Source organism: Nostoc sp., from assembly GCF_036917655.1.
Classification (GTDB): Bacteria; Cyanobacteriota; Cyanobacteriia; order Cyanobacteriales; family Nostocaceae; genus Nostoc.
The window spans coordinates 1-57,671 of sequence record NZ_JBALCY010000013.1 but is presented as its reverse complement, the minus strand read 5'-3'; the positions used below and the strand labels follow the sequence as shown (position 1 = coordinate 57,671).

The 57,671-nt window shown below is 43.1% G+C and carries 47 protein-coding genes and 4 pseudogenes; 26 read left to right on the top strand and 25 right to left on the bottom strand.

Annotated features, from left to right (window positions below):
- Positions 1–263 precede the first annotated feature (263 nt).
- The 3 genes from V7K30_RS07625 (at position 264) to V7K30_RS07615 (ending at position 4,316) form a co-directional block, all read left to right on the top strand.
- Positions 264–1,751 carry a glycosyl hydrolase family 57 gene (locus V7K30_RS07625; RefSeq protein ID WP_334998503.1) on the top strand — a complete coding sequence of 496 codons (1,488 nt, stop codon included), beginning with the start codon at positions 264–266 and terminating at the stop codon, positions 1,749–1,751.
- Positions 1,752–2,080: 329 nt separating this feature from the next.
- On the top strand, positions 2,081–3,238 hold the full coding sequence (locus tag V7K30_RS07620; RefSeq protein ID WP_334998518.1) for an FIST signal transduction protein: 1,158 nt from the start codon (positions 2,081–2,083) through the stop codon (positions 3,236–3,238).
- Positions 3,239–3,245: 7 nt separating this feature from the next.
- Positions 3,246–4,316: a sensor histidine kinase gene (locus V7K30_RS07615; protein WP_334998502.1), complete on the top strand. Its 1,071-nt coding sequence runs from the start codon at positions 3,246–3,248 to the stop codon at positions 4,314–4,316.
- 47 nt (positions 4,317–4,363) lie between these two features.
- Here the strand turns inward: V7K30_RS07615 and V7K30_RS07610 are convergent, their stop codons facing one another.
- Positions 4,364–5,722: a sensor histidine kinase gene (locus tag V7K30_RS07610; protein ID WP_334998501.1), complete on the bottom strand. Its 1,359-nt coding sequence runs from the start codon at positions 5,720–5,722 to the stop codon at positions 4,364–4,366.
- Positions 5,723–6,004: 282 nt separating this feature from the next.
- Between V7K30_RS07610 and V7K30_RS07605 the strand changes: the two are divergent.
- A pseudogene (locus tag V7K30_RS07605) lies at positions 6,005–6,118 on the top strand (Uma2 family endonuclease); the annotation flags it as partial.
- Between the two features lie 135 nt (positions 6,119–6,253).
- Positions 6,254–7,405 (top strand): S-layer homology domain-containing protein, encoded by a 1,152-nt coding sequence (locus V7K30_RS07600; RefSeq protein ID WP_334998500.1) that lies wholly within the window; start codon positions 6,254–6,256, stop codon positions 7,403–7,405.
- 133 nt (positions 7,406–7,538) lie between these two features.
- Here V7K30_RS07600 and V7K30_RS07595 read toward each other — a convergent pair whose 3' ends face one another.
- Positions 7,539–7,976, bottom strand: coding sequence for a CAAD domain-containing protein (locus V7K30_RS07595; RefSeq protein WP_334998499.1), 438 nt, complete (start codon positions 7,974–7,976; stop codon positions 7,539–7,541).
- A gap of 958 nt (positions 7,977–8,934) precedes the next feature.
- On the opposite strand from V7K30_RS07595, the gene V7K30_RS07590 reads away from it, so the two are divergent.
- A complete protein-coding gene (locus V7K30_RS07590; protein ID WP_334998498.1) occupies positions 8,935–10,659 on the top strand; it encodes a sensor histidine kinase in 1,725 nt (574 codons plus the stop codon).
- Positions 10,660–10,968: 309 nt separating this feature from the next.
- Here the strand turns inward: V7K30_RS07590 and V7K30_RS07585 are convergent, their stop codons facing one another.
- The 4 genes from V7K30_RS07585 to V7K30_RS07570 form a co-directional block, all read right to left on the bottom strand.
- A complete protein-coding gene (locus V7K30_RS07585; protein ID WP_334998517.1) occupies positions 10,969–11,670 on the bottom strand; it encodes a carbonic anhydrase in 702 nt (233 codons plus the stop codon).
- A 28-nt stretch (positions 11,671–11,698) separates the two neighbouring features.
- Positions 11,699–12,010, bottom strand: a complete 312-nt coding sequence (locus V7K30_RS07580) for a P-II family nitrogen regulator (protein WP_292796649.1) — start codon at positions 12,008–12,010, stop codon at positions 11,699–11,701.
- A gap of 4 nt (positions 12,011–12,014) precedes the next feature.
- Positions 12,015–12,983, bottom strand: a complete 969-nt coding sequence (locus V7K30_RS07575) for a sodium-dependent bicarbonate transport family permease (RefSeq protein WP_334998497.1) — start codon at positions 12,981–12,983, stop codon at positions 12,015–12,017.
- A 503-nt stretch (positions 12,984–13,486) separates the two neighbouring features.
- Positions 13,487–14,359 (bottom strand): LysR family transcriptional regulator, encoded by an 873-nt coding sequence (locus V7K30_RS07570; protein ID WP_334998496.1) that lies wholly within the window; start codon positions 14,357–14,359, stop codon positions 13,487–13,489.
- 112 nt (positions 14,360–14,471) lie between these two features.
- Here V7K30_RS07570 and V7K30_RS07565 point away from each other — a divergent pair, with 112 nt between their 5' ends.
- The 4 genes from V7K30_RS07565 (at position 14,472) to V7K30_RS07550 (ending at position 18,795) form a co-directional block, all read left to right on the top strand.
- Positions 14,472–14,852, top strand: coding sequence for a YybH family protein (locus V7K30_RS07565; RefSeq protein WP_334791213.1), 381 nt, complete (start codon positions 14,472–14,474; stop codon positions 14,850–14,852).
- A 232-nt stretch (positions 14,853–15,084) separates the two neighbouring features.
- Positions 15,085–16,101, top strand: a complete 1,017-nt coding sequence (locus V7K30_RS07560) for a zinc-binding alcohol dehydrogenase family protein (protein WP_334998495.1) — start codon at positions 15,085–15,087, stop codon at positions 16,099–16,101.
- A 49-nt stretch (positions 16,102–16,150) separates the two neighbouring features.
- On the top strand, positions 16,151–18,475 hold the full coding sequence (pcrA, locus tag V7K30_RS07555) for a DNA helicase PcrA (RefSeq protein ID WP_334998494.1): 2,325 nt from the start codon (positions 16,151–16,153) through the stop codon (positions 18,473–18,475).
- A 59-nt stretch (positions 18,476–18,534) separates the two neighbouring features.
- Complete coding sequence (locus V7K30_RS07550) at positions 18,535–18,795, top strand: hypothetical protein (RefSeq protein ID WP_334998493.1); 261 nt, start codon at positions 18,535–18,537, stop codon at positions 18,793–18,795.
- A gap of 104 nt (positions 18,796–18,899) precedes the next feature.
- Here the strand turns inward: V7K30_RS07550 and V7K30_RS07545 are convergent.
- Positions 18,900–19,197 (bottom strand): annotated as a pseudogene (locus V7K30_RS07545) (antibiotic biosynthesis monooxygenase family protein).
- A 539-nt stretch (positions 19,198–19,736) separates the two neighbouring features.
- Positions 19,737–20,900: an N-acetylglucosamine-6-phosphate deacetylase gene (gene nagA, locus V7K30_RS07540; protein ID WP_334998492.1), complete on the bottom strand. Its 1,164-nt coding sequence runs from the start codon at positions 20,898–20,900 to the stop codon at positions 19,737–19,739.
- A gap of 99 nt (positions 20,901–20,999) precedes the next feature.
- Here nagA and purE point away from each other — a divergent pair, with 99 nt between their 5' ends.
- The 6 genes from purE (at position 21,000) to cysW (ending at position 26,559) form a co-directional block, all read left to right on the top strand.
- A complete protein-coding gene (gene purE / locus V7K30_RS07535) occupies positions 21,000–21,518 on the top strand; it encodes a 5-(carboxyamino)imidazole ribonucleotide mutase (protein ID WP_334998491.1) in 519 nt (172 codons plus the stop codon).
- Between the two features lie 92 nt (positions 21,519–21,610).
- Positions 21,611–21,910: a putative quinol monooxygenase gene (locus V7K30_RS07530; protein WP_334998490.1), complete on the top strand. Its 300-nt coding sequence runs from the start codon at positions 21,611–21,613 to the stop codon at positions 21,908–21,910.
- Positions 21,911–22,071: 161 nt separating this feature from the next.
- Complete coding sequence (locus V7K30_RS07525; protein WP_334998489.1) at positions 22,072–22,851, top strand: class II glutamine amidotransferase; 780 nt, start codon at positions 22,072–22,074, stop codon at positions 22,849–22,851.
- A 583-nt stretch (positions 22,852–23,434) separates the two neighbouring features.
- Positions 23,435–24,643, top strand: a complete 1,209-nt coding sequence (locus V7K30_RS07520; RefSeq protein WP_334998488.1) for a sulfate ABC transporter substrate-binding protein — start codon at positions 23,435–23,437, stop codon at positions 24,641–24,643.
- Between the two features lie 193 nt (positions 24,644–24,836).
- On the top strand, positions 24,837–25,697 hold the full coding sequence (gene cysT / locus V7K30_RS07515; RefSeq protein WP_334998487.1) for a sulfate ABC transporter permease subunit CysT: 861 nt from the start codon (positions 24,837–24,839) through the stop codon (positions 25,695–25,697).
- Complete coding sequence (cysW, locus tag V7K30_RS07510) at positions 25,684–26,559, top strand: sulfate ABC transporter permease subunit CysW (protein ID WP_334998486.1); 876 nt, start codon at positions 25,684–25,686, stop codon at positions 26,557–26,559. The genes cysT and cysW overlap by 14 nt, the downstream gene beginning before the upstream one ends.
- Before the next feature lie 13 nt (positions 26,560–26,572).
- Here cysW and V7K30_RS07505 read toward each other — a convergent pair whose 3' ends face one another.
- Entirely contained in the window at positions 26,573–26,743 is a 171-nt protein-coding gene (locus tag V7K30_RS07505) for a hypothetical protein (protein ID WP_334998485.1), read from the bottom strand.
- Between the two features lie 158 nt (positions 26,744–26,901).
- Positions 26,902–27,192 (bottom strand): hypothetical protein, encoded by a 291-nt coding sequence (locus V7K30_RS07500; protein ID WP_334998484.1) that lies wholly within the window; start codon positions 27,190–27,192, stop codon positions 26,902–26,904.
- Between the two features lie 59 nt (positions 27,193–27,251).
- On the opposite strand from V7K30_RS07500, the pseudogene V7K30_RS07495 reads away from it, so the two are divergent.
- The 5 genes and pseudogenes from V7K30_RS07495 to V7K30_RS07475 form a co-directional block, all read left to right on the top strand.
- Positions 27,252–27,515 (top strand): annotated as a pseudogene (locus V7K30_RS07495) (ISNCY family transposase); the annotation flags it as partial.
- A gap of 319 nt (positions 27,516–27,834) precedes the next feature.
- A complete protein-coding gene (locus V7K30_RS07490) occupies positions 27,835–29,385 on the top strand; it encodes a PAS domain-containing sensor histidine kinase (protein WP_334998483.1) in 1,551 nt (516 codons plus the stop codon).
- Between the two features lie 459 nt (positions 29,386–29,844).
- Positions 29,845–30,444: a cytochrome b/b6 domain-containing protein gene (locus V7K30_RS07485; protein WP_334998482.1), complete on the top strand. Its 600-nt coding sequence runs from the start codon at positions 29,845–29,847 to the stop codon at positions 30,442–30,444.
- Positions 30,445–30,532: 88 nt separating this feature from the next.
- Positions 30,533–31,966 carry a bifunctional orotidine-5'-phosphate decarboxylase/orotate phosphoribosyltransferase gene (locus V7K30_RS07480; protein ID WP_334998481.1) on the top strand — a complete coding sequence of 478 codons (1,434 nt, stop codon included), beginning with the start codon at positions 30,533–30,535 and terminating at the stop codon, positions 31,964–31,966.
- 140 nt (positions 31,967–32,106) lie between these two features.
- Positions 32,107–33,207: an AI-2E family transporter gene (locus tag V7K30_RS07475; protein WP_334998480.1), complete on the top strand. Its 1,101-nt coding sequence runs from the start codon at positions 32,107–32,109 to the stop codon at positions 33,205–33,207.
- 189 nt (positions 33,208–33,396) lie between these two features.
- Here V7K30_RS07475 and V7K30_RS07470 read toward each other — a convergent pair whose 3' ends face one another.
- Positions 33,397–33,909: an anthrone oxygenase family protein gene (locus V7K30_RS07470; protein ID WP_334998479.1), complete on the bottom strand. Its 513-nt coding sequence runs from the start codon at positions 33,907–33,909 to the stop codon at positions 33,397–33,399.
- A gap of 502 nt (positions 33,910–34,411) precedes the next feature.
- Here V7K30_RS07470 and V7K30_RS07465 point away from each other — a divergent pair.
- A complete protein-coding gene (locus V7K30_RS07465; RefSeq protein WP_334998478.1) occupies positions 34,412–34,846 on the top strand; it encodes a DUF29 family protein in 435 nt (144 codons plus the stop codon).
- Positions 34,847–35,665 (top strand): TlyA family RNA methyltransferase, encoded by an 819-nt coding sequence (locus tag V7K30_RS07460; RefSeq protein ID WP_334998477.1) that lies wholly within the window; start codon positions 34,847–34,849, stop codon positions 35,663–35,665.
- On the opposite strand, the gene V7K30_RS07455 is transcribed toward V7K30_RS07460, so the two are convergent.
- The 12 genes from V7K30_RS07455 to V7K30_RS07400 all read right to left on the bottom strand — a co-directional run bounded on the left by V7K30_RS07455 (position 35,662) and on the right by V7K30_RS07400 (position 46,435).
- Positions 35,662–35,922 carry a Calvin cycle protein CP12 gene (locus tag V7K30_RS07455; RefSeq protein WP_334998476.1) on the bottom strand — a complete coding sequence of 87 codons (261 nt, stop codon included), beginning with the start codon at positions 35,920–35,922 and terminating at the stop codon, positions 35,662–35,664. The genes V7K30_RS07460 and V7K30_RS07455 overlap by 4 nt on opposite strands.
- A 403-nt stretch (positions 35,923–36,325) precedes the next feature.
- Positions 36,326–37,681, bottom strand: a complete 1,356-nt coding sequence (locus V7K30_RS07450; RefSeq protein WP_334998475.1) for a DUF697 domain-containing protein — start codon at positions 37,679–37,681, stop codon at positions 36,326–36,328.
- A gap of 248 nt (positions 37,682–37,929) precedes the next feature.
- Positions 37,930–38,202 (bottom strand): hypothetical protein, encoded by a 273-nt coding sequence (locus tag V7K30_RS07445; RefSeq protein ID WP_334998474.1) that lies wholly within the window; start codon positions 38,200–38,202, stop codon positions 37,930–37,932.
- Between the two features lie 258 nt (positions 38,203–38,460).
- Entirely contained in the window at positions 38,461–39,780 is a 1,320-nt protein-coding gene (locus tag V7K30_RS07440; protein WP_334998473.1) for an IS4 family transposase, read from the bottom strand.
- A 117-nt stretch (positions 39,781–39,897) separates the two neighbouring features.
- Positions 39,898–40,509, bottom strand: a complete 612-nt coding sequence (locus tag V7K30_RS07435) for a GMC family oxidoreductase (RefSeq protein WP_334998516.1) — start codon at positions 40,507–40,509, stop codon at positions 39,898–39,900.
- Entirely contained in the window at positions 40,416–40,871 is a 456-nt protein-coding gene (locus V7K30_RS07430) for a hypothetical protein (RefSeq protein ID WP_334998519.1), read from the bottom strand. The genes V7K30_RS07435 and V7K30_RS07430 overlap by 94 nt, the downstream gene beginning before the upstream one ends.
- Positions 40,872–41,116: 245 nt before the next feature.
- On the bottom strand, positions 41,117–42,463 hold the full coding sequence (locus V7K30_RS07425) for an epoxide hydrolase family protein (RefSeq protein ID WP_334998472.1): 1,347 nt from the start codon (positions 42,461–42,463) through the stop codon (positions 41,117–41,119).
- 264 nt (positions 42,464–42,727) lie between these two features.
- Positions 42,728–43,669 carry an aldo/keto reductase gene (locus V7K30_RS07420; RefSeq protein WP_334998471.1) on the bottom strand — a complete coding sequence of 314 codons (942 nt, stop codon included), beginning with the start codon at positions 43,667–43,669 and terminating at the stop codon, positions 42,728–42,730.
- Positions 43,670–44,110: 441 nt separating this feature from the next.
- A complete protein-coding gene (locus V7K30_RS07415; RefSeq protein WP_334998470.1) occupies positions 44,111–44,458 on the bottom strand; it encodes an NIPSNAP family protein in 348 nt (115 codons plus the stop codon).
- 82 nt (positions 44,459–44,540) lie between these two features.
- The gene (locus V7K30_RS07410; protein WP_334998469.1) at positions 44,541–45,251 is read right to left on the bottom strand and encodes an SDR family NAD(P)-dependent oxidoreductase; all 711 of its coding nucleotides are present in this window, start codon (positions 45,249–45,251) and stop codon (positions 44,541–44,543) included.
- Between the two features lie 55 nt (positions 45,252–45,306).
- On the bottom strand, positions 45,307–45,939 hold the full coding sequence (locus tag V7K30_RS07405) for an SDR family NAD(P)-dependent oxidoreductase (RefSeq protein WP_334998515.1): 633 nt from the start codon (positions 45,937–45,939) through the stop codon (positions 45,307–45,309).
- Between the two features lie 259 nt (positions 45,940–46,198).
- Positions 46,199–46,435, bottom strand: a complete 237-nt coding sequence (locus V7K30_RS07400) for a hypothetical protein (protein ID WP_334998468.1) — start codon at positions 46,433–46,435, stop codon at positions 46,199–46,201.
- Positions 46,436–46,500: 65 nt separating this feature from the next.
- On the opposite strand from V7K30_RS07400, the gene V7K30_RS07395 reads away from it, so the two are divergent.
- On the top strand, positions 46,501–51,957 hold the full coding sequence (locus tag V7K30_RS07395; protein WP_334998467.1) for a trifunctional serine/threonine-protein kinase/ATP-binding protein/sensor histidine kinase: 5,457 nt from the start codon (positions 46,501–46,503) through the stop codon (positions 51,955–51,957).
- Between the two features lie 189 nt (positions 51,958–52,146).
- On the opposite strand, the gene V7K30_RS07390 is transcribed toward V7K30_RS07395, so the two are convergent.
- Positions 52,147–53,547 (bottom strand): amidohydrolase, encoded by a 1,401-nt coding sequence (locus tag V7K30_RS07390; RefSeq protein ID WP_334998466.1) that lies wholly within the window; start codon positions 53,545–53,547, stop codon positions 52,147–52,149.
- Between the two features lie 80 nt (positions 53,548–53,627).
- Between V7K30_RS07390 and V7K30_RS07385 the strand changes: the two genes are divergently transcribed.
- Both V7K30_RS07385 and V7K30_RS07380 read left to right on the top strand, forming a co-directional pair.
- Positions 53,628–54,407, top strand: a complete 780-nt coding sequence (locus V7K30_RS07385) for a cysteine hydrolase family protein (RefSeq protein WP_334998465.1) — start codon at positions 53,628–53,630, stop codon at positions 54,405–54,407.
- Positions 54,408–54,678: 271 nt separating this feature from the next.
- A complete protein-coding gene (locus V7K30_RS07380; RefSeq protein ID WP_334998464.1) occupies positions 54,679–55,134 on the top strand; it encodes a cupin domain-containing protein in 456 nt (151 codons plus the stop codon).
- A gap of 493 nt (positions 55,135–55,627) precedes the next feature.
- On the opposite strand, the pseudogene V7K30_RS07375 reads toward V7K30_RS07380, so the two are convergent.
- Positions 55,628–57,671 (bottom strand): annotated as a pseudogene (locus tag V7K30_RS07375) (HEAT repeat domain-containing protein); the annotation flags it as partial.

Below are 57,671 nucleotides of genomic sequence, written 5' to 3'. Positions count from 1 at the left end.
GTATCATACCATTTCCAAAAATCTTTGCAACACATGAATCGGCTGTAGGGACGTACATTTGTACGTCCCTACCAACGAAATCAAATAGGATTGCTGTATATTTTCAAACACTTACCACACAAGTCGGATATCCAAACTGTTGACTTACAAAGATTTTGCGGGACTACAAGACGATCGCAGTTTGGATCGATAAATAAAGTTACAGATCAAAAATTGCTGTGCGATCGCATAATTAGACATACCTTGTTTCGGAGCAGCCAGAAATGCTTTCCTTCCCCACAACTCTCACTCCTTTGCCCGAAATCATTGATGGCTTACCGAATATTTCTGGTTGGGAAACAGAGGTTCTCTCTGTAGTTAACGATGATCAACCAGTATTTTTACCAACAACAAATATCCGCTTAGAAGATGTAAATGCTGTGTTTGCGATCGCCTTACACATGCACCAGCCAACTATACCTGCTGGAAATGGTGGTACACTCATCAGCAATCTGCAATATATGTTTGAACATCCCAACGAGGGGGATAACCACAATGCAGATCCTTTTACATATTGTTACAGCCGCATGGGAGACTTGATCCCCGAACTCGTAAATCAAGGTTGCAATCCCCGTGTGATGTTGGATTACTCAGGTAATCTTTTGTGGGGACTGCGGCAAATGGGACGCGGTGATGTTCTCGATAATCTTAAACGGATTACTTGCGATCGCACCTACCAACCTTATGTAGAATGGCTGGGTACAATGTGGGGTCATGCAGTTATTCCTTCCACACCCATAGCAGATATTAAATTGCATATCATCGCATGGCAACATCACTTTGCGGCAATTTTTGGCTGGGAAGCACTAGCGCGAGTCAAAGGATTTTCGCCCCCAGAAATGCACCTCCCAAATCACCCTGATGCTCTCTTTGAATTTGTGAAAGCGCTGAAAGAATGTGGATATCGCTGGCTACTCGTTCAAGAACATTCTGTAGAAACAATTAGCGGTCAATCTCTTATCCACAAACATTTACCACATCGTCTGATTGCCCGTAATTCTCAAGGCGAAACAATTAGCATTACAGCCTTAATTAAAACCCAAGGTTCGGATACTAAGTTAGTCGCACAGATGCAGCCTTATTATGAAGCGAAAACCTTATCAAAACAACAAATTGGCAGTGTCTTTGTGCCACCAATAGTTAGCCAAATTGGAGATGGTGAAAATGGCGGCGTGATGATGAATGAATTTCCTAGCGCTTTTAAACAAGCTTGGTGGGATATGGTAAATAATGGGGGAGGAAAATCAGGTGTTGTTGGGATGTGTGGTACAGAATATTTAGAATTAATCGAAGCTGCTGGATGCAAACCTGAAGACTATCCAGCTTGTCAGCCAGTGGGACAATATCAGATTTGGGAGCGAGTTTCAGCAGACAATTCCCAACCGGATGCTGTAGAGAATGCGATTCAAGAATTAAAGCAAATAAACTCCAATTTTCATCTGGATGGAGCCTCATGGACAAATCATATCAGTTGGGTAAAAGGATATGAAAATGTGTTGTCTCCCATGTATCAATTAAGCAGTTTATTTCATCAGAAATTTGATCCATTACTGCAAACTGATTCAGCAGAACCGATCACTAGACAATCTGAATACCGTAACGTTCTTCTACATAACCTTTTGCTGCAAACCAGTTGTTTTCGTTATTGGGGACAAGGCGCTTGGACTGATTACGCGCGGGAAATTTATCAACGTGGCGAAAATTTATTGTAGTGAAAAGGGCGGTTAGAAAGCGCGTCTACACGAGGCTTTACCCACCGACCTGGGTTATCAAAGCTTGATTTTCTCTTAGGGCTACCCGTAGGGTAGCCGCTCCGCGTCTATGTTTGTGTAGCCGCGAATGACTTTCGCCCTGCCTCTGGCGGAAGTTTGCTCCCAAAATTTTTCATGGAGTTTTTGTGAATCGTCCTTGAGACGGAAAATAAAAAGTCAGGTGAATTGAGATTTAGTTCAAGTAAGTGGGAAGTCTAAGTGTAGGTTGCTAGGTGCTGATATCCGAATTGGATCAGCTATCTGGTATTCAAACTTACAATGAGGTAGTTGTGTTTCGAGTTGTTGTTGGTCATAGCGACGATCCTGATTCTCAAAATGCGATCGCTGAAGTTCTTCAAGAATGTAGCCATTCACTTGCTGGCTCATTTCCTCAAGCTGGACTTTTATTCACTGCTATAGATTTTGACCATGCGTTAATTTTGCAACGCATCCAGGATGCTTTCCCCGGAATTGAGTTGATTGGCGGAACTACAAATGGAGAAATCTCTTCAATTCTGGAGTTTCAGCAAGATTCTCTAACCTTAATGTTGTTTGCGAGCGATGAAGTGGAAATTCACTCAGGTATTGGCCGAGGAATATCCAAAAATCCAGCCCTTGCAGCCCAAGAAGCGATCGCCCAAGCCAAGGCAAAGAGTGCATCCTTACCACAATTGTGCCTCACCTTTCCCGATAGTCTGACAAGCAACGGGGTCTTAATTTTAGAGGGTTTAAAAGAAAGCCTGGGAGAGCATATTCCCATTATTGGGGGAATGGCTGCCGATGACTATACCTTTGACAAAACCTACCAATTCTTCCAGGGTGAAGTATTGAGTGATTCAGTTCCAGTGCTGCTGTTCTCTGGACAAATACTATTTTCCCACGGAGTTGCCAGTGGTTGGACTCCTATCAGTCAACGTAGCCGTGTAACTAAAGTTAATGGCAACGTAGTCTATGAAATTGATGGACAGCGTGCCTTAGATTTCTACCAGCACTATCTCGGTGAAGAAAAATTTGCGTCCAACTATGCCATCCATGCTCTAGCAGTTTTTGAGGATCAAGACCATTTTTATATGCGGGCACCCAATGGCTACGATCAACAATCTGGTAGCATGACGTTCTTCTCTGATATTCCTGAACAGGCAGTTGTACAAATTACTGATGCAACTCGTGATAATATTCTGTCAGCTTCTGAGACATCCTTGAAGAATGCTCTTGCCGATTATCCCGGTGTGGAGCCAACAGCAGCGTTACTTATTTCCTGTGCAGCCCGTCGGCGAATTCTGGGAACTCTCACAAGACTTGAGTATCAGCTTGTCAAAACTCATTTACCAAAGGCATTACCTTGTTGTGGTTTCTACGCTTATGGTGAAATTGCCCCTTTGGTGAGGGGAGGTCAAACGCAATTTCATAACAAAACCTTTGTCACACTGCTAATGGGAACAAAATGAGTGGTGTATGGATAACCAAGACAATTCCATACAGATTCAAGAGTTAGAAAAGACAAACCGTATCTTGCGGAAAAAGCTGGAACGCTGCGAATCTGAACGCCGCCAGCTAGAAACTGACATTTGCACAAAGGAATTTTTACTGAAGAAAGTCATTTGTGAGTTAGAAGATTCTCGGACAGATTTGCAGCACAGAGGCCAAAAGTTAGAAAATACGTTAGATAGTTTGCATAAAATGCAAGCTCAAATGATTCAAAGCGAAAAGATGTCTGCCCTGGGTCAAATGGTGGCAGGCATTGCTCACGAAATCAATAATCCCGTTAGCTTTATTTACGGAAATCTCAACTATATCAGCCAATACACTCATGACTTACTACGACTGGTCCAGCTTTATCACCGTCATTTCCCCAATCCACCTGCTGAAATTCAAACCGAACGCAAAACCGTCGATTTAGAGTTTCTAGAAAAAGATGCGATTATGGTATTGAACTCAATGAATATCGGGACGGAACGTATTCGGGATATTGTGCTATCACTGCGTAACTTTTCCCGCCTAGATGAAAGTGAGTTCAAAGCCGTAGATATTCATGAAGGCATCGACAATACTTTGATGATTTTGCAGCACCGCTTCAAAGCCACTAATAAAAGCCCAGAAATTCAGGTCATCAAAGATTACGGTAATTTATCCAATGTAGAATGCTACGCTGGACAAATCAACCAGGTGTTTATGAACATTCTAGTAAATGCGCTTGATGCCCTGGAAGAATTCAATGCCAAACGAACTTATCAGCAAATCCGAAATAATCCCAGTCACATCACTATTCGTACCTCTGTCGTTGATTCGCAATGGGTAAAAATTGCGATCGCTGACAATGGATCTGGGATTCCCGAATCGATTCAAAAACAGATTTTCAATCCCTTCTTTACAACAAAACCTGTCGGTAAGGGAACAGGAATGGGAATGGCTATTAGCTATCAAATCATCACGGAAAAACATGACGGCAAGTTAGAACTTTTCTCAACACCTGGAAAAGGAACGGAGTTTATGGTTAAAATTCCTATCCAGCAGCAAGTTTCGTAAATAATCTAACACAACGTTATGATAGATATTCATAATTCATAATTCCATCAAACTAAAGGCAATAAAATTTCAAATTTTGTACCTATACCAATCTGTGAATGAAAACTCAATTTTCCGCCATGTCTCACGGTGATAATTCGATAACTTACTGCTAAACTAGTATTTTTACTATTCTTGGTTTCAAGAGAAAAAGACTCCATAATTTGCTGTTGCAATTCTTGAGACATTCCAAAACCATTGTCAGCAATGCGAATTAATATCCAGCGAGAATCTGGTGCATCTGGGTTGCTTGCTTCTTGCGAAATAACTTCTGTCGTAATCTCAATTCGAGGTTTTTGAACAGTCTTTGCATCATCTAAATGCAACTGCTGTCGCACTGCTTCATTGAGTAAAGTATCCACAACTTCGCTGAAAATATTCATTAAAACCTGATTTACTTGCCCCATAAAGCAATACACTGGAGGTAATTGACCGTAGTATTTGACGATTTCAATTTCTCCTTGAAGACGGCTATTAATTAGTAAAATAATACTATCTATGCAGGCGTGTAAATCTACTGGTTTAGGATAAAGTTCATCGATATGACAGAAGTTTTGTAAGCTGGTGACAAGTTTTTTTAATCTTTCTGCTCCAGTGCGGATACTAGCAAGCGATCGCGACAAATCTTGTTCTAAAAAATCAAATTCAATCTCTTCTTTAATCTGATTAATTGCCTGGGACACTGATGGTAGCTCTTGATCATAAGCCGCTATCAGTTTGAGTAAATCTTGGCTGTAGTTTGAAACATAAATTATGTTACCCCAAATAAAACCCACGGGGTCTAAAATTTCGTGCGCTATGCCGTCTACCAAACGCCCCAGATTTGCCATTTTATCATTTTGAATCATTTGGGCTTGGCTGCGTTCATACCGCACCAGATTGTCGATTCCTCTAATTTGCCAAGAAATAATATTCAATTCTTGGACATCTAACAATCTATAAGTGCCAGATTCTGTTTGTACTACAATTGGTTCTGCTAATAATTCTGGCGATCGCTTTAAGCTAAGTTGCATCGCAGTTAAAATCGATGTTGTATCAGCAAGCAGCAACATCGGTATCCGCGCATAGCTGTAGAGAACGGCTAATGGTTGCTGAACAAATAACTCTTGTCCATAGGGGCGAATCAAAAATTCCAGCAGTCGTCGCCGCGAAATCATTCCAATAAACTGTCCCTGTTCTACCAAAATCACTCCCGGTAGCAGGGGATATTTTTCCAAAAAATTAGCCACTTCCATACCAGTGCGGTTGATTTCCACTGGGAAGTTGTACATTGGTAGCTCTTGGAGGGTTGACTCTAAATCGAGATCGCGATCGCTACCAACAGACACAAATGGCGGTAAGATTTGGGAACTGAATTCTTCTGACACTAGACACCCTGATTTTTACAAAGATTTAGGTAAACAATAAGTTAATATTTTACATTCTGTCACCCTCTAAATTTGGTTTAGGTTTGGGTATCTAGTCGAACTAGTACAGCTATTTATTCTGAGGCGGTTGTGGGAATAAGCGATGTCTACGACGGCCTGTTCGGCGTCGCCTCTTTTACCCCGCACCCTAAAATTGCTAAAGTGAAGTCTAAACTTGGCTTTCACGATTACTGGCAAGAGCGATCGCAAGCTAAACTAAAAACAACCTTTACAAAGACGTTTGTGTTCGCGGAGCGTGCCAGAGGCAAAAACTGGCAAGAGCATCCCCAAAGCCTCCTACTAACTGACTCGATTACACCCGTCCTCAAGCAATTAAATCCTGAAGATAAATTATGTTGCTATGAATTACGAATTACGTAGCTTGCTTCTCGCCGGAGGCGAGTATTACGAATTAAAAAGGGGTGGTGTAAAAGAGTCATCTGTGGCTTAATTTGTTTAGACACAAATTTTACTGCTACCAGGGTAATCACGATGACAAATAGACCTCCTTCCGAACCGGAGTCATCCCAAAGAACTGCCCTTGGCTTTGATGAATTTATAGCCATTCTGGTTGCCTTCACCACTATTGGAGCGATTCTTTTTTGGTCATTGTCCCGCAGGGATTCTAGCTGGAACTTAAACGGGCTGCTGTCGGCTTCTTCCACTCCGTCTCCTAGTGTTCAACCAAATCAAGTATTGCCCTCCCCTACTCCCAAGGTAGAACCAAATGCAGTCCCTAGATTTAATGTTTTACCGTCATCTCCACCTGAGGCTGTTGTTGAACCCAAGACACCTTCATTCCCAACTAACAGCGCAACTCCTTACGGCGCAGTGTTGCCATCTGTTCAGGTAATCCCAACTCAATCTCCACAACCACAGACACCTGTATCCTCTTCAGCAGGACTGGAGTCATCAATTACATCATCAGCATTGCCTTTAGTAACTCCAGCAAAACAAAAATCCATTATTCCGCCGCCAATTGCATTTAACGATGTACCGACTAGCTTCTGGGGTCGGCGTTTTATAGATGTTCTTTCTTCCCGTGGTATTCTCAAGGGGTTTCCTGATTATTCTTTTAGACCAAATCAGCCTGTAAACCGCGCCGAATTTGCTGCCATACTGCAAAAAGCCTTTGACCAAGAACCGTCTAAGACTGCGATCGCATTTCAAGATGTACCAGCAAAATTCTGGGCAACTCCAGCAATTGACCAAGCCATCAGTGCCGGATTTCTCAAAGGCTACCCGAAAAAAAGCTTCAAACCACAACAAAATATTTCGCGAGTGCAAGTTTTAGTTGCCCTTGTTAGTGGGTTGAATTTGAAAGCACCCACTTCCCCAAATCAGATATTAAGTGTCTATAAAGATGCTAAAGATATTCCAACCTATGCTAGCAGCAAAATAGCCGCTGCTACAGCCAATGGTCTGGTAGTTAACTATCCAAATCCACAAATTCTTGCTCCCAACAAAGTAGCTAGTCGGGCTGAAGTTGCGGCGATGATTCATCAAGCTTTAGTAAAACGGGGCAAGTTGCAGGGAATCCAATCTGAAAACATTGTGCGAACACCCAAAATATCTCCAGAACTTTCGCAAACTCCAAAACCGAACCCAAAGGGTAATTTGTCCGCCGGAGGTTCGTCTCAATGAACTTTGTAGGGAATTTTGACAGAAGTCTGATCGCCGACTCCCGGCAATCAGACTTCGGTGATTTGGAATTAGAGCGTACTTCTACACTGGAGCCAGCTACATGTAGCGTCTCCTAGAGAAACGATAATCAGTATTAAGCTTCTGGAATTTGTTTACCGACAACTTGTGATTTAAGAACGGTGATTTCACCAGTTAACTCTTTCCTGGTTGAGGCTTTGAGTAAATAGCGGTAAACAAACCAGGCAGAGTAACCAATACCGATCAACTCAAAAGTAGGAGCTACCAAGGGGATATCATTCAAAGCATCTAATATTGCCAAGAGTACTTTAACCCCAACAATTGATCCCACAATTAAACCAATTGTTACCAAGGGTTGCTTATATTGATTAAAGAAGCTTCCCAGATATTCTGGCAATGTCGCTAAAAAGCTAGAAATTTGCTCCCCGTATTTTAGCCATTCGTCTTGAGACTGCGCGGGAGGCTGAAGTTTGGTGATCGTTCCCGTTTGGTTGTTGATCTCTGCCACTGTAGTCTCTTTGGATGCGGTTTCGGTAAATTCTTGTTCTGGCATTTTCACTCCCATTAATTTGACAGTTGAGTTTTTCTAATCTGGATAATCGCAACCAAAAGGCTGTTGATTAGGTAATGCACAAGTGCATCATTACAATTGGGTAAAGGGCACAAAAGGATTTTAGTGTCCTATAACCATAATTGCCCCGTAATATCTACTGCATCAACTACAAGGTAGAAAGTCAGTAGGAGGATAGAACTCAGAAGGCAGCAGGATGTATTATAATCAACTTCCTGAGTTATATTTTTTGGAATCAACTGGAATCCTCAGGTTGTGATTATCCCATTCCATGTCATTTGCTCATAATCGTACTAAATCTAAGTACAAATCATGCAAAAATCAGTCCACCTCTCATTTATATAAGTCTAAAAGCCGATTTTATCGGATATTAAAGCTATCTTAAGCCGCGTTCGTCAATTAAGGCATTCGTATTGATATTAATACGTAATAAAAGTTTTTGTGTCTTCATATAGACTAGACTTTAGAACTATTTTATGATATATGTGCCTGGGGGTGAGGGAGTAGGGGAGTAGGGAAGCAAGGGGGAAATAACCAATGCTTAACAGAATGTCAAAGCTATTGTTTTTTCCTGATTGTATTAATTTTATAAGGAAGCAGTAAGGTAGAGTAGTAGCGTACCTAATGGCAATAACTCATTGCTATCAACTGTATATTGAGGAAAGTCGTGTGGTAAGGAGAAGACAGTCTCAGACAGGTCTTTAGTGCAAATTATTTGTTGCTGCTGAAAAAAGTGAATTCTCTTCACTGGCAGTAAGTTTACTTAGGAACATTGCTATCAAAACCACTCATACTATATAAGGTTATACTAATTATCTAGTAAGCAATGATTTGCTCTTGCTATAAAAGAAGATAATGTAAATGTTAATCACCAATTAAAGTGTTTGCACAAGCTAGACTGATTTAGTGATTTTTGTGGGAAGGCAAGGAGGTTTGAGAAATGCCAACTCAAAAGCCAACCCCTATCGACAACAGTTCAGAAAGCAAAAAAGTGTCAGCCGAAGAGCCATCGACAGACGAACTCCCGACTATAGAATTTCCCTCACGAGGGAAACTCAAAGCCAGTTCTTGGCGCATCCATCAAAAAATTGGCTATGGGTACTTTGTAGCTATCGGAATTGGCTTTTTTGGTTCACTGACTGGGTTAGTGATCGCCAGCTACTACCGGGGAAGGGAAGTCAGACAATTCAATCAAGCCTATGAACAAGGACAGCTACTGAGTAATTATAAAGATGCAGTAGTCGGGGCACAATTACATAGCTCTAACCTAGTTGCTGTGTTAGAAAATTCACAACAGCTACAAAGCAAAAAAGCTGATTTTCTGAATAATGTTGAAAAAGCCAAGCAACTAGAGTCAAAAATTGCCGGATTTATCGATAGTAAACCTAAAAGACTAGCAGCAACAAGTTCGACTTTACAGACTTTATTGCTGGATTACAAGACTAATTTAAAAGCCTACGTTGACCAAATCGAGGTCGTCTTAAAGAAAATTGACTCCCAAAAAGTGCAGCAGAAGCAAATTTCTTCTGCCCGATCGCAGTTATTGACAATTATGCGTGGTGAAACAGCCATGCGGCTAGACCAGCTTTCTCAAAGCTTGGCTAACATCCTGCAAACTGCTGAAAATCAAGAGCAAGAAAGGCAAAAAGCCGTTGAGCAGGCAAAAATAGTTGAGCGATTCATCGTAATCATCAGTATGCTGGTTTCGGTGGCGATCGCAGCCATTGTAGCTTGGCGAACCAGTCGGGCGATCGCTGAACCAGTCATCATTGTCACCCAAGTAGCTGAACAAGTTGCAAGAAAATCTAATTTCGATTTGCGAGCTCCCGTCACCACTGAAGATGAAATTGGACTGCTCGCCAAATCTCTAAATCGTCTGATTGAGCGAGTATCTGAGCGAACAAAAGAACTACAACAAGCTAAAGAATTAGCCGAAGCTGCTAACAAAGCAAAAAGCGCATTTTTAGCCAATGTCAGCCACGAATTACGCACACCATTAAATGCTGTCATTGGTTTGAGCCAACTTCTAGAAGACGATGCCACCGATCTTGGTTTATCGGCAGACTTTATCACAGATTTAGAAACAATTAATTCTGCTGGTAAGCATCTACTGCACTTGATTAACGAAATCCTCGACTGGTCAAAAATTGAAGCGGGGAAAATGACCCTCTATCCAGAGACATTCGAGATTGCGATGCTGATTAATAACATTGTCCTCACAATCAAACCAGCCATAGAAAAAAATGCCAATGTTTTAGAAGTGGATTTTGATGAGCAACTTGGCACCATGTACGCCGATCAGACCAGGATGCGGCAGGTATTGTTAAACTTACTAAGCAACGCCAGTAAATTCACTACAAACGGCAAGGTGACGCTGACAGTCAACAGAGAAAAGGATGAATTCCGACCAGAGGCTCCTTTGGGTATGATTACTTTCACCGTTACCGATACAGGGATCGGTATGTCTCACCGTCAACAGCAGCAGTTATTTCAACCTTTTACACAAGGAGATACCTCAACTACGAAAAAGTATGGAGGTACGGGACTGGGGTTAGCAATTAGCCGCGACTTTTGCCAGATGATGGGTGGTGAGATTATTGTCAAAAGTCAGCCGGGAATTGGCTCTACTTTCACCATTCGTCTACCAATGACTGTGCAGGATTGAAGGAGGGGATTGGGGATTGGGGATTGGGTATTGGGTAAAACATTTCCTCTTTTCCGTTAGCGGTAGCGGGGCGTTTAACCCGTTCTGAGTAAAGAAGTCAATCAATTTTGGATTTTAGATTTTAGATTTTAGATTGACTCATAGCAATCAAGTCATTAGCTCTGTCATTTAATTTTAGATAATAGAATTATTCTCGCGTTTAAATTCGCTTTTTCTCAGACCTGTTTAAATTTTGGATTTTGAGTCTTCAATCCAAAATCCAAAATTTAAAATTCGGTGAGATTCCTCACTCAGAACTCAAATGCCGAATTAAGTAATGATACTCACTCTCCCTGTATCCAAGTCGTAACGACCCCCGACAATTTTCAATTTGCCCGATCGCACTTGCTCAGTTAAAAGTTGCGATCGCTTCAACCGTTCAATTTGATATTGCACATTTGCAACCACAGCATTTTCAACCGCGTCACCCGGCTGACTCTTGACCTTTTCCACGGCTGGTTTAATTGCCTTAACAAAAGTACTAATATCACCGAGTAACGATTCGTTTTGGACAGCTGCGGTTACAGCCCCACAACGCTCATGACCCATCACCATCAGCAGTGGAGAACCTAACAAGACAACCGCATATTCAATACTGCCGATCGCTTCATGGGTGGCAATATTTCCGGCAATCCGAACATCAAAGATATCTCCGATGCCCTGATCAAAAACAATTTCTGCGGGTACTCGTGAATCCGCACAACTAAGAATAGTTGCAAATGGATGTTGAGCTTGAGCAACTTCCTGCAACCGCAGCGCAGTTTGATCGGGGTATTGGGGTTGATGAGCAACAAATCGTTGATTTCCCTCCATCAGCTTTTGTAAAGCCGCATCGGGACTGAGGAATTCAGGGGAGTTTGAGGGGATTTCGGCAGCTTTAGCCTGTTCAACCTGCCAGAGTAGATCGCTGGCAGTTAACATCATTCCAAACGCCCCGGTCATTCCCAACTTCAAAAAGTCACGACGTTCCATGAAATGCTTCATTGAATTTATCACTCCCTTAAATCGATGCGACACATCTAACTGAGCGAATCTCCATCACATCGGAAACGTAGCAAGTACCTCCGAACTTGTTGAGAAGTGGTTTGATATTTTCGACAACAGGCTTGAGTTGTTCTGGCATACAAAACGCGAGGATGTAAACATTATCAAGCATGGTCATGTCTAAATCTTCACTAGTTCCTCGTAATCCTTTACCAACAACATTTCTAATTACGGCATGGCTATGTACACCCGACTTGTCTAAACTATCTAAAATTTTGGCAAGCTCAAAGGAGTTGGCGATAATTTCTATCTTTTTAACTACGTGCATATTATTACCTCCAAAATAGGTTAATTCCGTAGAGATATAACGGAATTCCCACAATAATATTGAACGGAAATGTCACTGCTAGAGCGGTAGAAACATACAGGCTGGGATTTGCTTCTGGAACAGTCATCCGCATCGCCGCCGGGACAGCAATGTAAGAAGCGCTGGCACACAAAACAGCGAATAATAGCGAATTTCCCGGAGGCATACCGATGAATTTGGCGATCGCCAACCCAATGCCTGCATTCAGTATTGGAATTAGTATGGCAAATAAAATCAGGAAAACTCCGGTTTTTTGCAAGTCTTTAATTCTTCTAGCAGCGACCAGTCCCATATCCAGCAAAAAGAAGGTGAGAATGCCATAAAACAACCCTTGAGCAAAGGGTTCTAATACTAGCCAACCGTGTTGTCCTGTCAAGACACCGATCAACAGGCTACCGACTAGTAGAAAAACTGAACTATTAAGAAATGCTTCTTGCAAAACTTCCGACCAAGAAAACTCTCGCTTTTCATCGGCGGTGAATATATTCACCAAGATTAGACCAACAATGATCGCTGGAGATTCCATCAGGGCAAGAGCTGCTACCATGTAGCCATCATACTGAATCCCAAGCTCATTCAGAAAAGCCCCAGCAGTGATGAAAGTGACGGCACTGATAGAACCGTAGGTTGCTGCGATCGCCGCCGCATCGTAAGTATCCAGTTTCCACTTCAGGATAAAAAAGGTGTAAATTGGCACAAAGCAAGCCATCATCATTGCTGCCAGGAGCGTTAGAAGTACTTCCTGATTCAGTCCGCTTTTGATTAGTTCTACCCCTCCTTTAAAACCAATGGCAAACAGCAGATACAACGAAAGGAGTTTGGGCACTGGTGGGGGAATTTCTAGATCAGACTTGACAAAAACAGCAGTCATGCCTAAAAAGAAAAACAGGATTGGCGGATTCAAAAAGTTGGATACAATTAAGCTAAAATCCATATCCACCCCTCTTTATACTGGTGAAACCTGCAATTAAAGAAATTTTTCATCTTTAAAAATCTAACGGTTCAATGATGATGTATCGTGTATTGCTACCCAATGTCAATTAGCTACTTAAGGAGTGAATAGTCCTATTAGTGACAATACTCTCCGTTAGGTATTACAGCGTTTTTCAAGCAAATAAACCACGGGCTAGGGAACATTGCCGTATCCCTACGAAAATCTGTAGTTAAATTAACTGAAAATAGCTGTAAGCTCTGTTGACAACAGAACAAGTGAGAGCTTGCCCACCATGTTTTGATGTTTGATTCTCCGTCGCTGATTTTACGACACAACGCGCCGGAATAACTAGCGGCTAACTTTTCTACGTAGAAAAGTTAACGTATTGTCGGGACAATCTCTTTCCCTTTTAGTTCATCAGTACTAATTACTTGTCTTGATCGCCCTGTGACACTTTATGGTGCGGAATCTGGGTTGTAAATTCTGTCAGTAAAAGTTTCTTACTATTGAAACAAGCAATCAACCCACTCAGTACAAAAGTCAATATAAGTACTGACCAAACGAGATAGTTGCTTACAGGATGGATAAAGCAGATTTAGTTGTTGAGTGGGTAACGAATAATCTTCCAGTAATGTCTTCAACCGTCCGCTAGCTAGATGCTCTTTGATCAGGAAAGGGGGCAGTTCAGTAACACATGCACCAGCTAGAACTAACTTCAGGAGATGAAGATAATCATTGACTTGCAAACTGGGAGCAATCTGGATCGACTCATCTCCTAATGACCATTTTCTCGCATCAGTTCGGGTGTTCCAACTCGCACAAGGCATTGTGAGAAGTTGCTCTGGTTGGGAAGGTTCACCATATTTTTCGAGAAAATCTGGGCTAGCAACGAGCTGATGACGATATTCACCCAACTTCCTGGTAATTGTCTGATTATCCTTGGGTTTACCAACTCTTAAAGCCACATCAATACCATCCTCAATCAAATTGATCTTGCGTTCAGTAATAAAAATTTCGAGCTTGACTTTGCAATAGCGGACTTGAAACTCTTGTAGTAGTTCTTGCCAAGGAAGAAATGCAGGCGGCAGAGAGAGCCGTAGTGTCCCTGTCAGTTCCTGCTGCTGATTTTCAAGGATAGACAAGCCAGTTTCAAACGCCTCGAATCCGCGAGCCGCGTATTCATAAAACGTTGTACCTGCTTGAGTCATTCGTAAATGGCGTGTAGAACGTTCTAAGAGTCGAATGCCGAGGTTTTTTTCCAGTTCCGCAATCCGCCGACTTACGGTTGCCACAGGGGTATTTGTCCGTCGGGCAGCCTCCGAAAAGCTGCCATACTGAACCACTTTGACAAACAAAGCAGCCGAGTTGAAGTCCATTGTATCTTTCCATATTTGAGAAAATACTTCTCAATTTTACCCACTACCCATCAAATCTAAGAATATGTACACTGCTCAATAGGTTAAAAAACCTCAATTTAGGAAAGTATCTATGAAACAGATTCAAGAAGTTCTTCAGCAATATGAGCAGGTTTTGAATGCGTCAGATGCGAATGCGGCGCTGGAACTTTACAGCAGTGATCCGATATTCATGCCCCAGTTTGCACCTGCTCAAGTAGGACGCGATGCAGTTCTTGATACCTACAAGCAAATTTTTCAAACTATCCAACTCCAGGTCAAGTTTACGATCCATGAGGTAGAGGCAATGGGTGAATTTGCCTATGCTCGCACCTCATCATCAGGCACGGCAACTGTTTTAGCCGACAATAAAACTACGTCTGAAGGAAATAATGAGATGTTTATCTTCAAGCAGGAGAACGGCAATTGGAAAATTCATCGGTATTTGTTTGCCTCTTCACAGGCATCCAATTAACTCATCCAATTAGCCAGTAGATCACGGCGGAAATAAACATACCATTCCAAATGGCGCAAAAGCTTGGAATACAATACTTTTGACTTTTGACTTCCGCGCAGAGGTACTAGCTGTAGCAGCTTGTAAACATAAATGCTCCGGCTTACAAGCAACAAACCATTCTGTGATGGTGCTCATCCAAAAACTGGGTTTCACGCCATAGAACGAGCTAATTTAGTCTCTGATTAACGTTATGAAAGCAATTGTTTTAGAATCTCCCGGTGATCCGACAGCCCTTCAGTTACAAGAGATTACAAAACCATCTCCTCAGCCTGGATGGGTGTTAATCGAGGTCAAAGCCTTTGGTCTAAACCGTTCTGAGATGTTCACGCGTCAAGGGCACTCTCCCAGTGTTCAGCTTCCCCGAATTTTGGGAATTGAGTGCGTTGGTGTTGTCGAAGCCGCCCCTGACACCCCATTTCAGCCCGGTCAGAAGGTAGCAGCGATTATGGGAGGTATGGGACGAGCGTTTGATGGCAGCTATGCCGAATACACCTGTGTCCCGCAAGCCTGCGTATTTCCGATTAAGAGTAACCTAGATTGGTCAGTGTTAGGAGCCATTCCAGAAATGTTCCAGACAGCTTACGGTTCTCTCATGTCCGGTTTGGGCGTGCAGGCTGGGCAGACGCTATTAATTCGGGGGGGTACTTCCTCAGTTGGTATGGCCGCAACACACCTTGCCAAAGAACTGGGGCTAACCGTTGTGGCGACTACTCGCAATCCTTCTAAAGTAGAAGCCTTGCAAGCAAATGGGGTTGATCGGGTTGTAATAGATACAGGAGCGATCGCAACCTCTATCCGTCAGAATTTTCCCAAGGGGGTTGATCGCGTTTTGGAACTGGTAGGAACTTCTACCCTGCTGGATTCCCTGCAATGTGTTGCCCCTGGTGGCATTCTCTGCATGACCGGTATTTTGGGTAACGCCTGGACATTAAACGACTTTTCGCCAATGGATGATATTCCTCATACGGTAAGATTGACCGTTTACACCGGAGGTACTGAAGATTTATCTATTGAACACTTGCAACGATTTATTGATGGTGTAGAAGTAGGGCAAAACCGGGTCAATATAGACCGTCTTTTTCATCTGGACGAGATTGTTGAAGCACACGAATATATGGAGTCTAATCAAACAACAGGAAAATTAGTGGTATTAGTAAATGAGCCGAATGGCACTAAGAAACAATCTTTATTGACCAAGTTTCGTTAGGATGTTGTAACCTGGGCAATAGCGCTGCTGCGATCGCTTTTTCACATCCATGACAACAATCATCGACTTTCTCAGTCACCTTAACCCTAGTCAACGTCAAGCTGTCGTACACTACTGCGGCCCATTGCTAGTTGTTGCTGGCGCAGGTTCCGGCAAAACACGAGCGCTGACTTCTCGCATTGCGTATCTGATTCAGAAACACCGTGTTGATCCAGAACATATCCTGGCGGTTACTTTTACCAACAAAGCCGCACGGGAGATGAAAGAACGGATTCAACGGCTATTTGCTGAAGAGTTGGCAGATAAACAACACGGTAAGCAGTTGGATTTGTTGACAGAATATCAACAAATGGAATTGCGATCGCAAGTTTATAAAAGCACGATCAAATTCTTGTGGTGTAACACTTTCCACAGCTTATGTTCTCGTATTCTTCGCTCTGAGCTTGGAAAATATCAAGATGAAAAAGGGCGGCGTTGGACTAACAATTTCTCCATTTTTGACGAATCTGATGTTCAAAGTCTAATAAAAGAAATTGTTATTAAAGACTTAAATCTAGACGATAAGAAGTTTGACGCACGCTCTGTCCGCTACGCTATTAGTAACGCTAAAAACCAAGGTTTCTCACCCCAAGAATTTGAGCAAGATCAACCCAATTATCGCGGAAAGGTAATTGCTGATGTCTATAATCGTTATCAAGATAAATTAGCACAAAACAATGCTCTCGACTTTGATGACTTGATTCTAGTTACTACAAGATTATTTCAGCAAAATGAGCAAGTTTTAGATTACTGGCATCGCCAATTTCACCATATCCTCGTAGATGAATATCAGGATACCAACCGCACTCAATATCAACTGATCCACTTATTGGTTACTAATGGCGAAACCAAAAAGAGCGAATGGAAATGGGAAGATCGCTCAGTTTTCGTTGTCGGCGATGCAGATCAATCGATTTATAGCTTTCGGATGGCAGATTTCACCATCTTGATGGGATTTCAGGAAGACTTTGGTGATGGTTTGGTAGATGATGACACCCAAACGATGGTTAAGCTGGAAGAAAATTATCGTTCTTGTGAAAACATTCTGCAAGCGGCTAATGAACTGATTGAAAATAACACCCAACGGATTGATAAAATCCTGAAAGCGACGCGGGGGCCGGGTGAGCAGATTACTTGTCACAAAGCCGATGAAGAACTTGCAGAAGCGGCATTTGTAATTAATCAAATTAGCACTTTAGAAAACCAAAATCCAGAGTTGAACTGGGGTAGTTTTGCCATACTTTATCGGACAAACGCCCAATCTCGTCCTTTTGAACAATTGTTAGTAGAAAAACGAATTCCTTACATAGTTGTGGGGGGAATGAGATTTTACGATCGCAAAGAAATTAAAGATGTCGTCGCATATTTAAGAGCGATCGCTAACCCATCTGATACAGTCAGTTTATTACGAGTTATCAATACTCCTCGGCGAGGAGTTGGTAAAACTACTATTGATGCTTTGGTGAATGCCTCCCAACAATTAGGGACAACCCTGTGGGAAATACTCAGCGACGAAACATCAGTTAATACATTAGCTGGACGGGCGACAAAAGCTGTAAATAGTTTTGCCGCAATGATTAGCCGTTGGCAAGGGCAAATCGGTACGCTTCCCGTGACTGAGGTTTTGCAAGGAATACTAGAAGATTCTGGTTACGTTCAAGACTTGATGAGTCAAGGCACAGATGAAGCCACAGATCGGGTACAAAACGTCCAGGAACTTTATAACGCCGCACTACAATTTCAAGAAGAAAACGAAGAAGTTTCCCTCCAAGACTTTCTGAGTAGTGCCGCTCTCAGTTCCGATTTGGATAACTTAAAAGAAGGACAGACAGCCGTTTCTTTGATGACTTTGCACGCTTCCAAAGGTTTGGAATTTCCCGTAGTATTTTTAGTGGGATTAGAACAAGGGCTATTTCCCGGCTACCGATCGCTGAGTGATCCCGCATCTTTGGAAGAAGAACGCCGCCTGTGTTATGTAGGAATTACTCGCGCCCAAGAAAGGTTATTTTTATCACACGCGCGGGAACGTCGTTTGTATGGTTCTCGTGAACCTGCGATGCGATCGCAATTTCTCGACGAATTGCCAGAAGAATTATTAAATACGAAACGCGCGAGTCGTCAAACTTATACCAAAAGTGCTTCTAATCCTAGTGCGAAACAAGATACAACGCAGAGTTGGCAAGTAGGCGATCGGGTATTACATAAAACTTTTGGGCTTGGTGAAATCACCCATGTTTTCGGAACAGGTAATAAAATGTCTGTGGCAATTAAATTTGCCAGTTTGGGACAAAAAATTGTTGACCCAAGAGTAGCGCAGTTGCAACGAGTAGAGTGATACCAATACGGTTCGGTTAAGAATATTTGTAGCGGACATCCCTTTGTTTGTGGAGATTTATGAAAGCGATGCCTACGGCGGGCTACGCCTACGCACCTTTGTACTTAGATCGCGGTACGACAAAGTTTGAAGTACCTCAACACGCCTTCGGAGTACCTCAAAACGATTTTGCAGTACTTCAACACGACTTCGGAGTACTTCAACACGACTTCGGAGTACTTCAACACGACTTCGGAGTACCTCAACACGATTTTGGAGTACCTCAACACGATTTTGGAGTACCTCAACACGATTTTCAAGTACTTCAAAACGATTTTTAAGTACTTCAACACGATTTTGGAGTACCTCAACATGACTTCGAGGTATCTGTTGCTTATACAGTCACAAATCCCCGATTGTTCAAAGAAGTCGGGGATCTTGTTTTTCATATTTCAATTTCTTCAAAGTGTTCAACAGTGGGAAATGGATCATAAAAATGATGCAGAAGTTTTTTCCACTCTTGATACTCAACAGAACTTCTAAATCCGACAGTATGAGATTCTAAAGTTTCCCATTTTACAAGTAATAAGTATTTACCTTTGACTTCTATACATTTATTTATGTAATTCATGGGATAAATATCCGTCCATTGAGGAAATAATTTTAGAAGCTTTTTTAAAAGCAGCTTCAAAATCTGATTCTAGAGCAGGTTTAACATGAAGCATCACAGCCTCAAGAATCATAAACTTTTGCGGTGAGAATTAAGTTAATATTATTTAGTATAAAGTGAATGCGATATCTACGACGGGCTACGCCTACACTCACACTTTAGAGACTTCCAGTTAAAAAAACATCCCATTTCCGGGGCACAAGGCTTTCATTGGTGTCAACTTAACGTGAAAGCCAATAACCTAATATTCTCTCGTTCACAGCCTCAGGCTGGGAATGCCCATCGTGAGGCTCCGCCTCCTTTATTAATATTAGCGGCAGAGCCGCTTTTAATGCATTTCCAGGTTATACCTGGAAACGAGAGAAAACTCTCGTTTTTTGGCTTAAATTGACACCAATAAAGACCTTGTGCCCTACAAATGTACAAATAATTTTGGATAATTTATAACACAATACGCTTGGGTTAAAGCCAAAAACCAAAACCAGCGTAGGTTGGGTTTCACTTCCCTACGGGACGCTGTTCGCGAACGTTCAACCCAACCTACAACTATCCTTAACCCAAGCGTATTGATTTATAACATCCTCTTAATCTTGAAGATATCTAATAAATTGATTAAGTAAATAATCGTTGCCAAGTTAATTCTTTTGTAGTCTCATCCCCATGCCAGCGTAATAAATTAGCGGGTTGACTCTTGGCAATTCCTGGTAAACCAATCGCTTGTCTAGGTGCATTAGTAGCTAAAGCGATCGCACTTTCTCCGTCACAAATTCCCCATTTCACCAAATTCTGCACTCCCACCAACAAGGGTAAAGTCGTTCCCGATAAAGTGCCATCCGCCAGTTGTGCCGTACCGTTTTTAACTTCAATTTGCCGACTATCCCAAGGATACACGCCATCGGGTAGCCCCAAAGGTGCAAGGGCATCGCTGACAAGGAACAGCCCTTTTTCTTGATAGCTAGCGCGAAGTAAAATTTGCAGCATCGTGGGCGAAACGTGTTTACCATCAGCAATAAAACCACACATCACATCAGGATGAGTAATTGCTGCCCCTAATAATCCTGGTTCGCGATGATGTAATACTGGCATGGCGTTGAAAGCATGAGTTACCATCGTTGCACCCTCCTCAAAGGCACGTTGCGCTTGGGCTGCTGTTGCTTGAGAATGCCCTAAACTGACAGTAATCCCCAGAGAACGCAAATATGGAATTACTTCACCAGTTAAATCTAACTCCGGTGCTAAGGTGATGACTTTTACGAGCGTTGTATAATTACCCAAAACCCGCTTTACCTGATCAATTGTTAAGGGTAACAGGTACTCTGCTGGGTGTGCGCCGCGCTTTTGGAAATTCAAAAATGGGCCTTCTAGATGTACTCCCAGAATCTTGGCACCTACTTGTTGACTGGAGAGAACCTCAGCAATAATAGTAAGCGATCGCTGAATGTTTTCTACCGAAGTTGTCACAAGTGTCGGTAAAAATCCATCTACTCCGGCATCCCACAAAAATTGTGAGATTTTCACCAGCAAGTGAGCATTAACAGCCGTCAATTCGGGAAATGCCAAACCCAACGCACCGTTAATTTGCAAATCAACGCCACCCAATGAAATCCAGTCACCTGCTACATCTAGTAGGGTAGCACGGCTGTGTACTACTCCTGTACCCATTGGCAAGATTTGCTCAATTATGCCCTCTTGATTAACCAAGAGCATCTGCAAATCTTTGTAACCAGGCACTCTAGCATTGATAATATCTACAGGATTTTGTGTTGCTTGGGTCATCACACTGGCTAGGGAATAATTAAACCTGACCCGATTTTAGATGGAACAATCGGCAATTAATCCAAAATCCAAAATCCAAAATCCAAAATCCAAAATTATATGACTCCCCTAGTCGGTATTATCATGGGCAGCGATTCTGATTTGCCCACCATGAAAGATGCGATCGCAGTTTGTGAAGAATTTGGCGTTGAGAGCGAAGTGGCGATCGTTTCTGCTCATCGTACCCCAGAACGCATGGTGCAATATGCGAAACTTGCACACCAACGCGGTATTAAGGTGATTATTGCTGGTGCGGGTGGTGCTGCCCATCTGCCTGGAATGGTAGCGTCTTTAACTCCACTTCCTGTCATCGGTGTTCCTGTACCCACCCGGAACTTACAAGGTGTTGATTCTTTATATTCTATTTTACAGATGCCTGCGGGTATTCCTGTGGCAACAGTGGCGATCGGTAATGCCAAAAATGCCGGACTTTTAGCAGTACAAATCTTGGCAACTCAGCAACCAGAATTGCTAGAAAGAGTGCAGCAATATCGCCAAACCCTATGTGAATCAGTAATTGCAAAGCAAGCAAAACTAGAACAACTAGGCTATGAGCAATATTTACAGCAAATGTTTTAATAAATATTAACAGCAGAGCAGGGGAGCAGCAAGTCTTTCCCCTCTGCCCAATGCCCAATACCCAATGACCAATGACAAATGACAAATGACAAATGACTAACCAAACTATTCGCGTAATTGCCCGTATTATTGCTTTGCCTAACAAAGTAGAAGAACTAAAAGCTGTACTGTTGGAACTCATTGAGCCTACTCGTCAGGAAGCAGGTGCGATCAAGTATGAACTTTTGCAAAACCAGTCCGATCTAACAGACTTTACTTTTATAGAGGAGTGGACATCTGATGAAGCCCTGAATACTCATCTAGATTCACCCCATTTCCAAGCAGTAGCAGCCAAACTTGAAGGTTTAGTGACTACTGCACCAGATGCCCGCCGTTACCATCTTTTGGCATAGTGTCATGTTGCTAACTTGAAGCAGACTCTTTATTATTGGGGATCATTTGGAATATCTCAGCTTTAAATTCCCAGATTGAAGCGATCGCTCCAGAATCAATGCAGCATTCTGAAGTATCTTGATGCTGAGGCCTTAGTCAAAAATTGAGAGCTACAACATCGATGTGCCAATTGCTCGGAATGAACTGCAATGTTCCAACGGATATTTGCTTTTCTTTTGAAGGGTTTTCTGCACGGGGAGGAAAAACGGATGATCATAGCGATGGTTGGGGTATTGCTTTCTTTGAAGGAAAGGGATGTCGGATGTTTTTAGATGCTCAACCTTCTGTTGCTTCTCCGGTAGCGGAGTTTGTGCGGAGTTATCCCATCCACTCAACCCATGTCATAGCCCATATCCGTAAAGCCACTCAGGGTGAAGTTGCTCTACACAACTGCCATCCTTTCCGCAGAGAATTGTGGGGTCAGTATTGGGTGTTTGCCCACAACGGTAATTTGCCAGATTTTGATCCGGAAAATTTAGGCTTTTATCAAGCCGTAGGTGATACCGATAGTGAAAAAGCATTCTGCATGATGCTAGAAACATTGCGATCGCGCTTTCCTGAAGGTAAGCCTGACATCAAGGAATTGTACCCTGTACTCAAAAAAATTACTGAGGTAATTGCAGAAACAGGTATCTTTAACTATTTATTATCAGATGGAGAACACTTTTTTGCTTATTGCACAACTAAACTCAGCTACATTGTCCGCCAAGCGCCCTTTGCAGCTGCCCATTTAATTGATCAAGACATGACTGTAGATTTTCGGGAAGTGACTACTGAACGCGATCGCGTCGCTGTCATTGCTACCACTCCCCTGACTGACAACGAAGTTTGGACACAAATCCAACCAGGAGAATTACTAGTTTTTCAGGACGGATTACCTCTGAAATATGCATTCAGTTAAGAATAACTCCTTGCTCGATTTTTCCCATTTAGATAATTTCTAGATGGGTTTTGTTTTTCATACTTTTCATATTGAGTAATTTACACCTATTTTCACCTAAATAGATTCGCTATTTAGGGACACAGTAATACTTATTACGTGTCAACTTCAGGTAAAAACTAGTAAGCAAAAAAAGCTTTGATGATATTGCCTCGTTCCTAATCTCTGACTAGGAATGCCCTCTGTAAGGCTCTGCTTTACTTCCTCGCCGCAGAGCCGTAAAGACAAGCATTTCCTTCTTAGACCTAGAAACGAGGTTTTAAAAGGGTTTCACTTCAGCGATCGCTAGAATAGACTGTCCCCAAAAATTAGCTATTCCCTAGCACTTTGCTTGATACACGAGGTAGCTGATTGCGATGAAAACTTGAGAGTTGAAAATAAAAGCATTGTAATTCCTCACAAAACTGGTAGAATCACCATATTCTTGATAAAGAATGTGAGGTTTTTTGGTGTTTACAACTAGATACATGGAAGCATCCAGTATGATAAACAGGATATAACTGTATTCCTATCAATTATCTGTACATTTAATGGAGGAAATAGAATGAGTTTGTGGCAACGCCCACTGAAAAGGTTACAAGCGATGTCTTACGACAAGCTGCTTCTCTGCGAGACGCTCCGCGAACGCATCTACGCTGAACATAGAACATATCGGTTCAGACTGAATTCGCTCAAAAGCTTTGTATCGCTCTTTTTAGTAGGTACCGTATTGAGTGTGGCGCTTGCCGCCTGCTCTGGTGGAACTGGGAGTAATTCTTCCACGGCACCTCCTACTGCTAGTCCTGTTGCTGCAAGCAAGGATAATGTTGAATTAACTCTCGTTTCTTTTGCTGTCACCAAAGCGGCTCACGAAGCCATCATTCCTAAGTTTGTACAACAATGGAAGAAAGATCATAATCAAACTGTCGTCTTCAAGCAAAGCTATGGCGGTTCTGGCTCTCAAACTCGCGCCGTTATCGATGGTTTGGAAGCAGATGTTGTTCACTTGGCACTAGCTGGAGATACCTCAAAGATTGAGAAAGCTGGATTGATTCAGCCAGGATGGGAGAAGGAAGTTCCTAATAATGGTATTGTCTCCAAATCAGTTGCAGCATTAGTCATCCGTTCCGGCAATCCTAAAGGCATCAAGAACTGGGAAGATTTAGCCAAAGACGGTGTAAAGTTGATTACTGCTAACCCCAAAACTTCCGGCGGTGCTAAGTGGAATTTCTTAGGACTATGGAATTCTGTGATTAAAACAGGTGGCGATGAGGCCAAAGCTACTGAATTTGTGACTAAAGTTTACAAAAATGTGCCAATCTTGCCTAAAGATGCGCGGGAAGCGACTGATACATTTGCCAAGCAAGGGCAGGGAGATGTCTTAATAAACTACGAAAACGAAGTTATTTTGGCACAGCAAAAGGGCGAGAAAGTTGAGTATGTCGTTCCCGATGTGAATATATCCATCGACAACCCGATCGCTGTGGTAGATAAGAACGTCGATAAGCACGGAACCCGCGAAGTTGCTGAAGGTTTTGTGAAATACCTCTATAGCCCAGAAGCACAGCAAGAGTTTGTCAAATTGGGATTCAGACCAGTAGATGAGACTTTAGCTCAAAGTAAGGAAGTCACAGACAAATTTCCCAAGGTGAAAACTCTCGGTACAGTTGCAGACTTCGGTGGTTGGGGAGCAATCGATCAGAAGTTCTTTGCAGATGGGGGCGTGTTTGATAAGATTCAGGCGCAAACTAAACGGGAATTAAATAATTCGTAATTCGTAATTCGTAATTATGACCCCACAACTTTATTTTATCCAGAATTAAAATTAGTTGGTCTATCCTTTAATTACGTTAGCGACGCAGAAAGCGAGTCCGCGTTCGCTTTTAGCGTCTCGTAGAGAGCGTCATTAGCAATTACGAATACTGGGAAAAAGCTTCTTGTGAATTTTAGATTTTGAATTTTTGACTATGACGACTGTATCTCCTCCTGTGCAAGTTGAACGCAAAACACCATTCTGGAAGAAATTGGGGCGGGTTCCCTGGACTTGGCGAATCACTATAGGATACCTGACAGTGATGTTGTTTATCCCGATCGCTGCCATGTTCTTGAAAGCAAGTACGGAAACTCCAGCGAAATTTTGGGCGATCGCAACCAGTGATATCGCATTAGCAACATACAACGTAACTTTTTTTACAGCAATATTTGCTGCCTTACTCAATGGCGTATTTGGTACTTTGATTGCTTGGGTTTTGGTACGCTACGACTTTCCCTTAAAACGCTTGATTGATGCCACAGTCGATTTACCATTTGCACTACCAACATCGGTAGCAGGGCTAACCCTGGCAACAGTTTACAGCGATAATGGCTGGATAGGTTCGCTACTAGCACCACTGGGAATTAAGGTGGCTTTTACCCGCACGGGAGTAGCGGTGGCTATGATATTTATCTCACTACCTTTTATCGTCAGAACTGTACAACCCGTGCTTCAGGAAATGGAACGTGAAATTGAAGAAGCCGCCTGGTGTCTAGGTGCTTCTCAATGGCAGACCTTCTGGAAAGTAATTTTGCCACCTTTATTTCCGACAATTTTAACTGGTGTTGCTTTGGGTTTCTCGCGTGCAGTTGGGGAATATGGTTCGACTGTGATTATCTCTTCCAATACGCCCTATAAAGATTTGATCGCACCTGTGCTGATTTTCCAACGATTAGAGCAATATGACTATTCTGGTGCAACAGTAATTGGCATAGTTTTACTATTAATTTCATTGGTAATGCTATTGGCAATTAATTTCTTACAAGCATGGGCAAGGCGATATGACAGTAGATAAGCCAAGTTTTCACTCATCTGCATCTGTATCAGATACAGCCAAACCTAAAGAGCAGAAGAGTTGGGTACCAATAGTTTTAATTGGGATAGCGATCGCTTATTTAGCTCTGGTTCAATACATCCCGGCAATCAACGTTTTTGTCCAAGCCTTCAGCAAAGGATTTGGGCCATTTCTGTCCAACCTGACGCGGCCAGCTTTTCTCCATGCAGCTTGGCTGACACTGTTGCTGGCTTTGATTTCTCTGCCTATAAATACAGTATTTGGGTTATGTGCAGCTTGGGCGATCGCTCGCCATAAGTTCCCTGGACGCGCCGTAGTTTTGAGTATTATTGACCTGCCCTTTTCGATTTCGCCCGTAGTCGCAGGATTGATGATTGTACTGCTCTATGGACGCAATGGGTGGTTTGGCCCTTGGCTCCAGGCCCATGATATCAAGATTGTCTTTGCCTTTCCAGGTATGGTGCTGGCTACAGCCTTCGTAAGTATGCCCTTTGTGGCGCGAGAAGTGATTCCTGTTTTAGAAGAATTTGGCAAGGAGCAAGAAGAAGCTGCGAGAACTCTAGGTGCGAAAGATTGGCAGATATTTTGGCGCGTCACCCTACCCAGTATCCGTTGGGGCTTACTCTACGGTTTAATTTTGACCAATGCCAGAGCAATGGGTGAATTCGGGGCGGTTTCGGTGGTATCTGGCAATATTGCTGACCAAACCCAGAGCCTACCACTGTTTGTAGAAGATGCTTACAAACAATACGAAACCGAAGCGGCTTTCTCTGCGGCTGTACTGTTGGCATTGCTAGCAGTAGTAACCTTGGTGCTGAAGGAGCTTTTAGAACGGAAAACCCGCATTAAAGATGTTGAATAGAATCCCCGGAAACTTATTCACCGCGAATAGTGCCTTGATTTTGAATTAAATACGCCTTCATTTCAATTAATTGTTCACGAATGTAGTCTAACCTGCGTTCGATCTCATCAAATCCTATTGCAATACCCTGTGAAATTTGCACTTGATTGGTGCGGAGGTGATTGAAATCGCGCTCCTCATTCACCTTTTTTTCAGCGGTAGACTCTGCTTGATGAATAGCCTGCTGTCTCTCAAGAGTAGCCTGCTATTTCTCAAGCTTTATTTTGTCGAACCACCAAGCCACCCAGCCTGAGACAGCACCCACAAAAGCTAACGTAAAACTAGCCAAGCTAGCATCAAATTTCATGATTTTATATTGGATATCTCGCCCAACTGAATTTTAAAACTTTCATCAAAACTCAAAGGCATATTATTAGATTTAGCTATTTGATTCCATTCTCTTAAATCAGAATCGTTAAGCTTTTTAAAACTACTATCAATTACACTATCCCAAAGAAATTTAAATAAGCTTAAATCTTCAACGCTGATATCCGGCTTAAGCTCTAATCTAACAGCGGCGATTTCTAATCTATTTTTGGCTAATTCATTAGAGCTAGTTGCAATTATCTGATTATAGCTATTGTTAGACATCATTTTAATAATTTTAAGTATGCTTTTGAGTAGTACAAGTTTGCAGGCTCAATCGATGTCCGATGTTACGTAAAAAATCTGAATGTGCCCAAGAATTTAGCATTTTGATTCAGTTAATAGGAGAGATGGATGATTTTATTTTTTAAATAGATAAAATTTTGTCAGATGAACAATTATTTCAGTTAGTTGAATCTGATTTATCAAAGCGTTATCCCAACATAAAGAAAACTGGTAAAAATTCAACTCCGGTCAAAGTAATATTGCAGATGCTAGCGTTGAAGCACTTGCGGGGCTTGAGCTATGCAGATTTATTGAGCGGATACAATTTTTTTTACAAATTTTTCCGAGTTTTTAGGTGATTCCATGTGATTTGAACTACTTTTTTTAGACATATCTTAGAATGTAGATGCACACAATAGAGCTATTTTTTCTAAAAAATCGCCACTGCGATCGCAACAGAGGTTACATTCGTCCGTTTACCTTTTTCTAAATTCCATCCAAATTGATGATATGGGCTGATATATCTCCAACCGAAGTTACAGCCTAATAAACCAAGTTGACGATTTGTCCATAACTGGATCGTCAGGGTGCTAAGACAGCGTAGAGAGAGAGCTACAGGATATCTTCCTCATCGTACCAGCAGCTATGCATATCGAAGAACCCGCTACCCATGAACTGGAAACTCCACTTTCTGTACAAGATTCCCAGAGTTTCCCAGAATCACAGCCACTACAAAAAGGACAAAAAGACTTATCTCAAGAAAATTTAGATCCTTCACAATCCTCACAAGCCGCCTTACAAATGGCATTAATAGCCAGTGGCTTAGGGTTGTGGGATTGGAATCTGAAAACTGACAAAACCTATTATGATCCTCAGTGGAAGCGCATCCTGGGGTATGAAGTAAACGAAATCGACAATGAGTATAAATCCTTTGAGCAACTTGTACATCCACAGGATTTACCAAGAATTCGCCAGGTATTGCACGATTATCTGGAAGGATGCACACCTGTGTTTGAAGTTGAATTGCGAATGTTGACTAAATCCGGCGAGTGGAAGTGGATTTTTGCTTGTGGCAAGGTATTTCAGTGGGATGAATTTGGTAAACCAGTGCGAATGGCGGGGACGCACAAGGATATTACTCAGGATAAAGCGATCGCTACTCAACAATACCAACTATTTGAACAAGTCCAAAGAGAAATTGCCCAACGCCAATTTACCGAAGACCAAGTTAGGGAAAAATCACAGCAGCTAGAAATTACCTTCGATGAACTAAAACATACCCAAAAGCAGTTATTACAAAACCAGAAAATGGCTAATCTCGGTCAACTAGTAGCGGATATGGCTAATGAAATTAACAACCCCGTTAGCTTCATCTACGGCAATCTTCATCCCGCCAGTCAATACGCTGAAGACTTAATCAGAGTCATTGAACTTTACCAACATTACTATCCCACGCCAACCCCAGTCATTGCCTTACATCTGCAACGCCTCGACCTCGGTTTCGTGAAGACGGACTTTTTGAAATTGCTGTGGTCAATGCGAGCTGGATCTGAGCGCGTCAAAGAAATTGTTTTCGCCTTGCGGAATTTTTCCAGCTCTGACGAAGGTCAAATGAAAAAGGTTGACCTGCATGAAGGACTTGATAGTGTTTTGAGAATTTTGCAGCATCGTCTGAAAGAACAGCCTGATAGAGCAGGGATTGAGGTAATTAAAGACTTTGGGGAATTGCCCTTAATCGAGTGTTACTCTGGTGATCTAAATCAGGTATTCATGAACATCCTGACTAATGCCATTGATGCTTTAGAAGAAAGGATGAAACAGGATTATTCCTTTACTTCTAAGATTTTGATTCATACAGAAATTGTTAGCAGTCATTTATCATTAGTCAACGGGAATAAATCTTGGACAAATCATAATAAACTAGGTAAAAAGTACAAAGTCATAATTCGCATTTCTGACAATGGTAAAGGTATACTTCCCCATATCCAAAGACATATTTTTGAACCATTTTTTACCACCAAACCAGTAGGTAAAGGTAATGGGCTGGGACTATCAATTAGTCGGGAAATTATAGTTGAAAAACATCAAGGTAAACTTAAGTGTAATTCTCAATTAGGTCAAGGCACAGAGTTAGTCATTGAGATGAATACAACTGTAAGACACTATATTGCTCTTAGAAAACACGCCAGTTTTTAGGCAATATTTAAGAATTTCATAAATATTGCCTAAAAACTTGACAGGAAGGAAATATTGAGGGGTGGTTTTAAAAATACCTCTTTTTTTGAGATAAAAATAGAATTTTGCTCAAAGGCTAAACGATTGTGTCAACTTAAGGTGAAAACCTATCTAGAAGAAGCTTTGAGAGATAGCCTCGTTCCTAACCTGAGTCCACTAATGACATCTGTGCGCCTTTACCATGTGTTGCATCCCGTATTCCACGTTTCAATTGAATCGTAGGATGAGAAAATAAGGGTAAGTAATAATCCCCAAACTTGCTGGGCTATTTACGCAAGACAGATAAACAATCTATAGGACTCATATTTGATTTTTGAAAAAACTCAGTACAACTCAAAGAGGCTTCTTCCCTACTCCCCACTCCCTACTCCCTACTCCCAGCCTACGCAAATAATTTCAGAAATCAAATCGGATTGCTATATGACTTCGACTATTCCTTCTCAAACTCGGAAGCCACCTACTCAAGCAATAGGAGCCAAAATTTTCCACTCCTGTAACATCATTAGTCTGTTTATCATGCTCACCAGTGGACTACAAATTTACAATGCCAACCCTGTTTTTGGTGGACGTGCAGGTTTGCACATTCCTCCGATATTTACTTTAGGAGGTTGGCTCGCAGGAGGTAGACACTGGCATTTTGCAGGAATGTGGCTATTCTCGCTGAATCTCTTGTGGTATGGAATTTACATTTTAATTACCCAGCGCTGGCGACATCGGTTTGTAGCTGTCAATGACCTCAAAGCATTACAAAAAAGTCAAAATTCCAAACGCCTAATTTATGCTTGGCATCGTATTGCCTATACAGCAATTATTCCTATTTTGCTGCTGGCGTTATTTACAGGAATAGGAATGTATAAATCGGCTCAATTTCCCTGGATTGTCGATATTTTTGGCAGTTGGCAAGCATTGCGAATCGTTCACTTTGCCTCAGTCCCAATGGTTATATTATTTGCAGTGATTCACTCTCAATTAGGACGGAAAGCTGGAGGTACTCAACTAACAGAATCGATGTTTTGGTAAACAAACACCCTCTCAGGGAGATGGAGAGACGCGGCAACGCAAAGACCAATGGCTAATAACTAATGACTCTTTTTTTTAAACTAAAATTATGAACTTTTTTGATAAATTGAATCGTAATATATTGCAAAATCAAAGCTTACTGTTTGTAGGACTTGATCCAAATCCAGAAATGATGCCTGTGCGTTATGAATCTGAAGAACTCATTGCTGGTTTACAGAAGTGGTTACAATTCATTATTGCTGAAACTTCTGATTTCGTTTGTGCCTATAAACCGACACTTGGGTTTTACGAAGCGCTAGGTATTCCAGGTTTAGAACTGCTGTACAAAACTTTAGCAGCTATTCCAGCCCACATCCCAGTTATTTTAGATGCCAAACACAGTGACTTAAATACTAGTACCATTTTTGCCCGGACTGTGTTTACAGAATGGCAGGTGGATGCAATCACTCTCAGTCCCTATACAGGACAAGATCATGTAGCACCTTTTTTGGTCTATCCTGATAAAGCAGTGTTTATTTTATGCTGTACTTCTAATCCAGGTGCAGAAGCTTTACAGCAATATCCTACAAACGAATCGCCCCTTTATTTACAGGTGGTAAAAGAATCAAAAACCTGGGGGACTCCAGAACAATTAGGTTTGGAAGTTGGAACTACAAATCCTCAAATTTTAGCACTTATTCGAGCAATTGCTCCTGAACGAATTATTATGGCGCGTAGCATCTGGGCGGAAGTCCCAAACCTGAAGCAAATTTTAGAAGCAGGTTTGAATGCTAACGGTGATGGTTTGCTGATTCCTGTTCCTCAAGATATGTTGGGAAACACGCAACTATCTGAGGAAGTTCAGTCTCTACGCGCAGAAATTAATCAAATCAAAGCTGAAATTATTCACGAAAATTCCACATGTTCTGTGTGGTTTCCTGATGTTTGTTTGCTAAATCAGCACCCCCACCAGGATTTGATTTTACAACTTTATGACATTGACTGTATTATGTTTGGCAGCTTTGTCCAAGCATCAGGAGCGATATTTCCTTATTACATCGACTTACGCAAGATTATTTCCAATCCCCAAGTTTTTAATCAAGTTCTTACTGCCTATGAGGATATTTTGAAGAACCTGAATTTTGATAGATTAGCAGGTATTCCTTACGGTTCTTTACCCACAGCTACTGGTTTAGCTTTGCGCCTTCATTGTCCGATGATTTTCCCTCGGAAAGAGGTGAAGGCACACGGAACTCGGAGAGTAATTGAGGGTAATTTCCACCCTGGTGAAACAGTTGTGGTGGTTGATGATATTCTCATTAGCGGCAAAAGTGTTATGGAAGGGGCAGAAAAGTTGGAATCAGCAGGGTTAAATGTTAATGACATTGTAGTATTTATCGACCATGAACAAGGGGTGAAAGATAGGTTACAGCAAAATGGTTATAGAGGTCATGCAGTTTTAACTATTTCTGAAATTACTAATACTCTATATCAAGCAGGGCGAATAAGTGAGGAGCAATTTTTAGCTTTTGCTGAAAGTTAGTACTCAAATAACCGAAAATCGGGAATGGCGAGTAGATAATAGAAAATGGGAAAAGGTTTTTCTCATCTACTTCGCTTTGATCATATTTAATTCCCAGGTTCAATCTAGTAACTGAAATAATTTTGATTTCTAAATTGATTATGAATTTTTCACTGAATCAACTACTTAGATGGTTAATTTTTACGCTGCTATTTCCTCTAGTCTTTCTCAATGCTTGGCTAGCATTTTTGCTTGTTAAAAATTTTCAACCTGTTGTAACAATTCTTGTCTTGGCTACTTTGCTTGCATTCGTTTTAAATTATCCTGTTTCGATTCTCCAACAGCGGCGAGTTAAACGCAGCTATGCAGTAGCATTGGTTTTTATATTAGCATTGATAATTGTTGTTGCTCTGGCTATCACTTTATTGCCCATTGTTTTAGAGCAATTTAATGAGATGGTTAAAGTCCTTCCCCAATGGATTGATTCTAGCGAAGAAAAGCTTAAGATTGTAAATGATTGGTTTTTTAGGCACAAATTAAATGTGGATTTAAGTCAGTTTTTAACACGAATTACTGACCAATTACCCAATGAATTAGAGTTTGTTTCCGATAAACTTTTAAGTATTATCAGAGATACAATTGATAGTATTTCTGAGGGATTAATTACAGTGGTGCTGACCTTTTATCTATTGTTAGATGGCCCAAGAATTTGGGAGGGTATATTTAAGAAATTACCTGTAAATTTTGCTCAGAAGGTAAGTCAATCTATTCAGCAAAATTTTCAAAATTATTTGATTGGTCAGGGAAGTTTGGCTTTGCTGATGGGAGTTTCAGTAACATTATTGTTTTTAGCTTTTCAAGTCCAGTTTGCTTTACTCTTTGGTTTAGGGGTTGGTCTTTTGAGCTTAGTTCCCTTTGGGGATGTTGTCAGTCTGATTGTAATCACTTTAATAATAGCCTCACACGACTTTTGGCTAGCAGCGAAGGTTGCTGCGGTAGCTGTTGTCATTGATCAGTTAATTGATCAGGCGATCGCACCCCGACTTTTAGGTAAACTTACTGGCCTTAGACCAATATGGGTGTTAATTGCTTTGCTTGTAGGAACTAATGTTGGTGGAGTCTTGGGTTTGCTAATCGCGGTACCCGTAGCTGGTTTTATCAAAGATGTAGCAGATGGTTTTTCTAAATCTGGTGATTCTGAAAATGCTGTTGATGGTGAAGTAGCATCAGAATTGTTGCCAAAGGAATCAATATCGCAATGATTTGTTGATTTGCATGAGATACAGACCTTTTGTAGGGGATCACAGATGTGCATGGGTGTCAACTTCATCTGAAATCGGCGCTGAGAAACTGTGTCTACACCGATTTGAAGTTTTTGCAAATATTTTTGAGATGCTCGGTATTTATCCATGATCAGCAGGGTCATCTTCCTTTACGTTGAATGTAAAACATTAGGATTGCGCCGTTCGGTAACAGAGGGCTATGGTGAGCGATGCCGCTGCTGCTAGCGCTGCTGCCGCCCGAATGTGATTCCAGATTGTCCAGTTGGCAAGGTAGCTAGACCATAGGTTCGCACCGATGCTGCTGTCCGGCTCGACTCTTGCCAGGGCTTCGTTGAGCGGCACATTGAACACAATTGTCACGCCTAATGTACCAACGAGGTAGAGCAAGCTGCCGATGAGCAAGTAGGCGGCATCGGGTTGATGCCACCTTAATAGCGAGGAGACTAAAAGAAAGATGCAAGCCGCAGCTGTTCCCAAGAACACTGCCATAAACAACGGATTAATCACCGTGATATTGATGGATTGCATGGCGGCAATGCCCTGTGTCGGCTTCAACTGAGCAAGGGCGTTCATCACGAAGGATGAGAAGGCAAAGAAGACTCCGGCTATCAAACCGCAGCCCAGTGCTGAGAAAAGCTTCAATGCGAAATAATGTTGTTGAGTGATCAGATGTTGCAGCATCGCTTTATCCTCCAACCAGTTGAGCAACTTGAATAACGTGAGTTCGACGGAGTGAATTGACTGTGGTAGGTAGTTAAACATGAACTCGACAGATTAGACCTCTTGCATAAATCAAAAATTAAGAACCCCACCCCGCATTTGCTAACGCAAACGCTCCCCTCCCGAAGAGCGGCTACGGTGTACACACAAGTCGAAAAAAGCTCGATTTCTCATTTCTCCTTGTTCTCTCGTTCCCATGCAGAGCATGGGAATAGTTGATTAGAGGCTGCTGCCTCCAGTCAGATATTGAGTCAGAGACTCAATGAATACATTCCTCATGCAGAGCATGGGAACGAGTCAAGCCTAATCAAGCTAGGTTTTTAAGACTTGTGTGTACACCGTAGCCCCGCTTGCGGGGAGGGGTGTTAGGGACTTTTGCAAGAGGTCTATTATATAGTGTCCTTATCTGAACTAGAACTGCCATAAGCCACAATAGAAATTGCCGATGTTTGAGGCGCTGATTATGGAAGAATTATTAACCCTAAAAGACTTGCTTGTTAAGGGCGATGTTGAAGGAGCATTGCTGATAGTGGAAGAATTAACAGAAATGAGCCGAAATGACATCATCAAAACGATTCGTAGTTATGCAGTGATTCTATTGTTGCATCTGATTAAACAACAAGCTGAAAATCGCACGACTCGTTCTTGGGAAGTCTCAATTCGGAATTCGGTTCGGGAAATTGAACGAGAAAATAAGCGGCGGCAAGCGGGAGGCTATTATCTCACGCCAGAAGAATTGTTAGAAATATTAGCAGAAGCCTATTTAAATGCCATTGATCAGGCTTCCTTAGAAGTAGAAGAAGGTCTTTATCAGCCTGAAGAATTAGAAAAAGTTATTAACCGAGAAGAAATTATCAATCGTGCTTTGGTTTTAATCTTACCAGGAGAGTCTAGTTAATTGGCTAAACAGCGACTTGACACACTATTAGTAGAGCTAAATTTATGTTCTTCTCGCGCCTTGGCACAGCGGTTAATTCAGGCGGGGGAAGTTACTGTTAATCAGCAGGTAGTTGATAAGGCTGGTACAGAAGTTGATATTTCGGCTCAAATAAATATTAAGGAGCGATCGCCTTTTGTTTCTAGAGGCGGTGAAAAACTCTCCAAAGCTTTGTCAGTATTTACCATTCCCGTAGCAGAGCGCATTTGTTTAGATGGGGGAATTTCTACTGGTGGTTTTACTGATTGTCTCTTGCAAGCTGGAGCAAAACAAGTCTACGGAATTGATGTCGGTTACGGGCAAGTTGACTGGCGGTTGCGAAATGATTCGCGGGTGATTTTGCGGGAACGCACCAATTTACGGCAACTACGACCAGATGAGTTATATGGCGAGGATGACCTGATTCCTGATTTGGCAGTGGTCGATGTATCGTTTATTTCTTTAACCAAGATTCTGCCTGCTTTGTGGCAACTAACTCAAGCTAACCGAGAAGCTGTATTGTTAGTCAAGCCACAGTTTGAAGTCGGCAGATCCCGTGTGGGTAAAAAAGGCGTTGTGCGTGATCCAAACGACCAAGCTGATGCCATTTTCCAGGTGTTGCAAGCAGCCCACCAATTAGGATGGAAATACAAAGGCTTAACTTGGTCGCCGATCACTGGCCCTGCTGGGAATATCGAATATCTTTTGTGGTTGGGAATGGAAAGTGAAACACCATCGCCTGATTTAGAGGCAATTAAGCAAATAACGCAATCAGCAACAACTGATTTACGGAAGAGTTAAACGTCGTAGATTAGACACTCCACGGAATCGGGATGGCTATCGCAATAATTTTCTAGAGAGGTTTTCTTTTGTTTTGCTTGGTGTTGATCAGCTTTCTCAGCTTGCAATTCTTCCACAATATCCCAGGCTACGGCACAACCAGCAGAATTACTGCCATCTTGCTCACAAGTTGTGCGGGCTTCTGTAATGGCTTCTGTAATGGCTTCTTCAATATTTGCCGCCCCAGCAGTTTCAAATGAGTTTAGGCTAGTTGTCATGATTCTTTCACCTTTAGTTTACAAAGATAGATATTAACTGTGAGCTTTAAATGACCTCAGAAAGCTCACCCTCCGGGTGACGCTCCTGCGTCGCTAACGCCAGTCCCTCTTTGTGGAAGCAACAAGACCAGGCTGGCTCACATTTCCAGTTTAGATAGGCTGACCACAAGAGGCGGTAGTAAACACCGTCATCTTTTTTGCAAAATTGAGTGGGAATTACCCTATTGTCATCTTTGATTCAAAAAGGTAGGGAAATTCCACTAGTTGTGGTCACTATTAGAGATAGTCATGTTCTCAATTTTGCATCCCAAATTGGGAATGTCAGTCAATTGTCATCGGAGCTTGATAGAAGTTGATAAACACTTATAAACGGCAACAAAGGGGAAACAATTTTTATTTATTCTCAATATTTTATCCCTAATTCTTGTCGCAGACGATACAGAATTGTGTTTTTGTCAACTTGAGAGAGAATTTCTTGAATGACACTGCTAGCGCCCAACTGTCCCCAAGTGCAGCCCTTTTCGAGGTAGACTTGGGCGGCTTTGCCAACGGAGTATGCACCATAACCAGCGATCCCAGCTTGAGCGATCGCACTGCCAGCAAAGGCAGTAATATTGCTGGGATTGTCACCACTGGTTATTGCAGCCGTACTCTTGCCCAAACCCAAAATAAAACTACTACCTAATTCTCCCAGCAGCAAGCCACCAGAACTAAATAAAATCGTTTTTAAAATTTTCCCGGCTTCATAGCTAGTCATCGGCAAACCATACAATCTAGCTAGAGCGCGAATTAAAGCCAAATCGGCAACAGTTCCGCCAAGGATATCTAAAAAAGCAATGGGATTGAGCATGACTGCCAAAGCTTTGTATTTGGTAAATTGCCAAATGATATTTTCGGCTTCTTGTTCGCGTAAGTCGATGGTTTTTTGAGCGATCGCGGCTTCTGCATCCCGTGCTTGGATGAGTGCATTTAAAGCCAGAAGCGATCGGCCTTCTCGATTGAGAATATTCAGAATTATCTCTTTTAGTTCCTCTACTTGCGGTAGCGGTGTCTCCCATTCATAACTGACACGACCATCAGGCCACTCAACCCGTACTTCCATTGCTGCTGGTTCCGCCGCCACCATCACAATTTCATCAGGTAGTAGAGGCTTGGCTTGAGGATTCCCTGCACCCAGCTGTTGCAAATTTTGGTAAATCGCTCCCTGGTCTGTATCTGGGTAAAGGTCTATTTTGTTAAACACCAAAATCAGGGGTTTTTGCGATCGCCGCAATTCCAGCAATGCCTGATACTCAGTGCGCGTGATATCACCAGACACGACAAACAAAATTAAATCCGCCTGATGTACCACTTCTCGTGCCATGTCCGCCCGTGACTCACCCTCAATTTCATCTAATCCGGGGGTATCAATTAACTCTACTAGTACCTTACCTCCTGGCTGCCAACGGACGGAACGGGGCCATTGAGTGACACCGTTCAGGGGCCCGGTTTGCAAAATCTTGTCTCCCAGCAAGGCATTTAAAACTGCTGACTTTCCCCGACTCACCAAACCAAAGGCGGCAATTCTAATGATGTTAGAGTCCAGCTTGTTGAGTGTGGAATTCAAAGCTTCCAATTCTGGTTTCACCAAACCTAGCAATTCTGGGTTAGATGACAATTGTCCTGACTTACGAAGATATCCATACCAAGACAGCGCTTGTCTGAGACTGGCGCGGGCACGATTTAAGTGAGTTTCTTGCAGATTACGCGAACTTGACATAATATCAGTACTTTCAGCCTTGACTACCTTAAAAATGCTCACCTAATGCTCAATTACCCTCAATTACATGCTTTAGCATGAACAATAGGTATAAATCCCAACTCATTAACCATGTTCAATGAATGCTAAACAATGGAGAGAGAATCTACATCTATCTTATATACCTGACTTATATACCTGAAGTTCTTGGCTTATTGCTCTGAAAAGTGCTAATAACCCAAGTTGCGGGTTATAAAATGATCGGTGTTTCATAACCGTTGATTTAGGTAAATGTATATAATAATCTGAATATCTTCGTCGCTCTCGCCTTCTTTCTCTTCAGCCGTATAAGTCTTACTGCCTTGTTCCTTTATTTCTTCCGCAAGTCCATCAAAGGGATTGTGCGTCACTAGTTTTTGCCTAACAGCAACTTGGTAAGCTTTCGACAATCCACTTAGGAGATTTTTTGTCGTTTCAGAGTTACGGTTGCTTACTAGCCAATTTCTGATTTTTACCGCATCGTCTGATTTTGTAGCCTTCACTGCGCTGTCAAGGAAACTTCTATACGTAGCTTTGTACTTTAGTTCGTAAGTCGTCTTCACTTAAATCATTTTTACGGTATTCACAGTCCGAATCCCATACATCAAGGATCGATGCTTCTTGTGGATTACTTGGTTTGGCGTTGGTTACGATCCTGAGTCTACTCTTAGTCCATTCAAAAAAACTCTAACTATCTCTTGTGGGGTGGACATCTACATCTTGTCCCCCACTAGTTGCTGGCGGGCGAGACGCCATTGGTGTCAAGTTAAGGCATCAGCCCAGATGTCAAGAGAGCGAGCAGCCGTTCGTCGGTGGCGTTGACGGACGGCTTTAACCAAGCCCATCGAACGATAATGTTCGACAAGCCAAGGAATAAGTTTTAACTCAGAGTTAAGTAAAAGTGCGCGGTGAAAAAAATATAAACTGCGAAACACCATTTCTACGGAAATGCGTTCAATAGGCTGTCGCAGAGCGATAGCTACATCAGCACACAAGTCGTTGAGGACGGCGTAGAAAATCCAAGTAGCATATATTTGCATCTGTACGCCATTAGTGCCACCGACCCAGAGATAGGATAAACCCAACAAACGCTTAGTCAATAAAAATGCGTCCTCAATTCGCCAACGTCGGCGGTAAAGTTCACAAACCTCCTGCGCCGAAAGTTGTTGTGGGTCAAGAACGTTAGTCAAATAATGATACCAAGTTTTCCCCCACAATACTGAAACTAGACGCATGGGATGGTGGCAAGGGTGAGTATGATGCAATCCCATCTGAATAATTTCATCTTTGTAGTGAGAACCCTGAGATAGTACACGTGTGACCCGATATCTCACCTTTTCCTTTTGGCGTGTCAGTACATACTTGCCAGCAGCAGTCAGACAATCAAACCACTCAAAACCATAAAATCCCATGTCCACTATCAGCAAGCCACCAACAGGCAAACGTTCTAACAGGGCTTGCCACCAATGAGTTTCATTGATTTTGGCATCAGCATCATACCAAATTGCTACAGGGGTGTGAGTGAAAGCTTCTACCACCATCAACATCTTTCCAGCTAATACCGCACCTGTTTTTTCTTGCAGTTGCCCGAAATGTTTTTTCAACGCTTCGAGTGTTGAGGCATCCCCAATCCAGATGGCAGGAAATCTTTGTGCTACTGATGTCCACCCTGGAGCTAATTCTCTGGCGCTCTTTTTGGCAGCCAGACTCTCTATCACTTGCTCAAATAGTTTGGCAAATAGTTGAGATGGCAAACTATTTAGTCTTTGAGACAATGCTTGTTTACTGACTTTCGTTGCCTCTACCCACATCAATCCTTCTATTTCCAGCATTCGCAACACATCTGTTAAATGCTGTACTTGTCTATACACTATACTTAGGACTATTGCTGTCATCACTGGTAACGTCAGCACTCGTGAACGCAAGCTTCGTTCTTTGTCTTTTACCTCTTTGAGGTTTGTAAATGTCCCTGGGCTGATTAGTTCAAACAACCGCGATTCTATTTCCTCATTGCCTGGGGCCGGCACATTGACTCGATGCCGAAAATCTGGATTTCCTTGCTTTTTTCGTGGTTTGCTCATGATTGTTTCAACACCCGTGTGTTGACTCTTACCATTGTTTTGCCCACTCTTGACAATTATCTATTTTTCTTAACTTGACACCAATGGCAAGATGCCCACCCCACAAGATTGGATAATTTATTTCTTGGAAGTCCCTAACTCGGCCTCATCGCCGATACCGGATTGCATCAGCACTTTCGGCGTATGGATTGCACCGAGCGACAGCACGACTTCAACTGCCGCACCAATGCGATAGATCGCGTCACGATAAGATATCTCCACGCCAGTTGCACGTTTGCCCTGGAACGTCAACCGTGTGACCAGTGCATGACTGAGAACCGTCAGGTTTGGCCGATCCATATAAGGGAAGACGTAGGAGCGGAATATCGATTCGCGCTTACCATTGCGGACTAACACATCGCTGATAGAAGCGCCTTTCGCCGCTTCCATCATGCGTCCGTTCGGATTTTCAAAAGTAGGAATACCCACCACCCGCGCTCCTTCGACCGTCGCGGGTGCGATCGGGTTTGGATCTGGCGCGGGCTGCACAAAGACGGGTCCTCCCGTTCCCCGGTACATCGGGTCTGGCGCACCATGCCAATCTTCCAGGCGGCGATAGAGATTCAAGACCGATTCATAGCCCCAGGCTGGATCATTCACTTCAGCGGCGAAGAGATCCCAATCGTGCTGGTGTGCGCGTGCCCAAACCATGACGTTGATGCTTGATCCACCGCCGAGTACTTTGCCCATCGAGAACGGAATTGAACGATCGTTGACATGGGGATTCGGCTGTCCCTGGAAGGGAAGCTCCAGTCGCGATCGCTTCCAAGATTCATAAACCATTGATTCGCGGTGACAACACTGGGTACATCATCGGTGCCGCCAGCTTCAAGCAGTAGAACGCTAACATCCGGGTTCTCAGCTAGTCTGCGGGCAACTACTGAGCCAGAAGATCCAGATCCGCAAACAATAAAATCGTACTGGTGTCTTAGTTCAGAGGTGAGCTTGTGCTGGTTGCTGCGGACGCGATCGGTGAAATTGTCATCATTACTGGTGCTACCCGGATCGTTGTCCCGTTCATACTCAAATTCATTCTCAAAATTCGTTTTCATTGGGTCTACCTTGCTTTCAAAATCGAAATGATTCCGTTAGACCTGTCACTCGGCTCAAAATCGGTAGAGATGCTTAAGTTCCGACACTTTCGGTCAGCTTCAAACCGTGCGATGTCACTCTGCTCCACCGCATGAGCAGTATCACTTCCGAGCAGAAGCCGCAGTTGTTAAAGAGTAGCGACGATTATGATTAATTTCTTGGGACACGTGCCGACCTCCTTGTAGTTACGTTCTTTCTAAAGCAGTCATTTTGACGCGCGCAGCGATCTGAACGCTGCCCTGAGTTCTTGAGTAAAAATCGTTGGCTGCTCCCACGCCGCGAAGTGTCCGCCCTTTTCCACTCGGTTATAGTGGATGAGTTTGGCATACGCCCGCTCTGTCCAACTTTGCGGGGCTGCATAAATCTCATCAGGAAAGACGCTCACGGCAACCGGAATGGCGACGTGTTTAGGGTCGAAAAAGACAAACTTATTCTCCCAATACAGACGAGCCGAAGAGACAGCCGTGTTCGTCAACCAGTAAAGCGTGATGTTGTCGAGGATATCGTCTCGCGTCAGTCCCTCAGACTGTCCGTCAAAGACGCGTGCGATAAGTGCGTAGCTGCGCGCGTCGTGGTCGAGTATCCAGGCGGCTAGACCGACCGGCGAATCTGCAATGCCGTACAGCGTTTGCGGGCGGTTCGCCATCTCCTGAGCGTAGCCAAGTCCGTGCTTATAGAAAAAGTCGAGCTGATCCCACGCGTTCTTCTCGTTGGTTGAGAGTCCAGATGGCGGCGGGTCGCCGAACTTAAGTGCTTTTGCAACATCGGCTGGAACAGTGGCAGGCATGTTGGTATGAATGCCGAGCAGTCCCGGAGGTGTCAGCAGGGCCATTTGCTCTGTGACTGCATTCCCCCAATCACCCCCTTGCGCCACAAATCGCGAGTAGCCAAGGCGCTGCATCAGCACAACCCAGGCGCGTGCGATACGGGCAGGGTCCCAGCCGGTCGTGGTCGGCTTGCCTGAAAAACCATAGCCTGGAAGCGAGGGAATCACGAGGTCAAAAGCGTCCGCTGCATTGCCGCCATATGCCGTGGGGTTGACCAGTGGCTCGATAATCTTCAGTTGCTCGATGATCGATCCGGGCCAGCCATGCGTGACGATGAGCGGCAAGGCGTTTTCCTGGTTCGATCGAACGTGAATGAAATGAATATCAAGTCCATCGATCGTGGTGATAAATTGCGGTAGAGTTTTCAGTTTCGCCTCAACCTTGCGCCAGTCGTAATCGGTTGCCCAATAGCGCGCGAGTTTCTGAGTCGTTGCGAGCTGCACACCCTGCGACTGATCGGCGACCGTCTCCTTTTCGGGCCATCGCGTTGCTATGATGCGACGGCGGAGGTCGTCGAGTGCCGCTTGCGGAACGTTGATGTGGAAGGGACGGATTGTAGTTGTGTCGGTGTGCAAGGTTTCAAGTTGAGTCATGGTGGTCTCCTTTGGTGTTACTTTGCTGTATTGGGCATTGGCAGAACCGAATCGACCTAGCTGTGTAGTCGCAATAGTCATGGCCGCAATGCCCAAAAATTGGCGGCGTTGATGGTTGATTTTTTCAGACATTGATCTTTGTCCAATTGGGTTTAACCCAACTTGCTGTAATTGAACCGGCTGTCTGTTTCAAATGTGGGTATTAGTGTTGGTCTAGCCAAGAAAAAGCGGTTAGGACTCGCGCCAAAATAAGTTACCCAGTTTTACCTTAGAAAAGAGGAAGAATGAAAGAGAAAATGTTGATTTAGCGTCTTTTCACCTTTTTCTATAACTTTTAAAACAGGTAAGTTATTTCTGCGCGGCTACTTAGCTTTATTTTCCGTCGATAACAACCGTTCACTTGGTCCGAGGAATGAATCCAGGCACGCCGGTATCGACCACTGCGTTGAAGCGGACTCTGGTCGTGATGCGGTCGCTAATTTCCAGCATAGCCTCTTTGGGCAAGGTCGAGATATCAAAGCTCTCTTGGATATGGCGAGGGGATGTCGAGGTGGTCAGAAGAGCGGTACCGCGTTGTACGGCCCAGGCCAGCGCGACTTGCTCTGGGGTCCGGTGGACGAGCTGTGCAACGGCCGCGATTATCGGGTCTTCCGTAACTTTTGGCTCCATCGCATGACCCAGTGCGGCAAATGCGAGTAGGATAATACCCTGTTGCTGGCAAAACTCGAGGAGATCCCACTCGGGGAGATACGGATGGGATTCAACCTGCACCACGGCAGGCTTAATTCGCGCCACGGCAACGATCTCTTTCAGCCGCTCCAAACCGATATCCGATAAACCTATCGATTTACACCGACCGCCATCCACCAGGCGCTCCATCGCGTGCCATGTCTCCACCAACGTGACACCAGGATCGTAGATGACCTGGCCACGAGCGTCCCTCGGTTCCTGTTCATCGCCCGGCTGAAAAGCAAACGGGGTGTGGATAAGATAGCAATCGATATAGTCGATTTGTAGTCGCCGGAGACTTGCCTCGAACGCAGGCTGGACCCGCTCTGGACGATGGTTGTTGTTCCATAGCTTTGTGGTGACGAAAACGTCCTCCCTCTGGATTCCCCCTGCCTTGAACACCTCCTGCATCGCCTCGCCGACGACGGCTTCGTTGCGATATCGCTCCGCGCAATCGAGATGCCGAAATCCCGCTTCCAATGCAGCCTTGGTCGCTTCCTTGGTCGCGAGAGGATCGGGGATGAGTGTTCCAAACCCGAGCGCCGGCATGGCGCCAGATCCATGAGTGAGAGGTATTGTCGTATAGCGAAGCGTGTCTTCGGTAACCATGTTTATACTCCTTGTTTTGACGTGACGAGATACGGGAAATCTTGGAAGGTGTTGCAACGAAGATCCGGACTAGTGACGGAGCAAGACTCAGGCCCCCAGGCCGAGGAGCGAATCACGTTGCAAAAGTTTCCTCGGTGAAAATGAGGCTCCTTGTCGGCGATGACATCGCTCTTGACGTTGCCAAAAGTCGGTCTGACTTGTGCTTGATGCCGTCGTAGGACGCCTGAATGATGTCTTCCTTGAACTTCGGCGCACCAACGTGCTGTTAGGAATAGAGGCGGCTTCGGTGATCAATGTCATGTTACTAACTCCATAGTACTACCTAGATTGCGTTTACAAACTGATGTTGAATTAACTATGGTTAGGTATTCTCTGTCCACATTACTCAGCTGTGATAGTGAGGCGAGTTGTGGGTTTGAGTTCCGTAGCTCCCACCATCGATCACTTCACCGAGGAAAAGGCGGTCGGTGCCAGCAACTTGTTGCTGATGTTCTGCACGAGTTGTCCGTCCTTCTCAGTCTCGGTGCTGATCGCGATCCATTCGGGGTCGGCGAGGAATGCACTCCAGCGCTCCTGGCGTTCAGCCATGCTGTCCCAGGCAAGCATATAAGTAAGCTGCTGATTGCTCTCGCCGATTAGCGTTGTCCAGAATCCAGCCTGGCGGATGCCATGCTTTTCCCAAATCCGCAACGTGTGGTTCTGAAAGCGCGAAAGCAGTGCTGGTAGTCGTCCGGGCATGGACTGATAAATGCGTAATTCGTAGATCATTCCTTTATCGAGTTGAGTCATGATATGTGCTTCTTTAAAAGCTTTACGATCAAGCAATCGTGTTTGAGAGTGTCATAGCCATTTTTCTGATCGCAAGGCGGCGTTAGTGACCCGCACTCTGACCACCATCGACGTGAAGGATTTCGCCCGTCACAAAGTTGGCTGATTCGAGATAGAGGATTGCATCGACGACATCGGATATCTCGCCCATATGACCGATCGGGTGCAGGGCATCGAGCTGTGCATGGGTCTCGACAGGATGCATTGGCGTCTTGATAGTACCCAGCGCGATCGCGTTCACCCGGATACCACTCTTGGCATACTCGATCGCCAGCGATTTGGTCGCGGCATTCAGTCCGCCCTTCGTCAGCGACGCGAGTACGGACGGTACGCCAGCGATCGCGTGGTCAACGAGGCTCGTCGATATCTGCACAACATGACCGCTGCCCTGCTTCTCCATCTCTGCAATGGCGAGTTGCGTCATGTGAAAGAAGCCAGTGACGTTAGTGCCCAGATATACCTCGTAGTCAGCCTCGGTGTATTGGGTAAATGGCTTGGCGATGAAGATACCTGCGTTGTTGATGAGCGTGTCAATGCGCCCAAATCGGGTCACGCCTTCGATGATCGCACGCTCGGCAGTTTTTCGATCGGCGATGTCGCCTGATACTGGGAGGATTGCATCATCATCCGATGGCTGAATTGAGCGTGAGATTGCAACCACCCGATAGTTGCGATCGCGGTACGCCTTGACAAGGGCTGCGCCGATGCCTTGCGATGCGCCGGTAATCACAGCGACTTTCTGTTCGATGCCCATAATAAAACTCCTTTATGCGTTTGAGGGGTTGATGAAACAAAGAATGTCAAAAGATTTATGCACTGCGGAAAGTCGCTCCACCGATTGGAGAACCAACAATGCCACCATCAACAAAAAGTTCAACCGACTGGACATAGGATGAGTCGTCTGAGGCAAGAAAGAGGACTGCTTTGGCAATCTCGTCCGCTTCTCCCAAACGACCTAGTGGAGTCGCTGCTGCCCATTCCGCTGTCAGTTCGTCCGCCTTCTTAGGTGGAGTAGACCCACGGCTCCAGATGGGAGTTTTGATTGCTCCCGGTGCGACGACATTGACTCGAATGTTGCGGGGAGAAAGTTCAGATGCGATCGCTCTCGCCATGCCGCGAACACCCGCCTTGCTTGCTGCGTAGGCTGCCCTGCCGGGACTACCCAGCGAACCGATAACGGAACTGTTCAAGATAATTGAGGAGCCATCATTAAGCAGTGGCAGTGCGGCTTGGACTGTAAAGAAAACGCTGGTAAGATTGACGCGAATGATGTTCTCAAACACCGCTTCATCAGCGCTGCCTATGGGTGTAGCTCCAGCAATACCAGCGTTAGCGAAGATAATATCTAGACTGCCGAAGCGTTGACCAATTTTGCTGAAAAGATCGGCACGGGCATTGGAGTCCGTCACGTCTGCACGATAGGCAACGGTTTTTAAACCCAGTTCTTTGACTGGGTGTTGTTGTTAGTTAACAAGACAGATTGCAATACAACAGCGTTTTACCTCTTAACTAAATTGAACAAACAGCCTGTCAAATCTGCCTATGAAGCTATATATAGGGCTTCAATTAATAAGTTATCACTCTATTAAAAGAGGAGATTTACTTTGATACTAAACTTTACTTTTTCTACCCAAACGGTTGCCCCCACCGCTCCCACATTTCCTTGTTAAATGGTGCCTTAAATTTTTGAATTAGTGCTTGCTATAGCTGCTGCCTGGGTTTTCTCTCAACCGGAGCATCCCACCAAAACGCCGCATTGACCGTAGTCTTCATTCCATAGCGATAATGCAAATCCTGATAGCTTGCTATGTAATCCTTGCAGGCGAGACGCCCACCCCACAAGATTGGATAATTTATTTGTTGAAGTTCTGTAAAGAAGGATTTAGCGATCGCACATTCATATCTTGTTACAAAATTGTCTTCCCAAACGTTAAGCACATTTGTCTTAATGGGAACAATCAATGTAAACAGGAAAAAATTAACCTTGTAGGGAAAACAGAACTATGGTGGCACTAACCGGTTATCAAATACATGAGCTAATTTATTCCGGCTCAAAAACCCTAGTCCATCGCGGCATTAGAGAATCAGACAAAATGCCAGTAGTGATTAAACTGTTGCGGCGTGAGTATCCTACATTTTATGAACTCGTGCGGTTCCGCAATCAGTACACCATTGCGAAAAACCTAGATATTGATGGGATTATCAAAACTTATAGCCTGGAGAACTATCAAAACAGCTATGCCTTAGTCATGGAAGATTTGGGCGGCATTTCTCTCCAAGAAGAGATAGGGAGGTGGGGTAAAGGGATGGGAGAAAATGCTGATGGGTTGCAAGCATTTTTTCACATTGCTTTGCAAATTGTCTCGATTCTAGATGGACTGTATCACAACCGAGTGATTCACAAAGACATCAAACCCGCCAACATTTTGATTAACCCCACTACAAAAGACATAAGACTCATCGATTTTAGTATCGCCTCCTTACTTTCTAGAGAAACGCAAACTCTGACTAATCCAAATATCCTAGAAGGGACGTTGGCATACCTTTCTCCCGAACAAACTGGACGAATGAACCGAGGAATTGATTACCGCAGCGACTTTTATTCCTTGGGTGTCACCTTTTTTGAACTCCTCACCGGACAGTTACCTTTTAGCACAGATGAACCAATGGAGTTGGTGTATTGTCACTTAGCAAAGCTTCCCCCACAGGTGCATAGTCTCAATCCTAAGATTCCCCCAATTCTGTCTGAAATTATCAGCAAACTGATGGCGAAAAACGCCGAAGACCGCTATCAGAGTGCTTTGGGGCTGAAATATGACTTAGAAATTTGCTGGCATCAGTGGCGAGAAACTGGCAGTATTGATGTCTTTGAGTTAGGAGTGCGAGATATTTGCGATCGCTTCATCATCCCAGAAAAACTCTATGGTCGGCAAGCAGAAGTAGAAAGCTTACTTGCAGCATTCGACAGAGTAGCACAGGGAAACACTGAAATGATTTTGGTAGCAGGTTTCTCTGGTATTGGTAAAACTGCCGTTGTCAATGAAGTCCATAAACCCATTGTGCGACAACGGGGTTATTTTATCAAAGGGAAATATGACCAATTTCAACGCAACATTCCCTTTTCAGCTTTCGTTCAAGCATTTCGAGATTTAATGGGGCAATTGCTGAGTGAAACCGATGCCCAACTTGAACAATGGAAAGCCACAATTTTGACAGCTTTGGGTGAGAATGCTCAGGTAATTATCGAAGTTATTCCCGAACTAGAAAAAATTATTGGACAACAACCGCCAGTCCTTGAACTTTCAGGAAGTGCTGCACAAAATCGTTTCAATTTACTGTTTCAGAAATTTATCCAAGTTTTCACAACCAAAGAACATCCCTTAGTGATATTTCTGGATGATTTGCAATGGGCAGATTCAGCATCTTTGAAGTTGACGCAATTGCTGATGAGTGAAAGGGGAATTCACTATATGTTAGTGATTGGCGCTTATCGGGATAATGAAGTTTCTCCGGCACATCCGTTAATGTTTTCCTTAGGGGAAATTTATAAAACTGAAGCGATTCTTAATAAAATTACTTTAGCTCCTCTAAATCACAAAGATTTAAATTATCTAATTGCTGATGCTCTAAAATGTGACTTATTAATTGCCCTACCTCTCACAGATTTAGTATATCAAAAAACTCAGGGCAACCCATTATTCGCTAATCAATTCCTCAAGTTACTGCACGAAGACGAGTTAATTAACTATAACTTTGATATGGGTCATTGGCAATGTGACATTGCTCAGGTTAGAGCATTAGCATTTACTGATGATTTGGTAGAGTTTTTGGTGCTTCAGTTGCAGAAGTTATCAGAAGCAACTCAAAAAGTTTTGCAGCTTGCAGCTTGTATTGATAATCAGTTTGACTTAACAACTCTCGCAATTGTCCATGAAAAATCCCTAGCGGAGACAGCAGCAGACTTATGGAAAGCTTTGCAAGAAGGTTTAGTTATACCCACAACTGAAGTTTACAAGTTTTATCAACAGGAGTCAGGAGAATCTGTCATTGCTTCTGATTCCTGGATGCTGAATTCTGGTTCGTGTTCCTACAAGTTTTTGCATGATCGTGTTCAACAAGCTGCTTATTCTCTAATTCCTGAAGACCAAAAACAGATAGTACACCTCAAAATTGGGCGATTAATGTTGAGGAATATTTCGCTTGAACAGCGCGAAGAACATCTGTTTAAATTAGTTAATCAGTTAAATTTGGGAGTTGAACTAATTACTCAGCCAGAGGAACGAGAAGAACTGGCAAAGTTAAACCTAACTGCAAGTCATAAAGCGAGGATTTCGACTGCTTATGAAGCTGCTGTAGAGTACACAAATTTTGGAATTCGGTTACTCACAGAAGATTGTTGGCAACATCAGTATGAGTTGGCTTTGACAATGTATTCAACATCTGCCGAGGTAGCCCATCTTAACGGTGATTTTGAACAGATGGAGCAAAGGGTGAAAGTAATATTACAAAATGGCAAAACAGTGATTGATCAAGTCAAAGCCTATGAAGTCAAAATCTTATCTCAGGTAGCACAAAACAGAATGTTGTCAGCGATCAAAACGGGGCTTCAAGTTCTTAAGCTATTAGGCATAGAACTACCCGAACAGCCAACACCAATAGATATTACCCGTGGACTAGAGGAGACACAATTAGCTTTAGCAGGAAAAGCTATTGAAGACTTACTAGAGTTAAAATTAATGACTGAACCAGATAAGTTAGCAGCTATGAATATATTGACAAATATAGCTGGTGCTGCTTATCTAGTTATGCCAGAACTCTATCCCTTAATATTGTTCAAACAAGTTAATTTATCCCTCAATTATGGAAATACTGCTAATTCTCTGTATGCATATTCATCTTACGGGCTGATTCTTTGTGGCATTGTAGGGGATATTGATTCAGGTTATCAATTCGGTCAACTAACTCTAAAACTATTAGATAAATTAAATGCTAAAGAATTCATAGCTAAGACATATATGATTGTTTATGGCTGTTTGAATCATTGGAAGAAGCATCTTAGGGAACTTTTGCATCCTATACAATCAGCCTATTATAGCGGGGTAGAAATAGGAGATTTAGAATTTGCAGGTTATTGTGCATGTAATTATTCCTTGATCTCATATTTTGCTGGTAAAGAATTATCTTCTCTAGTACAGGAAATAGCAAATTATAGTCAAGGACTCGCGCAAATTCGTCAAGAACCATCCTTACATAAAAATGAACTCTATCGGCAAGTAGTGCTTAACTTACTATCAAAAAATCAAAATTCTTGCCGTTTAATCGGTGATGCTTACAATGAAGAAACCATGTTGCCGCTTCATCATCAAGAAAATGATCAAACCATAATTTGTTCATTGTATTTTAATAAATTGGTTCTCTGTTATTTATTTGCTGAGTATACTCATGCTATTGAAAATGCTGAATTAGCACAGAATTATTTAGAAAGTATTCTTGGAAGTATTATTGTTCCACTATTTCCTTTCTATGATTCTCTGAGCCAATTAGCCGTATATTTTGATGCTTCTGAAGATGGGCAAGTATTCATTTTAAAGCGAGTTACAGCCAATCAGGAAAAAATGCATAACTGGGCGGATCATGCGCCGATGAATTATTTACATAAGTTTCACTTAGTGGAGGCTGAACGCTATCGCATTCTCGGTGAATATATTCAAGCAATGGAAATGTACGATCGCGCCATTCATGGAGCTAAAGAAAACGAATATATCCAAGAAGAAGCTCTTGCTCACGAACTCGCCGCCAAATTTTATTTGACATGGGGTAAAGAGCAAATTGCCCAAACCTATTTGACAAATGCTTATTACTGCTATGTTCGTTGGGGCGCTAAAGCCAAAGTTCATGACTTAGAAAAACGTTATCCTCAATTACTCGCCCCGATTCTCCAATGGGAAAAAATTCGCCTAAATCCCACAGAGACAGCATCCACTTCCCATAATATGTCCCTGTCTACTTTTAGCCCTGGTATGACAATTTCATCCAGTAGCACCAGTATTTCAGAAGCTTTGGATTTAGCAAGTGTTCTCAAAGCCTCTCAAGCACTATCTAGCGAAATTCATTTAGAGAAGTTGCTCTTTATATTAATGCAAGTGGTGATGGAGAATACCGGAGCGAAAAAATGTGCGCTAATTTTACTCAAGGATAATATTTGGGTGATCGAAGCGATGTCTACGACCGGCTACGCCTACGCAACATTCCAAGAAGTGCCAACTATTCTGCAATCTATTCCCATTGAGTTCAGTCCAGATATCCCCCTGACTCCAATTAACTATGTCAAACACACTTTAGAAACATTGGTAATCGATGATGCAACTGGGGATAATTCTTTAGCTTCTGACTCATACATTATTCGAGAACAACCCAAAAGTTTGCTGTGTGCCCCAATTCTCCATCAAGGAAAGTTAATCGGCATCCTTTACTTAGAAAATAATCTAATTGCCGGAGTATTTACACATGATAGACTCCAAGTAATCAACCTATTGTGTTCACAAGCGGCTATCTCCTTAGAAAATGCTTCTCTCTATCAGCGATCGCAAGAAAATGCCAAACAGTTAGAACACTCTCTTACAGATTTACAGCAGATGCAACTACAACTGGTGCAAAGTGAGAAAATGTCAGCATTGGGTAACTTAGTTGCAGGTGTAGCCCACGAAATCAATAACCCTGTAGGCTTCATTGCAGGTAATATCCAACCTGCTGTTAATTTAGTTGGAGATTTGTTTCACCTCATCGACCTCTACCAGGAAAAATTTCCGAATCCGGGTGTAGAAATTGAAGAAGAAATCGCAGCGATTGACTTAGAATATCTCCGAGAAGATTTGCCAAAACTGATTTCTTCGATGAAATTAGGTGTTGACCGGATTCGGAGTATTAGCAACAGTTTGCGAACCTTTTCGAGGGCAGATACAGAACACAAAGTTACTTTTAATATTCACGAAGGTATCGACAGCGCAATTTTGATTCTTAAGCATCGCTTAAAAGCATCAGAACTACATCCAGATATTCAAGTAGTGAAAGAATATGCAGATATATCTTTAGTCAAATGTTTTCCTGGGCAACTCAATCAGGTATTTATGAATTTATTAGCAAATGCCATTGATGCTTTAGAGGAGTCGAATATTGGACGTAATTTTCACAACATTAATAATACAATTGAGATTAAAACTTGTTTGAGTGAAGACAAACATCATGTTTTAATTTACATTCAAGATAATGGTATGGGAATGTCGGATGAAGTCAAACAAAAGATTTTTGACCATTTATTTACAACTAAATCTGTAGGTAAAGGTACAGGATTAGGATTAGCGATCGCCCGGCAAATTATTGTAGAAAAACATGGCGGCACTCTGGAAGTAAATTCTGTACAGGGAGAGGGTACAGAATTTGTGATTCAAATTCCGATTTAAAATTACTACAAAGTCTATATGATGTGTTGGGCTGTTGACAGACTCACCCAAAAAAACGCTCATAATTGTCATGACTACCGCTCCAAAACCATATAGATGACCCTAACAGAAGTGCGTAGGCGTAGCCCGTCGTCATCATTGTAAACGGAGACAGTCTTTATAGTAGGTTAAACCGTATTTATTTGTGTTTTACAAACCCATGACTGTGCGATAATGAGCTTCGATTTGCGCCACCGTTTCAGACTTGCGCTTTGTCTCCCATTGACTACGGTTAAATAATTCTTGTCGCAAATCATCAACATTAATTGTTATCACTTTACCATCGGCAACAATTTGCTTCCCATTTACCCAAGCACTATTAACAACATTTGTGGGACGACCTAAGACTAATAAGCCAATGGGATCTGTTCGGGGAAGCAATGATAAATTGGTGAGGTCATAAAGTACTAAATCTGCTTGTTTTCCCACAGTAATAGAACCGAGTTTATCTGCCAAATTTAGTCCCTTTGCGCCTCCCAAAGATGCCATTTCTACTGCTTGTCGGGGTGTAATCCAGTGTTGATAATCTGAGTCTGTAACGTTATGTAATATAGAACCAATTTTGATGGCTTCTAACAAATCTTGGGAGTCATTACTCGAAGCACCATCGCAACCAAAAGTCACATTTACCCCAGCTTGGCGATATTTTAAAATAGGGGCGATGCCACTGCCTAAACGCAGATTACTTAAGGGATTATGAACAACTGTAGATTCAGTTTCGGCAAGGATAGCGATATCAGCATCATTTAACCAGACGCAATGGGCAAGTGTTGTGCAATCGCTCAAAAATCCGATTCTTTTCAAATGTTCCACAGCAGTACAACCGTACTTTTCTTGAGCGAGTTTTTCCTGTACTTTGGTTTCGAGTAAATGGGAGTGACGACAAAGATTATAGCGATCGCTTAACTCGATACATCCCTTAAATAAAGCATCAGTACACAATTGTATCCCTGTTGGTGCAACTAAAATATTTACACCCTCATCCGGGCGATGAAATTGCCGCACCGCTTCTTCAATGATTTCCAATGTTGCCGCAGTTGAGCGAAAATAAGGTTCATGAGTTTTTGCTGATTCCCCGGATGGTATACCTGCGCTGAGGGATTCATCTTGAATTAAGGGGGCGATAAAGGCGCGAATCCCTACTTCTCTGTAAGCGCGAGTTGCAATGGCGATCGTTTCTAACTCAAGTCCGGGAATTAACACCAGATGATCTACCACACTCGTCCCGCCGGAAAGTAAGGTTTCCACCGCAGTACCCAAGGCGCTCAGATAAACCTGTTCGAGAGCGAGGGGGGCAAAATCATACAGTTCTGCCAACCATAATTCTAAAGGGAACATTGACATGATTCCTCGCTGCCACATCTCTGATGAGTGGGTGTGGGCGTTGAAAAAGCCAGGTAGCAGTAGCTTATTTTTGCCATCGATCGCAGTGCCGATTACCTGTAGATTGGGAGCAATGGCTGCGATAGCACCATCTACAATCTGTACATCTACTGTTGCATAATCATCACTGACGGCAATCAAAACATTCTGGATGGTGAAACTTAGCATATTTAACCTTGATTAAGTAATCGTCTTCTCAACTGAATTTCAAGTTACAAAATAGAAAATGGTGTTGGATATTGCAATTTATGAATTTGCCTTTTCGGACATTGGGAGTTGCACCAAATGCGTGGACAGTGAATGATGCGATCGCAGATATCACTCGTCTTCAAAAGACCCCACAACCCGTTATTTTATCAACAGAAACTAAAACCCTGCGCCTAGACTTAGCAAAAACTGCTATCCTCGTTATTGATATGCAAAACGACTTCTGTCACCCTGATGGCTGGTTAGCGCATATCGGCGTGGACGTAACTCCGGCGCGTCAGCCTATTGAACCTTTGAACAGCTTACTTCCAGAACTGCGTGAGGTTGGTGTTCCAGTCATTTGGGTAAATTGGGGGAATCGTCCCGACTTGCTCAATATTAGTGCTGGTTCGCGTCACGTCTATAATCCCACAGGGGAAGGTGTGGGATTGGGCGATCCACTGCCAAGCAATGGTGCTAGAGTACTCATGGCAGGTAGTTGGGCAGCGGCAGTGGTAGACGAACTAGAACAAATTCCCGAAGATATTCGTGTGGACAAATACCGCATGAGTGGGTTTTGGGATACGCCATTAGATAGTATCTTGCGGAATCTGGGAAAGACAACATTATTTTTTGCTGGTGTTAATGCTGATCAATGTGTGCTAACCACGTTATGTGATGCCAACTTTTTAGGATATGACTGCGTGTTAGTTAAAGACTGTACCGCTACTACTTCTCCTGAATATTGTTGGCTGGCGACATTGTACAATGTCAAACAATGCTTCGGTTTTGTTACTGACTCGCAAGGGATTTTAACAGCGCTGCAAAACAGTGAGGAGTGAGAGGATGTTTATAAAGGATCAAGTTCTATCGAGATTCCCCCGATCAAGCTTTAAAAAGGGAGGAAAATGAACCAAAGTCCCCTAATTTATCGGGGGATTTAGGGGGTTCTACAAGTCTTTGATACATCACAAAAGACTTTTAAAACATCCTTTGAAGAATATTTAGTAATTAGTAATTCTGTGATTTAGGCATACAACTAACCACTCAATATTCAGGACTTGGATTTTTGGAATTTTCATACCCATCGATAACTTCATAGGGGATAAATAAATGTACGCTACTCGTTGTGTAATTCCGGTTATCAAATCTCCCAAAGATTACCAAGTATATCGCATCAGTCCCAACGACTCCAATCGATTAGCAATTATTTTCGATTCGACAAATGCTAATACTTCCTTGACTTGTTGCATAGAAATTTTTGATGTTGGTGGACAAACACCGCCAAATCGCCATCAGTGGGCGGTAGAAATGTTTTTCGTTCTCAAAGGGGAAGCGATCGCTATGTGTGACGGCAAGAGGGCCACGATCAAAACTGGAGATAGTTTATTGGTGCCTCCCACTGGGACTCATTTAATTAAAAATACTGGTTCTAGTCGCTTGTACACGTTGACTGTTATGGTTCCCAATGAAGACTTTTCGGAATTGATTCGCAGTGGTATTCCGGCGGAGTTAGATGCCGAAGATATGGCAGTATTGGGGAGATTTAATGCTTTAATGCCCTGTTAAAGAAAGAATCATGTTGTGTATCAAGGTAAATACGTCGTTTCAGGTTTTTGTTAATCATTCTTTGATGGTAAATAGAGCCACGCTGTAGGGGCACAGCATTGCTCATTGGTGTCAACTTAACGTGAAACCCTTGTAAAAACTGGATATTGAGTTCACTCACTTCCCACCACGATCCGCCTCACCCCACCCTAACCCTCCCCTTATAAAGGGGAGGGAACAAGATTTATTATTTCCCCCCTTTATAAGGGGGGATTAAGGGGGGTAATTCGACTTGTGTGTACACGGTAGCCTTGGAAAGGGGAGGGAAAGTCGTTTTGATTCAGTGAAATTGGATAATTTATTTTTTGGAGTTCCCTAAATTCCGAGTCTGATAGCCCAAGTCCACGCTTAGTGGACTAAATGATTTTCACTTTTTTATCTTTACATGGTTTAGAAGCTGACGGCTAATCCCCCGAAGCCTATATTGGGCTGGGTTTATAGCCAACGAACCGCACTATCTAGTCCGCAATAACTGCACAAAGGTATTACTCACTGTATTGTCTTTGGTGTCGGCGGCATATTGAATCAATTCTTCCCGCAGTTCTTTGGCTGCATCTAATGGAAGTAAGGTTGCTAGCAAGAAATAAACACCACGAAAACGCGGATCGCCCCTTCTACCAACTAATAGTCCTTTGGCGGCATCAGTTTGGCCCAGAAAGTTCTGCACTAAGAAGAAATCCATAATTTTATCGTGGCGGAAGTACCATTCTTTCTTGGCTTCGCCTTTTTCACCTTGCCACTGGCGGCTGACTACCATTTTGTATTTCTCGTCTTCTAAAGACATGACAACTTGGTGAAATTCATCTGCGGGTAAGGCTTGTTTGTCTTCGAGTCGCATTTGGTAGACGGCGGCTGAGAATTTCTTTAAGGGAAATTCTTGATTCCATTCTTTCAGGTATTCTGCCGCCATTAAATTATATTGCTGTTCTTGCAGGCGAAACAAGTCAGGGTGTTTGCCTTGTGATAACATCAGCGCTACCACTGTTAAATCCATTGGATTGGAAAGAGTTCGTTGGGCAGCGTTTAACTCTTCTTTAGCTTGTTGCTGTTTGAGGACTTCTGTTAAATATTTGGTGCAGGCTTTTTCGTAATCAGCACCTTGAACTTGGGCATCTTTGGGGAGTCGCGGCTGACGGGATATCAAAAACTCTTGAATTTGTTGTTGCTCAAGGGGTTGCAAGTAGTATGTTTTTGCTGTTGAGGGCGGTATCCACTCTAGGGGCTGGGTAGTCATAATAATGTTGCCCCGAAAATAGCTTTCGACAAACTGGCAGATTTTTGCCCGTGTTTCGGCGGTGACTTCGTTGAGTCCGTCAATGCAGATGTCAATTGCACCACTGTAAATCAGGTTTTTCAGGAAGTCGGCATCTTGGGCTTGGCCGTGTAGCTTGTCTTGGATGGCTTCAATTACGCCTTTATTACACTTTTGGGCGGGGAGATAGACAAGAATTTGCTGGGAGTTTTTGACAAGATGGCGCAAAAACATCGACTTGCCTAAACCAGAATCGCCTTCTAAGACAATTTGCCCTTTGATACTGGGTAATGCTGCGGTGACAGGGAGGATTTCTTCGGAATTGGGAATTTTAACTCTGGACTCTGGGAAGTATGTTTTGTCATTAAAGTTATCTAAGCCGGCATCGGCTAATAGAGAAGGCTGGAACGGCTCAAACAGTTTGCGGCGCAGGAAGGGAACCCAGGCGAGGAGAAAGCCGACATAGCCGACACCGAAAATTCGGCGTACCCACGGGTTCCAGAAGAAGATGGCTTGGACTTGGGGAAATTTGGGGTAGGCAAAGATTAGGGCTAGCCAAAAGGCAGCATGAATGAGGATGGTGTTTCTAGCAAGGACGAACCACCGCCACAACTTCAGATTATCTATTGCTGACTGCACGGCATTAGCATTAGTGGAGTGGACTTGTTCCAGGTTGCTGTAATGGCTTTGCAGTAAGACAATATCCTGTAATTTCCAAGTAACGTTTTTGTTAGTGGTAACTTCCGAGATTTGCCTGGCTAAGTCGTCGCGTAAGCGTTCTAACCCCTGACTACTATTCCAAACTTGCAGGAATAAGTTGAGGATTTCGACGCCTTCATTGTATGTGAGTTTCTTAGGAACTACTTCAGGAGAGCCAAGCCATTTTAGTAGAGTTTTCACCTCCTCAGTGCCACCACTCAGGAAATAGGTAAGAAAACGCCAATTTAGATATTCTGAACTTCCAGGTTCATAAACATTATTCAGAATTACAATAACCTCCTTTAACTCCAGTTTTCTGATCTTGCCCAATGCCGATGCCGCACCTGAACGAACGTAGGCGTCCACCTTTTCATCCTTGAGGAAATTGAGGATGTCAGGGACGTAGTTAGCCGCCGCTTGTCCCAGGTTGCCCAATGCCACTGCCGCACCATAACGAACGTTGGCGTCCACCTTTTCATCCTTGAGGATTTTGGCGATGTCAGGGACGTAGTTAGCCGCCGCTTGTCCCAGGTTGCCCAATGCCACT

Coding starts and splice junctions, on each gene's coding strand:
- V7K30_RS07415 (WP_334998470.1), bottom strand. CDS start 44,458: ATGACTCAACTCGATAAAGGAATGATCTACGAATTACGCATTTATCAG.
- cysW (WP_334998486.1), top strand. CDS start 25,684: ATGACAGTAGATAAGCCAAGTTTTCACTCATCTGCATCTGTATCAGAT.
- purE (WP_334998491.1), top strand. CDS start 21,000: ATGACTCCCCTAGTCGGTATTATCATGGGCAGCGATTCTGATTTGCCC.
- V7K30_RS07595 (WP_334998499.1), bottom strand. CDS start 7,976: ATGCCAGAACAAGAATTTACCGAAACCGCATCCAAAGAGACTACAGTG.
- V7K30_RS07475 (WP_334998480.1), top strand. CDS start 32,107: ATGAATTTTTCACTGAATCAACTACTTAGATGGTTAATTTTTACGCTG.
- V7K30_RS07430 (WP_334998519.1), bottom strand. CDS start 40,871: ATGAAAACGAATTTTGAGAATGAATTTGAGTATGAACGGGACAACGAT.
- V7K30_RS07530 (WP_334998490.1), top strand. CDS start 21,611: ATGACTAACCAAACTATTCGCGTAATTGCCCGTATTATTGCTTTGCCT.
- V7K30_RS07520 (WP_334998488.1), top strand. CDS start 23,435: ATGAGTTTGTGGCAACGCCCACTGAAAAGGTTACAAGCGATGTCTTAC.
- V7K30_RS07450 (WP_334998475.1), bottom strand. CDS start 37,681: ATGTCAAGTTCGCGTAATCTGCAAGAAACTCACTTAAATCGTGCCCGC.
- nagA (WP_334998492.1), bottom strand. CDS start 20,900: ATGACCCAAGCAACACAAAATCCTGTAGATATTATCAATGCTAGAGTG.
- V7K30_RS07585 (WP_334998517.1), bottom strand. CDS start 11,670: ATGGAACGTCGTGACTTTTTGAAGTTGGGAATGACCGGGGCGTTTGGA.
- V7K30_RS07580 (WP_292796649.1), bottom strand. CDS start 12,010: ATGCACGTAGTTAAAAAGATAGAAATTATCGCCAACTCCTTTGAGCTT.
- pcrA (WP_334998494.1), top strand. CDS start 16,151: ATGACAACAATCATCGACTTTCTCAGTCACCTTAACCCTAGTCAACGT.
- V7K30_RS07590 (WP_334998498.1), top strand. CDS start 8,935: ATGCCAACTCAAAAGCCAACCCCTATCGACAACAGTTCAGAAAGCAAA.
- V7K30_RS07615 (WP_334998502.1), top strand. CDS start 3,246: ATGGATAACCAAGACAATTCCATACAGATTCAAGAGTTAGAAAAGACA.
- V7K30_RS07435 (WP_334998516.1), bottom strand. CDS start 40,509: ATGGGCAAAGTACTCGGCGGTGGATCAAGCATCAACGTCATGGTTTGG.
- V7K30_RS07440 (WP_334998473.1), bottom strand. CDS start 39,780: ATGAGCAAACCACGAAAAAAGCAAGGAAATCCAGATTTTCGGCATCGA.
- cysT (WP_334998487.1), top strand. CDS start 24,837: ATGACGACTGTATCTCCTCCTGTGCAAGTTGAACGCAAAACACCATTC.
- V7K30_RS07380 (WP_334998464.1), top strand. CDS start 54,679: ATGTACGCTACTCGTTGTGTAATTCCGGTTATCAAATCTCCCAAAGAT.
- V7K30_RS07395 (WP_334998467.1), top strand. CDS start 46,501: ATGGTGGCACTAACCGGTTATCAAATACATGAGCTAATTTATTCCGGC.
- V7K30_RS07455 (WP_334998476.1), bottom strand. CDS start 35,922: ATGACAACTAGCCTAAACTCATTTGAAACTGCTGGGGCGGCAAATATT.
- V7K30_RS07480 (WP_334998481.1), top strand. CDS start 30,533: ATGAACTTTTTTGATAAATTGAATCGTAATATATTGCAAAATCAAAGC.
- V7K30_RS07575 (WP_334998497.1), bottom strand. CDS start 12,983: ATGGATTTTAGCTTAATTGTATCCAACTTTTTGAATCCGCCAATCCTG.
- V7K30_RS07390 (WP_334998466.1), bottom strand. CDS start 53,547: ATGCTAAGTTTCACCATCCAGAATGTTTTGATTGCCGTCAGTGATGAT.
- V7K30_RS07485 (WP_334998482.1), top strand. CDS start 29,845: ATGACTTCGACTATTCCTTCTCAAACTCGGAAGCCACCTACTCAAGCA.
- V7K30_RS07525 (WP_334998489.1), top strand. CDS start 22,072: ATGTGCCAATTGCTCGGAATGAACTGCAATGTTCCAACGGATATTTGC.
- V7K30_RS07470 (WP_334998479.1), bottom strand. CDS start 33,909: ATGCTGCAACATCTGATCACTCAACAACATTATTTCGCATTGAAGCTT.
- V7K30_RS07425 (WP_334998472.1), bottom strand. CDS start 42,463: ATGTCTGAAAAAATCAACCATCAACGCCGCCAATTTTTGGGCATTGCG.
- V7K30_RS07625 (WP_334998503.1), top strand. CDS start 264: ATGCTTTCCTTCCCCACAACTCTCACTCCTTTGCCCGAAATCATTGAT.
- V7K30_RS07600 (WP_334998500.1), top strand. CDS start 6,254: ATGACAAATAGACCTCCTTCCGAACCGGAGTCATCCCAAAGAACTGCC.
- V7K30_RS07565 (WP_334791213.1), top strand. CDS start 14,472: ATGAAACAGATTCAAGAAGTTCTTCAGCAATATGAGCAGGTTTTGAAT.
- V7K30_RS07465 (WP_334998478.1), top strand. CDS start 34,412: ATGGAAGAATTATTAACCCTAAAAGACTTGCTTGTTAAGGGCGATGTT.
- V7K30_RS07560 (WP_334998495.1), top strand. CDS start 15,085: ATGAAAGCAATTGTTTTAGAATCTCCCGGTGATCCGACAGCCCTTCAG.
- V7K30_RS07570 (WP_334998496.1), bottom strand. CDS start 14,359: ATGGACTTCAACTCGGCTGCTTTGTTTGTCAAAGTGGTTCAGTATGGC.
- V7K30_RS07420 (WP_334998471.1), bottom strand. CDS start 43,669: ATGGTTACCGAAGACACGCTTCGCTATACGACAATACCTCTCACTCAT.
- V7K30_RS07500 (WP_334998484.1), bottom strand. CDS start 27,192: ATGATGTCTAACAATAGCTATAATCAGATAATTGCAACTAGCTCTAAT.
- V7K30_RS07385 (WP_334998465.1), top strand. CDS start 53,628: ATGAATTTGCCTTTTCGGACATTGGGAGTTGCACCAAATGCGTGGACA.
- V7K30_RS07490 (WP_334998483.1), top strand. CDS start 27,835: ATGCATATCGAAGAACCCGCTACCCATGAACTGGAAACTCCACTTTCT.
- V7K30_RS07410 (WP_334998469.1), bottom strand. CDS start 45,251: ATGGGCATCGAACAGAAAGTCGCTGTGATTACCGGCGCATCGCAAGGC.
- V7K30_RS07550 (WP_334998493.1), top strand. CDS start 18,535: ATGAAAGCGATGCCTACGGCGGGCTACGCCTACGCACCTTTGTACTTA.